This is a genomic window from Streptomyces axinellae (assembly GCF_039532135.1).
In the GTDB taxonomy this organism is placed as follows: domain Bacteria; phylum Actinomycetota; class Actinomycetes; order Streptomycetales; family Streptomycetaceae; genus Streptomyces; species Streptomyces axinellae.
Genome location: NZ_BAAARJ010000021.1, coordinates 1 through 56,390, shown reverse-complemented (window position 1 = coordinate 56,390; position 56,390 = coordinate 1). Strand labels below are relative to the sequence as shown.

The following is a 56,390-nucleotide window of genomic DNA, read 5'->3' as shown; positions in this document are numbered from 1 at the left end:
AGGCCCGCTCGAATGTCTCCCTGTCGGGCCCGTGCGCCGACATCATGTTGTGCAGCGAACCCCCGCCGGGCACGAAGCCGCCCTCGCCGCCGGCCTTGGCGTCATAGGCGCCCTGGATCAGCCCCATGTACTCGCTCATCACGTTCCGGTGGAAGTACGGCGGGCGGAAGGTGTCCTCGCCGACCAGCCAGCGGGGCGCGAAGACCACGAAGTCCACGCCCGCCAGCCCCGGGGTGTCCGAGGGCGAGGTGAGCACCGTGAAGATCGACGGATCGGGGTGGTCGTAGCTGATGCTGCCGAGCACGTTGAAGCGCCGCAGGTCGTAGACATAGGGCACGTGGTTTCCGTGCCAGGCGACCACATCCAGCGGCGAGTGGTCGTAGACGGCCTTCCAGAGGTTGCCGCAGTACTTGCTGACCACCTCGACGGGGCCTTCCTCGTCCTCGTAGGCCGCCGTCGGGGCCAGGAAGTCCCGTGCGTTGGCCAGCCCGTTGGCGCCGATGGGGCCCAGGTCGGGGAGGACGAAGGGGCTGCCGTAGTTCTCGCAGACATAGCCGCGCGCCGACGCCTCCAGCAGTTCCACGCGGAAGCGTACCCCGCGCGGGACCAGCGCCACATGGCCCGGCTCGGCCCGCAGCAGTCCGAACTCGGTGCGCAGCAGCAGCCCGCCGCGCTCGGGCACGATCAGCAACTCGCCGTCCGCGTCGCTGAAGACGCGGTCGGTCATCGCGGCGTTGGCCGCGTAGAGGTGGACGGCCATACCGGTGCGCTGGGTGACGTCGCCATTGCCGCCCAGGGTCCACAGGCCCGCGAGGAAGTCGGTGCCGGCCGGGGGCTCGGGCAGCGGGTTCCAGCGCAGCCGGTTGGGGTCGGGCTCCGTGCCGGTGAACGGAGCGGCGGCCAGCGCGCCGTTGTCCGCCCGTACGAAGCGGGGGTGGGCCGCCGAGGGGCGGATGCGGTACAGCCATGAGCGGCGGTTGCGGGCGCGCGGTTCGGTGAAGGCGCTGCCGCTCAACTGCTCGGCGTACAGGCCGAGGGGGGCGCGCTGGGGGGAGTTGCGGCCGACGGGGAGCGCCCCCGGGACGGCTTCGCTGCTGTGCTCGTTGCCGAATCCCGACAGGTGGCCGAGGCCCTCCGCCGCCTTGAGCGCCCGCTCCCGGGTCCGCCGCTCTCCGGCGTCCGTGCTGTTGGTGCTCTGATCCATCGCCAACTCCCGCCGCGTGAAGGATTCCTGTGCAGGACCATAGGAATCAGATGGTGTCCTCGTCAACGAAGCACGGGCGCACGAGACGTGTGCATGAGGGGCACGGACGTACGGGGGTGCGCGGGTGCGGGGGCATGCGCGGGTGCCAGGGCTACGAGGGGCGCGAGGGGGCGCGAAGGGGAGCCGCGCGGTGACACCGCGCTGAGCTGGGGTTTTGCTCATATTGTTTATGGCTGGACGTCTTGTGGCGGCCTTCTGGGGGCACCTACGGTCATCCGAACCGCCGCCCACGGGGTGCGGAGTTCAACGGCGAACGTAGAGGTAGATCCCCATGCTCACTGTTCTCGGCTTCGTCATGATCGCGACATTTCTGACGCTGATCATGACGAAGCGGATGTCGCCCCTGGCGGCCCTCGTGCTGATCCCGGCACTCTTCTGCGTCCTGGCGGGGCAGGCCACCAGCCTCGGGGACTACGTCCTCAAGGGCATCGGGGACCTCGCGCCGACGGCGGCCATGCTGATGTTCGCCATCATCTACTTCGGCGTGATGATCGATGTCGGCCTCTTCGACCCGATCGTCCGGGGCATCCTGCGCTTCTGCAAGGCCGATCCGATGCGCGTGGTGGTCGGCACGGCCGTCCTGGCCGCCGTGGTCTCGCTGGACGGAGACGGCTCCACCACCTTCATGATCACGGTCTCCGCGATGCTGCCGCTCTACCGCAGGCTGAAGATGAGCCTGCTGGTCATGACGGGCATCGCGGCCACCGCGAACGGCGTGATGAACACCGTGCCCTGGGGCGGCCCCACGGCCCGGGTGGCGAGCGCGCTCAAGCTCGACCCCACCGACGTCTTCGTCCCGATGATCCCCGCGCTGGCCTGCGGCCTGGTCTTCGTCTTCTTCCTGGCCTGGATCCTGGGCCTGCGCGAACGCAAACGCCTGGGCACGCTCACCCTCGACGGCCCCGGCGAAGCCGAGGCAGCCGGGGGAGTGGGGAAGACCGAGGAGACCGGGCGGATCCTCCGGAAGACGGAGGCGAGCGGAACGGCGGGGACCGCGCGAGAGGCCGCCTTGGCGGGCGCCGGGGGCCGTACGGCGGGGGCGCGCGGCGTCAGTGGCGCGCTGCCCGGCGGAACCTCCGCCTTCCGGAGCGCGGGCGGCGCCGGAGAGGGTGCCGCGCGCGGCCCGGACAGGCCGGACAGCCCGCATGGCCGAGGCGAGCACGCGGCGGACGGTACGGACAGCCGGGACCGCGCGGCGGCCGAGGGCCCGGGAGAACCGGACGGCGAAGCCCTCGGGCTCGACCCGCACCGCGCCACCTTGCGCCCCAAGCTGTTCTGGTTCAACGCCACGCTGACGGTGGCCCTGCTGGCGACGCTGATCACCCAGGTGCTGCCCATCCCGGTGCTCTTCCTGCTCGGCGCCGCCATCGCGCTCACCGTCAACTTCCCGCACATGAAGGACCAGAAGGCCCGGATCGCCGCGCACGCCGACAACGTGCTGAACGTCTCCGGGATGGTCTTCGCCGCCGCCGTCTTCACCGGCGTCCTCACCGGCACCGGCATGGTCGAGGACATGGCCCGCACCCTCGTCGGCGCCCTGCCGGACGGACTCGGCCCCTACATGACCGTCGTGACCGCGGTACTCAGCCTCCCGTTCACCTACTTCATGTCCAACGACGGCTTCTACTTCGGCATCGTGCCGATCCTCGCCGAGGCGGGGGCCGCGCACGGCGTCGGCGCCGTCGAGATCGCCCGCGCCTCACTCGCCGGGCAGGCGCTGCACATGTCCAGCCCGCTGGTCCCCGCCGTCTACGTGCTCATCGGCATGGCCAAGGTCGAGTTCGGCGACCACACCAAGTTCACCGTCAAGTGGGCCACGCTCACCTCGCTCGTCGTCCTCGGCGCGGGGCTGCTGTTCGGCATCCTGTGAGGCGCGCACGCACTCCGCGAGTGAGCTCCACCGCACTCCGACGCCTCACCGGTCCGTCCGCGCACAACACCGCGTCCACCAGATCGGACAACGCGTACCCGCGCACTGTCAGGCGGCCGGATAAGTCGTCCCGGAAGCGTGACGCTTTTGCGAACGATTCCCCCCCGGAGGATCGGCGTCAGGCAGCAGACCCACCTTCACGGCCTTCGTTCGCGCGGCAGCTGACAGCGCCGACCAGAGGCGCCTACCGTCCCGCTGTGCTGGATCGGTTCTCTGACGCTGCTGACAGCGCATCATCCGGCGATCGGCTGGGACGGGGTACCAGATCGAGCACCACCGGATCGCGTCCATGCCGGACCGGCGTCTGCGCCATTGCCGCCTGCTGGCCGTGGCTCGCTGCGGAGTCGTTCAGGATGTTCTGGATCGTGGCGGCAGCGGAGTCGGTGAGACCCCCCGTCGCTGCCGCGCGGTGCACGGTGTGGCGGGCCATGGCCAGGTAGGCGTGGTGGTCCTCGGCCGAGTGGCGAGCCACAGCGTCGAGGTGACCGGCGACCACGCGGCTGTCGCCGCGCGCGATGGGGCCGGTCAGGGCGTTCGCGCCGCGGCGCAGCGTGTTGTCCAGAGCGGCCCGCGTCAGCGGACCGAGCAGCTCGCCGGGGTCGTCCACTCCGGTACTGCGCAGCATGTCCATGCTCGCGGATACCAGGGTGACGAGGTGATTGGCAGCGTGCACGACGGCCGCGTGGTAGAGGCTGCGGTCCTCCGGCAGGGAAAAGGGCGTGCCTCCGAAGTCGGCTATGAGGGCACGGATGGTGGCGGTGAGGGCGGATGGTGCGGTGAGGCCGAATGGCGTGCCGGCGATCCGGTCAAGGTCGTCGCGTTGCCCGGTGAACGTCATCACAGGATGGATGGCGGCGGTGGCGGCGCCTGCCTCGGCCAAGGGGGCCAGATCCTGGACGCCGTACCGGCCGCTGGTGTGCACAACGAGTTTGCCGTGCCAGGGGAGGGGCTTCAGCCCCTCGACCACGGTGTGCAGAGAGTCGTCGGGCACCGCGATCAGCACCAGGTCTGCGGCACGGGCGGCCTCCAGCGGCGTGCTGACCTGCGTTCCGGGCAACCGCTCGTCGATCAGACGCCGGGAGGCCGGCGAGGATCCGGTGGCGCACACCACTCGGTGCCCGGCACCGGCCAAGGTCGCGCCGAGTGCGGTGCCGACCCGCCCCCCGCCGATCACGCTCACGGTCCATCGCGCTCTTCCGTCGCTCATTTGATCGCGAGGGGGTTGACGGGCGAACCGGTGGCTGCCGTGATCTTCAGCGGTGAGGCCGCGTACAGGAAGGTGTACTGGCTGTCGCGGGCACAGTCCATGGCGAGCTCTTCCAGCGCGGCCAGCTCGGTGAAGACCACGCCGAGGTTGCGCATGAGCGCACCGTGCAGGGCGAATTGGGAGCCGCCGGGGGTGCGGGTCGCCTCGTTGGCGATGGTGTCGGTGACCAGCACCGGAATCTCCATGCTCCGGAACCATTCGACGAGTTCGGGGCTGTAGAGCAGTCCCGGCTCGTTGAGGTCGGTCAGCACGTCGGGGCCCGCCTGGGCGCAATAGCGCGGCCAGCCGGTGCGAATCACCAGGATGTCCCGGGGGGTGAGGGAGATGCCCTGGGTGCCGGCGCATTCGACGATGTCGTGGTGGTCGAAGGTCTCGCCCGGCTCCAGCGTCTCTTTGCCGCGGTGCGCGGCGATGTCGATGAGCACGCCGTGACCGACGATGCCGCGTTCGGCCAGCGGCAGGGCCCCGGCATGCTGCATCCCGCCGACGGTGGTGTCGGCGCTGCGGCCGTTGTAGATGGTGTCGTCGAACCAGGCGTGTCCGAGGCCGTCGACGTGGGTGGTGCCCTGCAGATGCATGGAGAGTGTGTCATCGGCGAACTGCAGCCCGCCGGGGAAAGGCACGGCGGTGCCGTTCCGATAGCTCTGCCGGTCCTGGGTGATCGTGTGCTGCGCGGGCTCGCGGCTGGGGTGCATCAGCTCGTCCGCCGCGTCCCCGATGAGCTGCTGCAGCGTCACCACGCGGCCCTGCCGTATCGCCTGTGCGCCGCGCAGGACTTGTCCGGCATCGAGCAGGTTCAGGCATCCCAGCTCGTCGTTGTCGCCCCACCGGCCCCAGTTGGTGGGGGCGTCCTTCAACAGGGCGGTCAGGTCACCGGCTATTTGTGTAGTGTCCACGGGATTTGACTCCTACGAGTAGCAGTGTTGCGAATCGGGGTATCTGCCGGCGGCCACGTCGTCGATGAACTCGCCGACCGACTCGGCCAGTTGCGAGCGCATGTCGGCGTAGCGCTTGACGAATTTCGGTGCCGGTGCGGGCGTCAGTCCGGCCAGGTCCTGCCAGACGAGTACTTGGGCGTCGCAGTCGGCGCCCGCGCCGATGCCGATCGTGGGAATGTCGACTTCGGCGGTGACCCGACGCGCCAGATCGCTCGGCACCACCTCCAGGACCAGAGCAAACGCCCCGGCCGCTGCCAGCGCCTTGGCATCGGCCAGCAGCTGCTCACCGGCTTCCGCGCGGCCTTGGACCCGGTAGCCCCCCAAAGCGTGGACCGACTGCGGGGTGAGACCCAGGTGGCCCATCACCGGGATACCGGCCTCCACCAGCGCCGACACCTGGTCGACCACCCGGGCGCCGCCCTCCAGCTTCACCGCCTGCGCCCCGCCTTCCTGCAGGAACCGCGTCGCGTTGGTCAGCGCCGTAGTGACGGAATCCTGATAGGAACCGAACGGCATGTCCGCCACCACCAGTGCATGCCGCGTGCCCCGCACCACTGCCTGCACCAGTGGCATCAAATGGTCCATGCCCACACGTACCGTGGAGTCGAAGCCGTAGACCACGTTCGCCGCGCTGTCGCCCACCAGCAGCGCCGGCACCTTCTGTTCATCGAAGAGCCCTGCGGTGAGGGCGTCGTACGCCGTCAGCATCACCCAACGCTCTTGACGCCGCTTGGCTTGCGCCAGCTCGCGGACTGTCACCCGCTGTTCTGACTTGCGCCCATACAACGCGCTCGCCGATTCCGTGTCCGAACTCAACAGACCCTCCTCGCCTACCCACCGCCGTGCCAACACGGCGCCTTACCGTTGCAAGTCTGAAATCCGGAATATGCACATTCGCGCACATGACGTCGAGGGGCGATCGAATACGGGCACGCCGCGTTCATCCCCTGACAGGCGGCCTCATCCGCCGTCCGCGCGCATGGCTCACGTTCCACCACCCCTTGGGAAGGAGTCAACGCCTGGGGTGTCTGCGGTTGTTGAGGCGAGCTGGCCTCCATGGTGACCCCGGAGGTGTTGAGGGGCACCCTTGCAACGCTGTGACCAGCACTTATGCTTCCGTCCTTCCGGGGTGACGCGAATACTGGCCATGTGGAAGCAACTTGAGTGGAGGTTCTGTGAACTGCGGGGCTCGGTCCGCGCCGCAGGGATACCGTGACTGCGCGGCGGCCATGCCCCAACGGATGCCGGCTTCGAACGCGGGCACGTGCGCGCCGCGGCGCATCTGTCCGTCGGTTCGGCGAACAGCGCTCGACCGGGTCGAGCCAGCCGGAGCGAAGGGCGGGTGGAAGCTTGGCCTCGGCCTGCTCACGAGAGGCGAGCCGTCTGACGTCAGTTCGACGCGGACGTGCACAGATGTGGCGCTCGACCATCGCCTGCCGTTCCATGGCCAACCGGAGTCCGGCTGGAGTACTAGTGCCGTGACCGGCGATGTTTGCCCGTCGAGGAGCGTCGTCGTGGGGGCACCGCCCGCGCGAGCGGAGCCGAGCGTGGGGGAGCGTGCGCTCGCAAGGCGGCCGGAAGTCCTTGATTGGGGTCTCCCCTGCTCTGGGGTCCCTCCCGGCCGAAGGCCGGGGGAGAAGTTGAGAGCTTGGGGAAGGAGCTGCCAGGGCTTTCGGCCAACGCCGCTGGGGGCGCCCCCTGCTCGTAGAGCTCGGGGGAGTGCGTGCCGGGCGGCGCGACAGGGCACAGCTTGCCGGGAGGGGCACTGGAAGGACAGGACTCGCCGGGGCCACCTGGCGATCGAAGCCACAGGAGGACGCCGCGCGGCCGGGCTGCGCGGTGCTCACCGGCTACGGCGCCGTCCACCACGGCGCCCGGGTGCGGCCCGGCAGTCCGTCGCCCGCCCCCGGTGTCGGCGATGTCGGCGGTGTCGGCCTCGCGATGCTCCGGTCCGCGCGGCTGGCCGGGGCCGGGGGGATCGTCGCGGATGTCATCGAGGACAAGGAGGGGCCGCGCGGGCGGCCGGCGCGACGGACTTCGTCCTCGCCGCCGACAGGACAGCGCGTGCGCGCGGGGACGGGGGACGCACCCTGGTGGTGTTCTGACTGCGGCCCCTTCTGGGGGCCCTCGCGGCACTAAGCGGGCGCTCACCCGCAGGATAGGGTGGCGGGATGACGGTCGAGACCGATGAGTCGTTCGGCGGCGTCACCCCGGACGCCGCCCGCAGGCTGCTCCTGGGCGCCGTCCAGGCGTTCGCCGAGCGCGGCTTCCACGCGACGACCACCCGCGACATCGCGGGCCGCGCGGGGATGAGCCCGGCCGCGCTCTACATCCACTACAAGACCAAGGAAGAGCTGCTCTTCCACATCAGCAGGGTGGGGCACGAGCGGTCCGTCGCCGTGCTGGAGGAGGCGGTCGAGGGCGCGGGCGACAGCGCCGGACGCCTGGCCGCCGCCGTCCGCGCCTTCGTCCGCTGGCACGCCGAACACCACACCACGGCCCGTGTGGTGCAGTACGAGCTGGCCGCGCTGGGCGAGGAGCACTACGCGCGGATCGTGGTGCTGCGCCGCCGCAGCGAGGAGATCCTGCGCGAGGTGCTCCAAGAGGGCGTGGCCACCGGTCAGTTCGCGGTCGAGGACATCCGCGGTACGACGCTGGCCGTGGTGTCGCTGTGCATCGACGTGGCCCGCTGGTTCAGCCCGGAGGGCCGCAGGACGCCGGACGAGATCGGCGAGCTGTACGCCGGCCTCGCCCTGCGTATGGCGGGATACCGGGACGGCGGCCGGTAGCCCGCTACCGGCACGCGGTACGCGCTACCGGCGCCCGCTACCAGTAGTAACGGCTGAGGCTCTCCGCCACGCACACCGGCTTGCTCTCGCCCTCCCGCTCGACGGTCACCTTTGCGGCGACCTGGACGCCGCCGTCCGAGGCCGTGGCGACCTCGGCCAGCGTCGCGCGGGCACGCAGCCGGGAGCCGACCGGCACGGGGGAGGGGAAGCGGACCTTGTTCACACCGTAGTTGACGCCCATCCGCATGCCCTCGACGCGCATGATCTGCGGGATGAGGGAGGGCAGCAGGGACAGCGTCAGATAGCCGTGCGCGATGGTGGTGCCGAAGGGGCCCTCGGCGGCGCGCGCCGGATCGACGTGGATCCACTGGTGGTCGCCCGTGGCGTCGGCGAACAGGTCGATCCGCTTCTGGTCGATCTCCAGCCAGTCGCTTGTGCCCAGCTCCTGGCCGGTGGCCTCGCGCAGTTCGTCGGCCGAGGTGAAGACCCGGGGTTCCGCCATGCGAACAACCTCCCACGCGGTACGCGCCCTGTGCGGGCGGGGTGTCTTGCTGTCGAATGTCCTGCGAACGAACGCGTCGCCGACGGCCGCAGGCGCGCCGAATAAGCGATTGCTCAGTCCCGCTCGGATGTCAGCATGCCAGCCCCGCCCCCCGGGCGCCAGCCGTCACCACAGCGCCGGACGCCGGTCGTGCCACGGCCGGGCCGCCTCCAGCTGCGCCGATACGGACAGCAGCAGGCTGTCCTCGCCGTAGCGCCCGCCCAGCATCACACCGATGGGCAGGCCCGCGGCGCTCCAGTGCAGCGGCAGCGAGACCGCCGGCTGGCCCGTCGCGTTGTACAGCGGTGTGAACGGGGTGAAGCGGGCGTTCCCCTCGAACTCGGCGAGCGGGTCGGCGTCGTTGCGCAGACCGCCCACCGGCTGCGGCGGCCGGGCCAGGGTGGGGGAGAGGATCGCGTCATAGCCGCTTCCGGGGGCGAGCAGCGCATCGGCCATCAGCTGGCCCATGGTGCGGAAGGCGTACAGCGCTGCGGCGAACCGGGGCGCGGGGACTTCCCGGCCCCGCGCGCGCAGCTGACGGGTCAGCGGGTTGAGCAACTCCTCGCGCCCCTCGGGCACCGGCCGCGTCGCCGCCGATACGGACCACACCGTGGTGAAGGCGTCCTTGAGGAACTCCTCCACCGGCAGCTCGATCGCCTCGACCTCGTGTCCCAGCTCCCGCAGCAGCGCCGCGGCCCCCTCGGCGGCGGCCACACACTCCGGATCGGTCACCACTCCGGGCACCGGCGCCGTGGTCACCAGGGCGATCCGCAGCCTGCGCGGAGCGCGGGAGGGCGCCGCGGCGTCCGCGTAGGTCTCACCCGGCGGCAGAGAGGGCGCGCTGTAGGGGTCGCCGGGCATCGGGCCGGCCAGCACGTCCAGCAAGGTGGCCGCGTCCAGCACCGTGCGCGCCAGCGGCCCGGAGGTGGACAGGCCCGTCACATCGTGCAGCGTCGGTCCGGGGCTGACCACGCCCCGGCTGGGCTTGATGCCGAACAGCCCGCACACCGAGGCCGGGATCCGGATCGACCCGCCGCCGTCACTGGCGTGCGCGACCGGGACGAGCCCCGAGGCGACCGCCGCCGCCGCGCCGCCGCTGGAGCCGCCCGCCGAGCGGGAGAGGTCCCAGGGGGTGCGCGCGGGCGGCGCGAGCGCGTTCTCCGTATAGGGCGGCAGCCCGAACTCGGGGGTGTTGGTCTTGCCCGGCATCGGGCAGCCCCCGGCGCGCAGCCGTGCGGCGACATGGTCGTCGGTCGTGGCCACGTGGTCTTCGAGCGCGGCCGAACCCATGGTCGTGCGGACGCCCGCCACGTTGTTGAGGTCCTTCACCGGTACCGGGACGCCGTGCAGCGCGGGAAGCGGGCGCCCCTCGCGGCGTGCGGCCAGCGCCTCGTCCTCCGCCGCCCGTGCCTGCCCGCGGGCCAACTCGGGCGTGACGGTGAGGAATGCCCCCACCTCGGCGCCGAGCCGGTCCATCCGCTCCAGGCAGTGTTCCGTCAGCTCCACAGGGGAGACGGTGCCTGCCCGGATCGCTGCCGCCTGCTCCGCCGCCGTCAGATCGTGCAGTTGGGACTTCCCCATCGCGCCGTCCACTCCCTCGCGTCGCGCCGTCCACGTCCTCGGGCCCCGGCGAGGCCCGACTGGTTGTACGGCGCATCCTCGCACCGGCACCCCTGGCGGGTCACCGGCGCTGGGGTCTCTCGTGTGGATCTTCGTGGATCGGGCCGCGGCGTCGGATGCGGTGCCTCGCAAGGCGGAGGAGCTTCCTCGTACTGGGCGTACTCGGATGCTCCGACAACGCGGCGAGGTGCCGTAGTTGTCGTCGCGGACCCGCGGAGATCCGCACGAGAGAACCCTGGCCCGGTCGTGGGTCTGGTCGCGGGCCTGGTCGGGGCCCGGTGGCGGATCCGGCCGGGGATCCGGCGCGAGGTCAAGTCGGCGGGTGTGGTCGGCGGGCAGGCGGTCAGGTTCGCGGGCACTGGTCGAAAGTCCAAGTCGGCGGTCCGGGCCGGGAGTCCGGGTCAGTGGTCCCGGCGGACGGCCGAGGTCAGCGGGCCGGTTCGGGAGTCCAGCTCAGCCCTGGGAGGGGAGTGCGGCTCCCCAGCCCAGCCGGGAACTCCCTTTCTGGCGGTGCGCGTTGCGCGCCTCGCGCCTTCCGGTGTCGGTCCGCACTTCCGTGCGGACCTCACGGCGAGGCGCGCGGGCGTCGTCCTCCTCGTCCATCGCCTTGATCATGCGGCGCAGCACTTCGGCCAGCCGGGGAGTGGGCGGCTGGGAGGGATCGCAGCGCATCAGCGACCTGCCGCCCCATGTCATGCGGTGCCACTCGTCGAGGGCCGTGGGCTGTCTGATTCCCTTGCGCTTCTCCCGTCTGCGGCGGGCCGCCACTTCGGACTCGTAGGCGAGCCACACCGCGCGGGCCTCCTCCAACTCCTCCAGCGCGGTGAGGAGCAGTGCGGGGTCGGGCTCGCGCTCGTCGGGAGGGAACCCGGCGTTGCGGCACAGGTGGTGCCAGGTGGCGCGGTGGCCATACGGCGCGAACCGCTCCAGGCATTTACGGAGAGCCTGCCGACGCTGCGACGGCTCTCTCTCGGGGTCACGGACTTGTTGGGCGAGCGCTCTGAAACCGGCCAATCATCCCACCTCCGGCGGAGAGGACCCGAGTCGTCGGGGATGTGACGTACTGCCCCTCGCTTTGGATCCCTCTCCGGCGATGCTTTTTCGCGCGGGGTGCGCGCAGCTTGCTATGGCGTGGCGGAATACCCCGCATGTGGCCCTCTATTCCTCCGGAGGACGTATCCGTGTCCCACCGGCCGCAGCCGCTTGTGGGATACCCGCCTGTCACGCGTACACGACGCCGCGCGCCGCACACACCAGGAGAACGAGCCCTTGCCCGCTGCCGTTCCCGAAGGCCGGCGGAAGGTGCGCGCCGAGGCGGGCGGAAGGTGCGGGCGGCCTCTTCCGTCACAACATACCGACCGGTTAGTCTGCCCGGCGGAACGAACGTGACCAGCGGATCAGGCAGAGGGGCAGCCGATGGAGTCGCAGCCGCACAAGTCACAGCCGGGGGAGTCACCGCGCGAGAGCGTCGTCGTCACAGGCGCGGGCGGCGGCATCGGGGCGGCCCTGGCCCGCCGGTTCGCGGCCGAAGGGGCCAGGGTCGCCGTCAACGACATCGACCCGGTCGCCGCCCGCGCCGTCGCCGAGGAGATCGGCGGCATCGCCGTTCCCGGTGACGCCGCCACCATCGTGACCGCCGCCCGCGAGGCGCTCGGCGGCACCGTGGACACCTTCTGCGCCAACGCGGGCATCGGCACCGAGGGCGGCCCCGAGACCCCGGACGCGGACTGGGGCGCGGCCTGGGACCTCAACGTCATGGCACATGTGCGCGCCGCGCGGGAGCTGGTTCCGCACTGGCTGGAGCGCGGTCGGGGCCGCTTCGTCTCCACGGTCTCGGCGGCCGGGCTGCTCACCATGGTCGGCTCCGCGCCCTACAGCGTGACCAAACACGCGGCGCTCGCCTTCGCCGAGTGGATGTCGGTCACCTACCGGCACCGCGGCATCGACGTCCACGCCATCTGTCCCGCGGGTGTGCGCACCGACATGCTCGCGGGCACCGGAGTGGCCGGGGACGTGGTGCTCAAGCCCGGCGCCATCCCGCCGGAGGCCGTCGCCGACGCGCTGTTCGCCGCGTTCGCCGAAGGGCGCTTCCTCGTCCTGCCGCACCCCGACACCGCGCGCCACTACACCGCACGCGCGGGCGACCCCGACTCCTGGCTGAGCGCCATGAACCACCTCCAGCAGAAGGTCGAGCGCCGCGCACGCGCCGGGGACGGGACCGGGGCGGCCGGGGAAACCGGCGGCGCCCGCGCGGCCGGAGGGACCGGCGGCGCCGGCGCGCCCAGCGTCGTCGGCGGAGGAGAGGGGCGCGCATGACGGCCCGCGCGCGTCCGGCGTACGAGGACAAGCCCTGGCTCGCCCAGCTCAACGAGGCCCAGCGGGCCCCCGTCACCCCACCGGAGACCGTCCTGCACGCCTTCCGCGCGGCGGTCCGCGAGGTGCCCGAACGCACCGCGCTCACCTACTTCGACGGGCGGCTCACCTACGCGGAGACCGACGCGCTCAGCGACGGCATCGCCGCCCACCTCGCGGCGACCGGGCTGCGGTGCGGCGACCGGCTGGCCCTCATGCTCCAGAACACCCCGCACTTCGTGCTGGCCGACGTGGCTCCCCGGGAACTGGCCGCCTACTGCGCCGAGCGGCTGGCCGCCTGCAAGTACCCGCGCGAGGTCGAGATTCTCCCCGACCTGCCCAAGACCACCAGTGGGAAGATCTTGCGGCGGGAACTGCGATCCCGCCGGGGGAGCGCGTGAACGAAAGGCAGGTGACGGCCATGGCGGCCACAGACGGTGCGAGACGCCCCGCACGGAGGGACGCGGCCGGGCCGGCGGAACGGGCTGAACCGGCGGCCCCGCCGAATACGGCCCCCGTGCCCCAGCGCCTCCTGGCCGCCGCCACCCGCCTGTTCGCCGAGCGCGGCTACGACCGCACCTCCGTCCAGGAGATCGTCGAGGCGGCAGGCGTCACCAAAGGCGCGCTCTACCACTACTTCGGCTCCAAGGACGACCTGCTGCACGAGATCTACGGCAGGCTGCTGCGGCTCCAGACGGAGCGGCTCGACGCGCTCGCGGACAGCGAAACCCCAGTCGAACAGCGCCTCCGCGAGGCAGCCGTGGACGTCGTCGTCACCACCATCGACAACCTCGATGACGCCATGATCTTCTTCCGTTCCATGCACCAGCTCTCCCCCGAGAAGCAGAAGCAGGTGCGCGCGGAGCGCCGCCACTACCACGAGCGGTTCCGGGCGCTCGTGGAAGAGGGCCAGGAGGCGGGCGTCTTCAGCACCGCCACCCCCGCGGACCTGGTGGTCGACTACCACTTCGGCTCCGTGCACCACCTCAGCAGCTGGTACCGCCCAGGGGGGCGCCTCACGCCACAGCAGGTCGCCGGACACCTGGCCGACCTGCTGCTGCGTGCGCTGCGCCCATAGCTCTACGAAGGGACTTTCCGTTGAAGGCATGGCGCGTCCACACCAACGGCGAACCGCGCGAGGTGATGCGGCTGGAGGAGATACCCGAGCCCGAACCGGCCCCGGACCAGCTCCTGGTACGGGTACTCGCCGCCAACGTCAACTACCCCGACGCGATGCTCTGCCGGGGCGAATACCAGATCCGCCCCTCCCTCCCCTTCACCCCCGGCGTCGAACTGTGCGGCGAGATCCTCGCCGGTCCTCGCACGGGCGAACGCGTCCTCGGCCAGCCGGTACTGCCCGCCGGCGCCTTCGCGGAACGCACCGTCATCACCGCGCGGACGGCCCTCCCTGCCCCCGGCGCCCTGGACGACGCGGAGGCAGCCGCCCTCCACATCGGCTACCAGACCGGCTGGTTCGGCCTGCACCGCCGCGCGGCCCTGCGCGAAGGCGAAACCCTGCTGGTGCACGCGGCGGCGGGCGGCGTGGGCAGCGCCGCCGTCCAACTGGGGAAGGCCGCGGGCGCCACGGTGATCGGTGTCGTGGGCGGCCCCGCGAAAGCCCAGGCCGCGAGCGACCTGGGCTGTGATGTGGTCATTGACCGGCGTGCCGATGACCTCGTCGCCGCCGTCAAGGAGGCCACCGGGGGCCGGGGCGCGGATGTGATCTACGACCCGGTGGGCGGGGACGCCTATGCGAAGTCTGTGAAGTGCGTGGCGTTCGAGGGCCGGATCGTCGTTGTCGGCTTTGCCAGTGGGGCGGTGCCCACGCCTGGGCTCAACCACGCTCTGGTGAAGAATTACTCCATCCTCGGCCTCCACTGGGGGCTTTACGCGCAGCGCGAGCCGGAGGCGATCGTGGCGTGTCACGAGGAGCTTTCGCGGCTTGCCGCCGATGGTGCCATTCGCCCGCTGGTGAGCGAGCGGGCGGCACTGGGGGAGGCGGCGGATGCGGTTCAGCGGGTGTTCGACGGGGTGACCACGGGGCGGGTGGTCGTGACACCCGCGATCGATCCGGACTGAGGCAGGGGGCGGCCCCCCGAACCGATTTCGGCTGCGGTGCTCCGCCCCCTTTTGGGCTGTCGGACAGTTTGCGCCTCCCTGGGGGCTGTCGGACGATTCCCGTCGGATTCCTGGACCGTGGTCGAGGAGAGGCGCGCGAGGCGTCTTTGAACCGCATCATCGAGCCGTGTGAGGTCGGCGTGGTGTCGTCCGCGGTCGTGTTGTAGCGGCGCGTTCCACCGGGCCGCTACAACACGACGGGCGGCCGATCTCACCACGGCATCACGCTCACCGCGGTAGACCGTTCAACTCTCCTGCCGCTGGGGGCCGATTCGTGTCCGCCCCTCGCGGGGTCGGGCGGCGCGGAGGTCCACTGCCTCCGGGGAGAACTCCTCCACGATGCGCGACCGGTCGATCTTCCCGTTGAGCCGCCGGGGCAGGTACTCGGTGGAGAGCTGTAGGTAGCGTGGGAGCTTCCGGGGGGCGAGGTGTTCACTCGCCGTGGCGAGCAAGTCCTCCGGGCCGACCTCCGACCGGACCACTACGACAGCGGCGACTTCTTCGCTGCGGACCTCGTCCGCGACTCCGAACGCGATCGCCTCCACCACCGCTGGATGGGCCAGCAGAGCGTCCTCGATCTCGCCGGGACCGATGTTTTCCCCGGAGCGCTTGATCATGTTCTTCTTGCGTCCCAGGAAGTACACGGCTCCGTCCGGCCGCACCTCGCCCAGATCCCCGGAAACCACCCACCCGTCGATGAGGGCTTCCGCGGTCGCGTCCGGATCTCGCAGGTAGCCGAGCATGACGTGGGGGTGACGCAGCCGGATTTCCCCGAGTTGCCCGGCGGGCAGCCGTTCGCCGTCCGCGTTGAACACCGCCACCTCCACGTCGGGCATCGGAGTGCCGACGTAGCCCGGTTCGCGGTCCCGGGCCGCCCCCGGGGCGCTGCCCGTCGCCATGGCACCGGTCTCCGTCATGCCCCACACGGTCGCGAGTTCCACGCCGAACCGGGCAGCGAACCGCTCGTTCCAGGCATGCGTGATCACCAGCCGCAGGGAGGGCTCGCCGGGGCCGGGCGCATCCTTCTCCGTCTCCAGCAGAAGGTTCAGGTGCGCGGGGAACAGGATCGAGCAAGTGGCCATGGACCGGGCCGTCTGCTGCCAGAACGCCGAAGGGCTGAACCGGTCCGCCAGCGCGAGCGTTCCCCCCGCGGCGATGACCATCGCGGGCGCGGTCAGCGCCCCCACCGCGTGCGCGAGGGGGAGCGGCAGGAAGTAGACGTCCTCGGCGGTGAAGCCGAAGTGGGTGGCGAACCCGGCGCCGGAGCAGACGAAAGCAGCCGCGTCCAGCACGACCCCCTTGGGCTTCCCGCTGCTTCCCGAGGTGTACAGCACCATCGCCGGGGAGTGGGCGTCGTGGTGCTCCAGCGGCCCGAACGGCAGCGGTTCGTGGGACTCCCAGTCCGCGAACTCCGGCCCGCCCGCGCGGCCCCCGTCGGTGACGATGCGCCGCACATGGCGGAACTCGCCGGCCCGCGACAGCAGAACGGCGCTCACGGGGCCATCGGCCAGCAGGATCTCGGCCTCACTGTGGTTGATCTGGTGGCGCAGCTCGTCGAATGCCAGGTCGTTCTGCAACGGCACCACGACCGCGCCGAGTTGTATCAGCGCGAGATGCACCAGCAGCGCCCGTGTCGTGTTCCCCATGGCGACAAGGACGTACACTCCCGGCCCCACGTCGAGCCCCGCGAGCGCGGCGGCATACCGGGCCTTCGCCTCGTCGAACTCGGCGTAGGTCCACTCTTCGTGCTCGAAACGCAGGAACGGGTGGTTGGGGGACTGCTGGACGCGCCAGTTCCACAGCTCCCGTCCCGTCGAGATGTGCGCCGGAATCATGGCGGGCCGCCTTCTGGTCCGATTCAATTTCCCGCTCCGAGGAATTTCGTGATCAGTTCGGTGACCGGCCCGGCGTTCTCCATGTGCACGTGGTGGCTGCCGGGCACGGTCACATGCCGCAGGTCCGGGACGCTCGCGATCCGGCGCGGGTAGTAGTCCTCGACCAGCGAGGTCCGGGTCGCGCTGATCAGCAGGGTCGGGGCCGTGATGGCCCGGATGAACGCCAGCACCTGCTCCTCGCCGAAGGTGCGCACCGGCGGGTACTTGATCCGCGGATCCGTGCGCCAGGAGTACCCGTCGCCTACCGCGACGAGGTCCCGTTCGACCAGCCGCTCCGCCGTGTCCAGCAGGATGTCGGCGAGCTGCATCCGCGCGTGCACGGCCTGCTCGATGCTGCGGTACCGCGGTGCCTCCCTGCCGTCCAGGAAGGCGCGCAGATAGCGGGCGACGGTTGTGCGAGTCTCGTCGGCGGGAACCGCGGCCGGCCCCAGCGCGTCGATGAGCACCAGCTTGCTCACCTTCTCCGGGTGCGCCCCGGCGACCACTGTGGACAGCGCGCCGCCCATGGAATGGCCGATCAGCCGGAACGTGTCCCAGCCCTGGAGCTGCGCGAATTCCAGGATCGCCGCGACGTAGTCGTAGTAGTTGCAGGTGACCGAGCCGATCGGGTCCGAGCGGCCGTGGCCGGGCAGGTCGATGGCCGTGAGGTCGAGGTCTCCGGCGCGCTCGAGGAACGGCACGAAACTGGCGCAGTTGTCCAGCACCCCGTGCAGGCACAGCGTGGGCGGGCCGCCGGTGCCCCGGTTGTGCCAGCCGCGCACCGTCAACCCGGACTTGGGCAACCGGACTGCGAGCTCGGCGAGATCGAGTGCGGTGTCGGTCATCGGGCCACCTCGGCCGACGCGGAGGTGAGCCGTTCGCGCAGCTGTCCGACGAGCTGGCGGATACTCGGGCCCTTCATCAGTTCCATGATCGTTACCTTCACGCCCAGCTCCCGCTCGATCCAGCCGCTGATCTCGACCGCGAGAAGTGAGTCCAGGTAGTCCATCAGCGGCATGTCGTCGTCCAGTGAGTCGAGCGGGATGCCCAACACCGTCGCCACCCGCCCGCGCAGCCGCTCCGAGAGCAGTCCTTCCAGCTCTTCCGCGGACAACACGTCCAGCAGCTGCTTGAGCGAGCCGCCGGTGGCGGCCGGGTCCACGCCTCCGCCGCCGGAGTCGCGGACATCCTCGTACCGGGGCTGATCCTGCACGCCCTGGCCGTGGTGTCGGAAGAACTTCGCCCAGTCCATCGGCAGGATCGCCAGCTGGGCCGCCGAGGCCCCGAGCGTGGACCGCAGCGCCTGGAAACCGTCCGCGATCCCGAACGAGCGCATGCCACTGGCTTCGACGTTCCTGCGGATGTCCTCCCGGCCGGCGACGTACCCGGCGTCCGCGACCGCGCCCCAGTTGATCGCCAGTGCGGGGCGGCCGCGGCGACGCAGCGCTTCCGCGAGGTGGTCCAAGTAGGCGTTGGCCGCACTGTAGTTGGCCTGTCCGACGTTGCCGACGAACGATGTGGCCGAGGAGAACAGCACGAACGCGTCGAGGGAGAGGTCCTCGGTGAGCTCGTGCAGGTGCCATGCGCCGAGTGCCTTCGGCTCCACGACCGACGACCAGCTCTGCGGGGTCATCCCGGTCAGCATGACGTCGTCGAGCACCATCACGGAGTGCAGCACACCGCGCAGCGGCGGCAATTGCGCGGCGACGCGGTCCAGCAGTCCACGTACCTGCTCGCGACTGGTCACGTCCACGGCCTCGGTCAGGACCTGCACGCCGCGCGCCCGCAACGCCTCGACCCGGTCGGCCGCGGCGTCGTCCGGCACGCCGGACCGGCCGACCAGTGCCAGATGCCCGACTCCGGCGTCGGCCAGCGATTCGGCCATGGCCAAGCCGACGCCGCCGAACCCGCCGGTGATCAGCCAGGTCCCGCCGGCGACCTCGACCGGCTCGTCCGGTACGTGCACCAGCTGGTCGCGTTGGTCGATCAGTACGACGCTCTTGCCGAGGGTGCGCCCGGCCGCCAGCTGACGGAACGCGGCGGTCGTCTGTCCGGAACCGTACAGCCGGTACGGCAGCGGGTGCAGCTCACCCGAGGCGAGCAGCCCGAGCAGCTCCGTGAGCTCGGCACGCACCTTGGCCGGCCGGTCCAGCAGCATCTGCCGCAGGTCCAGGCTGAAGTAGGCGAGGTTGCGAGCGAACGGCCGCAGGCCGACCCTGTGGTCCTCCGCCTGGTCCCGCTTGCCGATTTCCACGAACCGTCCGTAGGCGGCCAGGCAGGACAGGTTGCGCTCGGCCATCCCGGCACCGGAGGCGCTGAGTACCACATCGACCCCTTCTCCGCCGGTCGCCTCCCGGACCTTCTCGGCGAACCGCCCGGAGCGGGAGTCGAAGACGTGCCGTATGCCCAGCGAGCGCAACAGCTCCCGCTTCTCCTCCGAGCCCGCCGTGGCGAGGACCTCCGCCCCCACCATGCGGGCGATCTGCACAGCGGCCAGGCCGGTGCCGCCGGCCGCGGAGTGGATCAGGACCCGCTCCCCGGGCTCCAGCCGGGCCAGCCGCCGCAATGCGATCGAGGCGGTCAGGAACACGATCGGCGAACCGGCCGCTTCCACGAGTCCGAGCCCGTCCGGCAGCGGAACCACCGTGTCCGCGTCCAGCGTCAGATGCGAGGCGAGCGCGCCCTGGGCGCTGTTCATCGCCACCACTCGGTCGCCCACGGAGAGTCCGGTGACGCCGGCTCCGACGGCACGGACGGTGCCTGCGCATTCGATGCCGAACCGGAAGTCGGTGGCGGTGTCCAGCTGCGGCACCTGGCCGAGTGCGAGCATCACGTCCAGGAAGTTGACGCCCGCCGCGGCCACCTCCACCTCGACCTGGGCGGGACCCGGTTCGTCCCGCCGGACCGCGGTGTACGCGAGCGCGTCGAGCGCTCCTGAACCGGGACTGGTCAGGCGGAAACCGTCGGAGGCGGGCAGTTCGCTCGCCCGCACCGGCGTGCGAAGCGACTCGGCGGGCACGGGACGGACGCGGCGCACGAACCGCTCACCGCCGCGCAGCGCGACTTCGCGTTCACCGTCCTCCCGGCACAGCTCAGCCCACAGCGCGTCGGCCTGCTCCGGGCCACCGCGCTCGTCAAGATCGATCGCGGTGCACCCGGTCTCCGGCAGTTCCAGCCCCGCCACCAGCGACAGACCCCAGGCACCGGCTCCGGCCGGGCGGGGTCGGCCGTTGCGGAACGCATGCGCGCCCCGCGTCACCAGGTGCAGCCGCGGCCAGCTTCCGTCCACCGACCGCTGTAGCGCCCCCACCAGGTCGACGGCGATCGTTCCACTGCGCCGCAGCGCCTCCCGTAGTGCCTCGCCTGTCGTCTCGTCGAGCACCGGGCCGGAATCCCACAGCACGACGACGCGCTCGATCGAACCGCCGGCCAGCAGCGGCTCCCAGTCCTCGGGACGGCCGATGCGCACTTCCTCGGTGTGCGGCCTCACGACCAGCGGGTCCCCGCCGGCGGTCGAGATCCGCTCGGCCAGCTCTTCGGCGAGCCCGGAGCCGTCGTCGACCAGCAACCACCGCCCGGAAACCTCCGGCGCCGCCGGCCGCGCCACCTCCGGCGCGCCTGGCGAGCTGCCCAGCACGACCGTCTGCCCACCGGCGGTTTCCCCGCCGGGGTCGGCGATCGCGAGCACGTCCTCGAACCCTGTGCTGCGCAGCGCCTCCTCCCATTCGGCGGCGCCGATGAGCGGCCCCGCCGGCCGGAGGTTGAGGTCGCGGAAGGCCCACCACCCGGACAGGAGGCCGAAGGTCAGGTCGAGCCACCGGTTGCCCGGCACGGCTTCGACGAGCGCCAGCACGCCGTTCGGGGCGAGCAGCCCGCGCAGCCTCGTCAACGAAGCACGCAGGTCACCGGTGGCGTGCACGACGTTGGCCGCCAGCACCAGGTCGTACGAGCCCGGGGCGAAGCCCTGCGCTCCCAGGTCGTGCTCCAGGTCCAGAGTCGCGAAGTCCACGAAACCGGTACCGGCGAATCGGTCCTCGGCCTTCTCCAGGAAGGTCGGCGACACGTCGGTGAAGGTGTACTCACTCCGGTCGGCGGGCAGCACCCGCAAGGCCGTGCTGGTGAGCCCCCCGGTGCCGGCCCCCACCTCCAGCACCCGTAGCGTGCGCGCCGGGTCGGTCTCGTCCACCAGGGACCGCAGTGCCTCGCCCAGCACCGCGTTGGAGCGGTGGCTCATGGGCGCGGTCTCGTAGATCGGCGCAATCCGCTCGTCGCCGTCGCCGAACATCAACTCCAGCGGGTCAACGGATCCGGTCAGCACGCCGTGCAGGTTGCTGCCCGTCTGCCGCAGCAGCAGCAGTTCCCAGATACGGCCCGGATGCTCGGCGAGCAGTTCGCCCCACTTCGGCCCCGGATCGCAGTCCGGGATCTTGGTGAACTGATAGCGCCCGAAGTCCTCGCGCAGTACCCCGTCCTCGACCAGGAACCCGAGGTAGCGCTCCCACGCTTGACGATGTTCCCGGAGCAGCCCGGTGCAGTCGGCGACGCCGAAGGTCTCCCCCTCACGGCACTGGATCCCGAACCGGGACAGGGCGAGCCACGTGTAGTCCGCACACAGCTGGTGCACACCGAGCTGGTACCGCTCGTCGATGGCTCCCGCGGGCAGCGCCGCCCGCACCTCAGGGTTCGCCAGCCGCGCCGACAGGCCGTCCGGGCGCAGCCTGAGCGCTCCGGGCAATACGGCCTCGGTTCGCGCGGACTTCCACCGCAGTTCGTGGAGATCGTCCAGGACTCCGCGGCGAGCGGAGCCCGGCTGCCATACGACTTTGCCGCGCAGCGCGACGTACTCGGCCACGACGTTGCCGTCGTCGTCCGTCAGCCGGATGTCGACGCAGAGCCCGCCGGCGTCGTGCTTGCGGGACGTGCTGTGGCACCACAGCGGCAGGTCGATCTCGTCCGTGACCCGGACCTGGTCGATGCCGGTGGGCAGGAACGCGAACGGCAGCAGCTCGCCGGGACGTTCCGGGGAGGAGTGCAGGATCGCGCTTTGGAAACAGGCGTCCAGCACCGCCGGGTGGAACAGGTAGTCACCAAAGGTGCGGCGCAGCACGCGCGGGATCTCGATGCGGGCCAGCGCTTCACCGTCGGCCGTGTGCAGAGCCGAGATCCCGCAGAACGCCGGACCGTACACGTAGCCCTTGTCCCGGAAGTTGCCGTAGACGTCCAGCGCGGAGTGCCGTTCGGTGCACCGCTCGCGCACCTCGTCCAGGTCCACGACGCCGTGCGGTTCCGAGGCTGCCGGTACGTAGCGCCCCTTGGCGGCCTTCGTCCAGGCCGTCCCCCGCACCGGGCGGTGGTGGAACTCGAAGGTCCGGGAGTCCTCGTCGAGTTCCAGCCTGGTGATCTCCCGTTCGTCGGGGCCCAGCACGCAGGCCCGTTGGAACTCGATGTACTCCAGCGCGCAACGCTTACCGGTGAGCTCTTGGGCTGCGCTCAACGCGGCTTCGACGTAGGCGGCGCCGGGAACGATCACTGAGCCGAGCACGTCGTGTTCCTTGACCCACGTGAGCCGGTGGTCGTCCCACTTGATCTCCCATGTGGGGTGGGCGGCGTCGATGCGCTTGAGCATCGGGTGCCGCTGCCGGGCGGAGCGGTAGGCGAGGGAGGTCTCGCTCTCGTTCCAGTAGCGCTGCTCGATCCAGGGGTTCACCGGGAGGTCCAGTGCTGGGGTCCGCGGACCGTAACGTCGCTGCCAGTCCACCGGCGTGCCCGAGGTGACCAACTCGGCGAAGGCGCCGAAGAAGACCTCCCAGTCGTTCTTCTCGCGCGCCAGCGACGAGACCGCGACGATGTCCGCGCCGGCCGACGCGGTGATCTCCTTCAGCGAGTTGATCAGTACGGGGTGCGGGCTCAGTTCGACGAAGCAGTCGAAACCGTCGTCGAGCATCGAGCGGACCGCGGGGTCGAACAGCACCGGCTGACGGAAGTTGCTCCACCAGTAGTCGGTGGACAGCTCGGCGCCCGTGACGGCCTTGCCCGTGGCGGTCGAGTACATCGGGATGTCACCGTCCCGGCCGCGGACCCCTGCCAGCTCGGTCAGCAGCTGATCGCGAAGCGGGTCCATGTCCTCGCTGTGGCACGCGCAGTTGACCCGCAGGACCCGCGCGAAGACTCCGCGTTCCTTCAGCTCCGCTTCCAGGCGCCGCAGCAGCGGCAGCCTGCCCGACAAGGTGGAGGCGGCGGGGCTGTTCTCGGCGGCCAGCCACAGCTCGTCGTGCTCCGCGCAGAGCGCGAGCGCTTCGGACTTCGGCATCGCCACGAACATCATGCCGCCGGTCTCATCGGCGTCCTCCTGGATCCGCGCCCTGTGGCAGATGATCCGCAGCGCGGTCGGCAGGTCGATCGCGCCGCTGACGTGCGCGGCGGCGATCTCGCCCATGCTGTGCCCGCAGACGCCGTCCGGGACGACCCCCCAGGACTTCCACAGCTCGGCAAGGGCCACCTGCACCGCGAACATGGTCGGCTGCAGGCAGTAGGTGCGCTGCACCGGGGAGGACTCAGCGTCCGGGGCGAGCAGCGCCTCCTTGATCGACCAGTCGACGAAGTCCCTGGCAACCCGGTCGCATTCGTCGATCTTGGCGGCGAACAGCGGGCTCGTCCCGATCATGGTGCGGGCCATCGCGAACCACTGCGGTCCCTGGCCGTTGAACAGGAACCCGATCTTGCCGCTCCGGCTGCCGCGGGCGTGCCCGGGGAACACGCCCGGACCGCTCTGCCCGGCGGCGAAGTCGCGCAGTTTCCGCCCGGCCTCCCCGGCATCGTGTGCGAGGACCACGACCCGGTGGGGGTGCTCGCTGCGCCGCAGTGCCAGGTTCGCGCACAGCTGCTCCAGGTCGGGGGCGCTGTGTTCCAGCAGCGTCGCATGCCGCAGCGCAAGCTCCCGCAATGCCTGCTCGCTGCGTGCGTTGAGTACGAGCACGGAGGGCACGGGCGACGGCGGCCCCACCGGTTCGGTGGGCTCCGGCTCCGCCTCGGCCAGCACGACGTTCGCGTTCGTACCGCCGAAGCCGAACGAGTTCACGCTCGCGGCGGCACGCTCGTGATCCGGCCACGGACGTATTCGGGTGGGCACGTCGATCTTCAGGCCGCGGAAGTCGATGGCCGGATTCGGCGCGTCGAAGTGCAAGCTGGCCGGGATCTTGCGGTGCTTGACCGCCAGCACTGCTTTCAACAGGCCCGCGATACCCGCGGCAGCCTCCAGGTGGCCGATGTTGGTCTTGATGGACCCGATGAAGGCGACGTCATCCTCGGCGCGTCCGTCGCCCAGTACCCGGCCGAGCGCTTGGGCTTCCAGCGGGTCACCGACCGGTGTCCCGGTGCCGTGCGCCTCGACGTAGCCGATCTCGTCGCCGGACAGTCCCGCGACCGACAGAGCGGCCCGGAAGTTCGCCTCCTGCGACTGGTCGTTGGGCACGGTGATGCCCTGGGTCCGGCCGTCCTGGTTGACCGCGGAACCGAGGATGACCGCGTGTACACGGTCCCCGTCGCGCTGCGCGGCGCTCAACTTCTTCAGCACCACCACGCCGGCGCCCTCGCCGCGCACGTAGCCGTCGGCGGACGCGGCGAACGCCCGGGAACGCGCTTGAGGCGAAAGCATCGACGCCTGGCTGAGTGCGATGGCGAACTGCGGTGTCAACATGAGGTTCACCCCGCCGGCCAGCGCGAGCTCGCTCTCGCCCGCCAGCAGGCTCTTGACCGCCAGGTGCACCGCGACCAGCGAGGACGAGCACGCGGTGTCCACCGTCATACTCGGCCCGCGGAGGTCCAGCGCGTAGGACAACCGGTTCGAGACGATACTCATGAACGTGCCGGTCGCGGAGTGCGCACCCGCGCCGTCGGCCTCCGCGGCGGACAGCGTGAGACCGCCGTAGTCCTGGCTGCACGCGCCCATGAACACTCCCGCGTGGGACCCGGCCAGGCTGTCCGGTGGGATGCCGGCGTCCTCCAGCGCTTCCCAGCCGACCTGGAGCAGCAGCCGCTGTTGTGGGTCCATCTGTTCGGCGACACGGCCGGAGATGCCGAAGAACGCGGCGTCGAATCCGTCCGCGCGCTCCAGGAACCCGCCTTCCCGGGCGTTCATCCGTCCAGGCTGCTGCGGCCTCGGCGCGTAATAGGTGTCGGCGTCCCAGCGGTCTGCGGGCACCGGGACGATCGCGTCCCGCTCGTCGGCCAGCAACTCCCACAGCGAAGCCGCATCGACGACGCCACCTGGCAGCCGGCAGCCGATCCCGACGATTGCGATGGGCTCCGTCGTGCCGTGGTCCGTGAATGCGTCGGTCATTGTTCCGCCTTTCTACGCATGAGGCGGCCGAGCAGGATGAGTACCTGGGAAGTGGCGAACACGTCCTGCAGAGCGCGGAATTCCTGATAGCTCTCGGTGTCCGGGTACGGGTAGGGGCCGCCGCTCCAGGAGCCGTCGGCACGCTGCTGCGGCAGCAGCCAGTTCAGGCCCTTGCGTACTGCCGGGTCATCGAGCCCGGCGCCCGTGGCAACCAGTGTCCGGAGAGCCAGGACGGTCTGGAGTTCGCCGGAGATCGTGGAGCTGAAGCCGTCCACCTCCGCATACCAGTAGCCGTCCCGATGCTGGTCGGACAACGTGAAGTCCCGGATGGCGGCCACCGCCGAATGACAGCCGTAGGCGGCCAGCGCCGCCGTCGCGGGTCCGGCCAGGTAGTAGTGGGTGTTGTAGTAGAACCAATTGATGCCGAAGTGGCCGGACTTGGTCTGCTCCTTCGCCAGGAAGTCCAGGGCCTCGTCCAGGTAGGCCGGCTCCTCGTCCAGCTCGTACAGCGCCATCAACGCGAAGCCGGTGACCGAAGAGGTCGTCTGGAACGCCTTGGGGACGTGTGGGTGGACCTCCGACCACGATCCCGCGGGCGATTGCCGGGCGCGCAGGTATCGGGCCTTCGCGCCGGCCTCCTCGCGCAGCCCCAGATGCGTCAGAGCGGAGATGTACTCGCTGCTGGTCTCGGTGCAGAACTCCGCGGACGAGACCTCCAACTCGCCCCAGCTGATCATGCCGTTGGGCTTCTCCTGGGCCTTGAGATAGGCCAGCACCCGGCCGACCCGTCCCTCGTCCCAGTCTGCGGATACCTCTCGCCATATCGCGATCGCCTTGAGAGCGTTGACGGTGTCCCAGTACTTGAGCAGCTTCGCCGTCGGGTAACGGATGATGGAACCGTCCGGAATGGCTCCGTCGGACTGCTGACAGGACCCGAAATAGCGCAAGGCGGCGGCAACCCGACCCGTTACTTCTGATTCACCGCGGGGGAAGGTGAACCGGGTATTTCCAGCGGTCATCGAATGAATCGCTGCGCGTCGACCAGCGCCTGCTCGGCTTCCGCGGCCACTTGCCGCACGATTTCGGCAGCAGGAAGAACCTCGGCCACCCGGCCGATACCCTGCCCACCCACCATCATGCCGTTTTCCATATCGCCTTCGAGTGCTCCTCGCCGCATGGCAGCGCCCTCGATGCGCATCCGCTCGAAATGCGGAGTATGGTTCTCCTCAAGCTTTCGGACCTCTTCGGTGAAGCCGTTCTTGATGAAACGTGCCGGACCGAAGAAAGCAGGCACGATCTCGGTGTCGGTCTCCCGAGCGGAAACGATGTACTTCTTGTTGCCCTCGTTGTACTCGGACTCCTCCGAGGCGAGGAAGCGCGTCCCCATGTACCCCATCTGCGCTCCCAGTGCCAGCGCCCCGGCGAGCGCGGTGCCGTCGACGACGCCGCCCGCAGCCAGTACCGGCAGGTCCACCGCGGCGGCGATGGACGGGACCAGTACGAACGTGTTCACCGGCTCATGTCCGACGTGCCCGGCCGCCTCGAAACCGGTGGCGATCACTGCGTCCATGCCCTCGCGCTGAGCGGTCCGCGCGTGCCGCACGTTGGACACCGCGTGGAAATGCAGCATCCCGGACTCGCGGAAACGCTCGTTCATGCCGTACATCGCCGGGTGGCCGCCCGATGTGGTCAGCACTCTCAGCTGATCGCGAACCCGTGGGTCGCGCTCCCGCTCCCGCAGGATCGCTTCGAGGATCGCTGGGGCGTCCGGCTGCTCCTGCGCGATCCGGACGTTGATCGCGAGTGGTCTGGCAGTCCGCGAAACGGCGAGGCGGATGCCTTCCAGGACCTGCTCGACGACCTCCTCCACCAAGGCCGACAGTTCGTCCTCACTGATGCCCGGGCGTTCCAGCACGATGGCCGGGTGCGCGATAGTGCCAAGCGCTCCGGCCTCGGAGATCGCCGCCGCCAGCCGGGCCAGGGTTATCGGACCGATACCCCCCATGCCCGACTGCATGAACGGGTACTCGATACCAATCCGATCGGCCAGCGGGGACGATATGGGCACTATTACTCCTGGGCTCTTGCTGCGGAATCGATAGCCGCCCCGTCGAAAATCTGGCAATTCCGCTCCGCCGGTCGGCATTGGAATTTTCCGAACAATAGCCGGCAGATAAGAGGTCGCCATGGAACGACAGGCGATGTGGTGAGGCTGAAAACAGGAATCAGTGACGAAAGAATCAATGCGGGAAATCGCGAAAGACGCGGCATTCGATTGCCGGGATCGGCGGTAACACGACAACAGGCACGGGCTCGGTCATGTTCGCTCCTATCCAAACCAGCCCCGCTGCGCCCAATGTGAAGAATCGCCCTGGAAGCTGGGTCCCGCTTTGTCGAGTGCCGATCCAGCTTAAGCGTAGGTAGGTCATCTGGGCAAGTGTCTTGCTGTCCGAAAAGGAACTGCGGGAGCCATCGGAATGTCCCATTTAAGGGCGTGTCCTAGGAGGTGAGGCGAACGAGACATTTGTAGCAGCGCGGGGCGGATTTCAGGCCGGGGGATCGGACGCTTGCCGGGGAGGCGTTCGAAAGGGTGATCGGGACGGTCGCAGCCGGACAATCAGGCCGTGACCGGCAATGCCTTCCCGTCAAGGAGCGTGCGTGCCGGGCGGCGCGAGGGGGGCAAAGCTTGCCGGGAGGGGCACCAGGAATGAAGCGCTCCCGGCTCCTGCCGGTCACCGCATCTGAAGGACCCCGTCAGCCATCGCTTCCGAAAAGGAGGGGCGCCCAGGGTTGCCAGGGCGGGCTCATCATGAGCTGGCGGCATCACCTTCAGGCGGTCAACGAGAGCGTGAACCCCCGCTCGGTGGCGGGGGTTCGCGGGCGTCGGCCCGAAGGACGCGGACAGCACCTCCACCCTCGTCGAGCGCGGCCGGGAGCAGTCCGGTATCACCAGCCTCTCCGGACAACCCTGCCAAGAACCCCCTCGGGCCGACATGCTGAAGCCCGCATCTCGGCCCGAGGGCAAGGGTGTCAGGCGTGCCGCCTCAACTCGCGGCGGGCCAGCGAGCGTTGGTGTACCTCGTCGGGGCCGTCCGCGAGTCGCAACGTCCTCGCGCCGGCCCACAGTTCCGCCAAGGGGAAGTCCTGGGAGACTCCCCCTGCCCCGAAAAGCTGTACCGCGTCGTCGAGGATTTTCACCACCGCGCGCGGCGTTGCGATCTTGATGGCCTGGATTTCGGTGTGCGCGCCCCGGTTGCCCACGGTGTCCATCAGCCAGGCCGTCTTGAGGACGAGCAGTCGCAGCTGCTCGACCTGGACGCGGGCATCCGCGATCCACTCCCGCACCACGCCCTGCTGGGCGAGCGGCTTGCCGAACGCCGTACGGTCCAGCGCCCGCCGGCACATCAGCTCGATCGCCCGCTCGGCCATGCCGATGAGCCGCATGCAGTGGTGGATGCGGCCAGGGCCCAGCCGGGCCTGGGCGATGGCGAAGCCACCGCCCTCCTCGCCGACGAGGTGCGAGACGGGCACCCGCACCTCGTCGAAGACGACCTCCGCGTGTCCGCCGTGGGCGTGGTCCTCGTAGCCGTACACGGACATCGCACGGCGGATCTCGACTCCCGGTGTGTCCCTCGGGACGAGGATCATCGACTGCTGGCGGCGCACATCCGCACCGTCGGGGTCGGTCTTGCCCATGACGATGAAGATCCGGCAGTCGGGGTTCATCGCGCCGGAGATGTACCACTTGCGGCCGGTGATGACGTAGGCATCGCCTTCTCGCCGGATGCGCGTGCCGATGTTCGTCGCGTCCGAGGAGGCCACCTCCGGTTCGGTCATCGCGAAGGCCGAGCGGATCTCCCCGGCGAGCAGCGGTTCCAGCCAGCGCTCGCGCTGCTCGGGTGAGCCGAATTCGGCCAGCAGTTCCATGTTGCCGGTGTCGGGGGCGGCGCAGTTGAGGGCCGTGGGGGCGAGCTGCGGGCTGTGCCCGGTGATCTCGGCGAGGGGCGCGTACTGGAGGTTGGTGAGGCCCGCGCCATAGGCCGGGTCCGGCAGGAAGAGGTTCCACAGGCCCCGCGCGCGCGCCTCGCCCTTGAGGTCGTGTACCACCTGCGGGGTGTCCCAGGGTGACGCCAGCGCGGCCCGCTGCTCGTGCGCCACCGGCTCGGCGGGCCGCACCCGCTCCGCCATGAAGGCCAGCAACTGCTCGCGCAGTTCTTCGGTGCGCGCGTCGTATGCGAAGTCCATGTGCTGCCTCAGCCTTTCCGCAAGGTGGTGAGTCCGTTGTCGATGAACACCGGGACGAGGGAGCCGATCCGGTCGAAGCCGGTGCCGACGGTCTGGCCGAGCGTGAAGCGGTAGTGGATGCCCTCCAGGATCACGGCGAGCTTGAAGTAGGCGAACGCCGTATACCAGTTGATCCGTGACACATCCCGGCCGGAGGCCCGCGCGTAGCGCTCGATCAGTTCGGCCGCCGAGGGGTGGCCGGGTGCGCCGCTGGTGGTGCTGACGGGGGAGTCCGGCATCTCCTGCTGTTCGCTGTACATCGCCAGCAGGCCGAGGTCGGTCAACGGGTCGCCGAGGGTGGACATTTCCCAGTCGAGGACCGCCGCGATCCGGTCGTCCGCGTCCACCAGTACGTTGTCGAGCCGGTAGTCGCCGTGCACCACGGCCGGGGCCGGTGAGAGCGGCAGCGTCTCGCCCAGCGCGGTGCGCAACTCCTCGACCCCGGCCAGCTCCCTGCTGCGGGATGCCTCCAATTGTTTGCCCCAGCGCCGCAGTTGCCGCTCCAGGAACCCTTCGGGGCGCCCGAAGTCGCCCAGCCCGACCGCTGCGGGATCCACCGCGTGCAGCGCGACCAGCGTCTCGGGCAGCGCGAGGACGATGCGCCGGGTGCGCTCGGCGCCCAGCGGTGCGAGCTGCCCGGCGGTGCGGTACGGGGTGCCCTCGACCTGCTCCATCACGTAGAACGGCGCCCCGATCACCTCGGGGTCCTCGCACAGCAGCACCGTCCCCGGCACGGGCACCTGCGTGTCGCGCAGGGCGCTGATGACCCGGTGCTCGCGGGCCATGTCATGCGCGGTCGCCAGGACGTGGCCCAGCGGCGGCCTGCGCACCACCCAGCGGCCGGCGCCGTCGGTGACGCGGTACGTCAGATTCGAGCGGCCCCCCTGCACGACCTCGGCCCGCAACGGGCCCCGCACCAGCCCGGGACGCTCACGCTCCAGATGCTCGGCCAGCCGTGCCAGGTCGAGGCCGGGCGGGTTCTCTTCGCTCATCGCGCGCGCTCCTCTGCGTCGGTCGCACCCGATCATGCCGACTAGTCGGTATGGAGTCCAGAGGCAGTCCGGGGGAGGTCGTCCCTTGACGCCTTGACGCCTTGACGCCTTGACGCCTTGACGCCTTGACAAGCTTTGACGCTGGACGCGTGTGCCGTCTGCCGCTGTCGCTTTCCGCCACGGTGGACAGGGCGGCGGCATCAGCGCGGGGCGGTGCCCGTCAGGGCGAGTGCTCGGGCCGTCGTCCGCTCCACGGTGCCGTCGATCGGCACCACCGCACCCGGTTCGTCGGCCGCCAGCGGCTCCAGCGCCTCGAACTGGGAGCGCAGCAGTCCGGCGGGCATGAAGTGCCCCTCGCGCCCGGCCAGCCGCCCGGCGATCAGCTCGTAGGAGCCGTCCAGGTGGAGGAAGAACAGGCGCGAGGACGCCTGCCGCAGGCGGTCGCGGTAGCGGCGCTTGAGCGCCGAGCACACCAGGACGGCGCCGCTTCCGGTGTGCTGGGAGAGCCAGTCGGCCATGGACGCCAGCCAGGGGGCGCGGTCCTCGTCGGTCAGCGGGATGCCGGCCGACATCTTCTCGATGTTCGCGCGCGGATGGTAGGAGTCCGCGTCCGCGAACGGCACCCCCAGCCGGGGTGCCAGCCGCGCGCCCACGGTGCTCTTCCCCGAGCCGGAGACGCCCATGACGACCACCAGCGGCTTCCGCCCGGCGACGGCCCCCGGTTCCGCCCCGGTCGCGGCTTCGGTCCCGGTTCCCGTTCCGGACTCGGCCTGGTCCCCGGTCCCGGGCTCCGCCCCGGACCCCTCCGCGCGCGGATCTCTCACAGCGTCATCACTCCCACGATGATCAGCACCAGGACCGGCACCAGCACGCCCCCCACCTCGCGCGCCCCCATGGCCGCGGGGCGCGTGCCGGAGAGGGCGCCTATGCGGCGGTGCGCGGTCACGAGCAGGGCCAGCCAGGCCAGTGCTCCGAGGCAGGCGGCCAGGACGGGGACGGCCGTGGCGTCGCGCAGCGCCGAGCGGGCCGCCAGCGCGGCGGCGACCGCGAAGGCGAGCGTCGTACGCCGCCAGGCGAACCACGTGCGCTCCGGCTGGGCGCCCGGATCGCGCACCGGGGTGCCCGGGGGGCCGGGGGGATCGCCGGGCCCGACCGGAGTCTCCGGTCCGCCAGAGGTCTCCGGCCGCCGACCGGATCCGGCCTCCCGCCGCCCCTGGGGGCTCACAGTCCCGCCCACCCCATCGACACGACGACGACCACCAGCAGCGCGGCCCCCGCCGTACCCAGCGCCAGCAGCACGGGGAAGCGGGAGGCGGGCAGGTCCTCGCCGCGCCGCATGGCGCGCTCGCAGCGCACCCAGTGGTTGACGGCGCGCAGCGCGCACAGCACGGCCCCGGCCAGCAGCACGATGGCGATGGTGGTGCGCACGCCCCAGCGCAGGCCGGTGAGGAACTGGTCCACCGCGATGCCGCCCGCCACCAGCGCGAGCGAGGTCCTGATCCAGGCGAGGAAGGTCCGCTCGTTCGCCAGCGAGAAGCGGTAGTCGGGCGTGCTGCCCTCCTCCCTGATCCGCTGGGGGGCGAGCCACAGCCCCAGGGTCTCGGTGAGCCGCGTGAACATGGCTCAACCGTACGTGGTGACCTGCGGCGGGGCCCCGGCGGGCGGCGGGTGGACGATCACCGGGCGGTCGGCGGCAGCCTGTTGACCGGCCGAAGGGGGCGGCGGCAGGCGCCGGCCGGAGGAGCTGCCGGAGGGCCTGCCGGGAGAGGGGCCGAGGGCGGTCAGCGGGCGTTGAGCCGGCGGTGACATTCCAGGCCGTCGGGAACCACGTCCCAGCCGGGCAGCCTGCGCTCCAGCTCGTCCTCGGACAGGAAGTCCCACCACTCGACCTCCTCGGCCTGCGGCTGGACGGGCAGCGTGCACACCACCTCGTACACCTGGAGGAACCAGGAGTAATCCGGCGTCTCGAAGAGGAATTTCAGCTGCCGCTCCGGCATGGGCAGCCCGCTGACCCCCAGCTCCTCCTCGGCCTCCCGCAGCGCGGCCGTGTCGTAGTCCTCCCCGGCGCCGACCACGCCGCCCACCACCACGTCGTACATCGAGGGGAAGATCAGCTTTGTGGGGGTGCGGCGGTGGACGAAGATCCGTCCCGCGCCGTCCCGTACCCGGATGGAGGTGCTGCGGTGCCGCAGCCGCTTCTCGTACACCTCGCCGCGCAGCCGCTGCCCGACGACCCGGTCCCGCTCGTCCACGATGTCCAGCAGTTCATCGGCCGAACGGGCCGGTTGCCGCTCCCGGCCCCGCCGCCGCTCCTGATCCGTCATGGGCCCATCCAAACACCACGGGGCACAGGGGGTGCCAGCGGCCGGAGCGGGAGGTTACTCTCCGGTCACCAGTCATCAGCGCTGCCCCGTGCCGGACGGTGGGCTGTTCAGCGTTGTCCAGCGTTGAGGGGCGCTCTCCAGTGCTGTCCGTCGCGAGAGGGTGGAGTGCATGGCGTACGACGCCGATGTGATCGTGGTCGGAGCCGGGCTCGCCGGCCTGGCCGCCACGGCCGAACTGGCCGAGGCGGGGCGCCGGGTGATCCTGCTGGACCAGGAGCCCGAGCAGTCCCTCGGCGGCCAGGCGCACTGGTCCTTCGGCGGGCTCTTCTTCGTCGATTCCCCCGAACAGCGGCGCATGCGGATCAAGGACAGCCACGAGCTGGCCTGGCAGGACTGGCAGGGCACCGCCGCCTTCGACCGCCCCGAGGACCACTGGCCGCGCCGCTGGGCCGAGGCGTACGTCGATTTCGCCTCCGGTGAGAAGCGGGCCTGGCTGCGTGCGCAGGGCGTACGGATCTTCCCCGTCGTCGCCTGGGCCGAGCGCGGCGGCTACGGGGCGGCCGGGCACGGCAACTCGGTGCCGCGCTTCCACATCACCTGGGGCACGGGACCCGGGCTGGTCGAGCCCTTCGAGCGGCGGGTGCGCGCGGGCGTCGCGCGCGGCACGGTCGAGCTGCGCTTCCGGCACCGCGTCACGGGGCTCTCCCGTACCGGCGGTGCCGTCGATACCGTGAGCGGCGAAGCGCTGGCCGCCAGCGACGCTGCGCGCGGCACCGCCAGCAGCCGGGAGGCCACCGGCTCCTTCGAACTGCGCGCCCAGGCCGTGATCGTCACCTCCGGCGGCATCGGCGGCAACCACGAGCTGGTGCGCGCCAACTGGCCCGAACGGCTGGGCACTCCGCCCGCGCACATGCTCAGCGGGGTGCCCGCGCACGTGGACGGGCTGATGCTCGGCATCACCGAGAGCGCGGGCGGACGCCTCATCAACCGCGACCGCATGTGGCACTACACCGAGGGCATCGAGAACTGGAACCCGATCTGGGCGCGGCACGGCATCCGCATCCTGCCCGGCCCCTCCTCGCTCTGGCTCGACGCCACCGGCAAGCGGCTGCCCGTGCCGCTCTTCCCCGGGTTCGACACCCTCGGCACCCTCGACCACATCATGCGCACCGGCCACGGCTACACCTGGTTCCTGCTCAATCAGAAGATCATCGAGAAGGAGTTCGCGCTCTCCGGCTCCGAGCAGAATCCGGACCTGACCGGCCGCTCCGTGCGGGACGTGCTCGGCCGGGGGCGCGGTGGGCCGCCCGGCCCGGTGCGGGCCTTCATGGAGCACGGCGCGGACTTCCTGGTCGAGCGCGATCTGGCCACCCTGGCACGGCGGATGAACGAGCTGACGGGGGACAAGCTGATCGACGCGGAGGCGCTGCGCCGCGAAGTGGCCGCGCGGGACCGGGAGATCCGCAACCCCTTCAGCAAGGACTCCCAGGTGACGGCGATCCACGGAGCCCGGCGCTATCTGGGCGACCGGCTGATCCGTGTCGCCGCGCCGCACCGCCTCCTCGACCCGGCCGCGGGCCCGCTGGTCGCGGTGCGGCTCAACATCCTGACCCGCAAGACGCTGGGCGGGCTGGAGACCGACCTCTCCTCGCGTGTGCTCACCGAGGACGGGGCACCGCTGCCCGGCGTCTACGCCGCTGGTGAGGCGGCCGGGTTCGGCGGCGGCGGCGTCCACGGATACCGCTCCTTGGAGGGGACCTTCCTCGGCGGCTGCCTGTTCTCGGGCCGTACAGCGGGCCGCGCGGCGGCACGCGCCGTGGCCTGAGCGGGCACCCCGCAAGGCGCCCCGCGCTTTCCGGGCCGTCGCCGGCAGGCGCGGGCGGGCGCTGGCAGGCGCTGGCAGGCGCCCGTCCGGTGAGCGGACACGGGATCGGGGTCAACGGACGACTTCTGGCCAAGTTGGTGACAGGCACCTGACACATCGCGCCGCTGGTGCCATCGTTCAGCACGCCAAGGCGCCGCACCCCCACGGCCAACTCGCGCGGCCCTTCGGTGATTTCCTCCCACACGTGCACAGCTCCACCAGTTCTGCCATCTCTCGCAGAAGGAGTTCAGCGTGCGTAAGCGAATCACCCCCCGAAGACGTGCCACTGTCGGTGGTGCGCTGCTCGCCGTGACCGCGATGATCACGATGGGCATGCAGAGCGGCACCGCCACGGCGGGGCCGGATACGAGCAAGCTCGGCAAGCCGGACGCCGGAGAGCTGCCCGTCAAGCTCTCCGCACCCCAGCGGGCCGATCTGCTCAAGGCGGCGAGCGACACCCGGGCCGAGACCGCCAAGGCGCTGAAGCTCGGCGCGAAGGAGCAGTTGAAGCCGCGCGATGTCGTGAAGAACGCGGACGGCTCCGTGCACACCCGCTACGAGCGGACCTACGACGGACTGCCCGTACTCGGCGGCGACATGGTGGTCCACGAGACCAAGAGCGGCACCATCGAAGGCGTCGACAAGGCGACAAAGGCCAGGATCGAGGTCGCCACGACCAAGGCGACCGAGAAGGCCCCCTCCCTGAAGAAGGAGGCGGCCGAGCCCCGCAAGGTCATCTGGGCGGCGCAGGGCAAGCCCACGCTGGCCTGGGAGACCGTCGCCGGCGGCACACAGAAGGACGGCACGCCCAACGAGCTGCACACGATCACCGACGCGCGCAGCGGCGAGAAGCTGTTCTCCTACCAGGGCGTGCACAACGGCACCGGCAACAGCCAGTACAGCGGCAAGGTCACCCTCGGTACCTCGGGTTCGGCCGGGTCGTACAGCATGAACGACACCGGGCGCGGCGGGCACAAGACCTACAACCTCAACCGCGGCACCTCCGGCACCGGCACCCTGTTCACCGACGCCGACGACGTCTGGGGCGACGGGACGGCCACCAACACCCAGACCGCGGCCGTTGACGCGCACTACGGGGCGGCGGAGACCTGGGACTACTACAAGAACGTGCACGGCCGCTCAGGTATCCGCGGCGACGGCGTCGGCGCGTACTCGCGGGTCCACTACAGCAGCAACTACGTCAACGCCTTCTGGCAGGACTCCTGCTTCTGCATGACCTACGGCGACGGCAGCGGCAACCAGGCGCCGCTGACCTCCCTGGACGTGGCCGCGCACGAGATGTCGCACGGCGTCACGGCCGCCACCGCCGGGCTGATCTACAGCGGCGAGTCCGGCGGCCTGAACGAGGGCACCTCGGACATCTTCGCCGCCGCCGTCGAGTTCTACGCCAACAACCCCGACGACGTGGGGGACTACCTCGTCGGCGAGAAGATCGACATCAACGGCGACGGCACCCCGCTGCGCTACATGGACAAGCCCAGCAAGGACGGCGCGTCCAAGGACAGCTGGTACTCGGGCATCGGCGGGGTGGACGTGCACTACTCCTCCGGCGTCGCGAACCACTTCTTCTACCTGCTCAGCGAGGGCAGCGGGGCCAAGGAGATCAACGGCGTCAAGTACGACTCGCCGACCTACGACAACCTCCCGGTCACCGGCATCGGCATCAAGGACGCCGAGAAGATCTGGTTCAAGGCGCTCAGCGAGAAGATGACCTCGAACACCAACTACGCGGCGGCCCGCACCACCACGCTCTCCGCCGCCGCCGACCTGTTCGGGCAGAGCAGCGCGCAGTACACCGCCGTGGCCAACGCCTGGGCGGCCGTCAACGTCGGCTCCCGGCCCGGCGGAGGCGACCCCGGCGGCGGTGACCAGTACGAGAACACCGACGCCTACCGCATCCCCGACCCGGGCACCGTCGAGTCCCCGATCAGCGTCACCCGGGACGGCAACGCGCCCAGCACCCTCAAGGTGGGCGTGGACATCACCCACACCTACCGGGGTGACCTGCGCATCGACCTGGTCGCGCCCGACGGCACGGCCTACCGGCTGAAGAACACCAGCACCACCGACTCGGCTGACAACGTCAAGGCCACCTACACCGTCAACGCCTCCTCGGAGAAGGCGTCCGGAACCTGGAAGCTCCGCGTCACCGACATCTACCGCACCGACGCGGGCACGATCAACTCCTGGAAGCTCACCTTCTGATCCCAGTCGGCCCCCTGCCGCCCGGAGCGCGGAACACGGGCCAACGCGCCCCGGAGACACCGCAGCCGGCGTCTCCGGGGCGCACCCGTACCTCCGTACCGGCACGCCCGCCTGCCCGTCTGGGCCGGACCATCAGGCCACTTTCCCCGGATTGGCTCTACCGGACAGGACCAATACAGGTGCACGCTCATGACGGGTCGGCACACCGGCCCGTACCGGAGAGCGAAGAGGGGACGCCGTGAGCGCATCGGGAGGCATGGACAAGACCGGACCGGAGGAGCACGGCTGCTGTGCCGAACCCCGCCCGGAACGCCCTCGCCTGGTCGTCGGCGTGAGCGGCTCGCTGGCGAGCCTGGCCGCGCTGCGCGAGGCCGCCGGGGAAGCCCGCCGCACCGGCGGCACTCTGCTGGCCGTCATCGCCTGGGCGCCGCCCGAGGGCGAGCGCGCCTACCTGCGCCGGCCCGACAGGGACTGGGCGCGGCACTGGCAGCGCGTGGCGCACGCCCGGCTTGAGCGCGCGTTCGAGGAGGCGTTCGGCGGCACGCCGCCCGGAATCCGCGTGCACAAGCGCGTCGTACGGGACCTCCCCTGGCGGGCGCTGCGCGCGGCGGCCGACCGGTCGGGCGATCGGCTGGTCCTGGGCTCCCGCGGCACCGGGCGTGGCCGCCGGCCGGCGGGCCCGACGGTGCGCCGCGTACTGGCCCACCCTCCCTGCCCCGTCCTCACCGTCCCCGCACCCGACACGCCCCGGGGCGTACGGAGCGCCCTGCGCCGGGTGACGGTGGAGGACTTCTCCCTGGCCGGTTCCACCGCCTGAAGGCAGCAGCCTTCAGGCCAGGGACCTGCGCGGAAGCGGCCACCGGGCGCGGCCCGACGCAGCGGAGCCCCGGCAGCACACCCCCGGCGTCACATCTGCTGCCCCGCGGCGTCCTGGCGCAGCGCTGCCGTGCCCGGGGCGCAGCTCTCGCGCAGCGCGGCCAGTTCCGCGGGCGGGAGCCTCAGCGCCGTGCCGCACCGGGAGCCGTCCAGCATCGCCGCACCCGTGTCCAGCCAGTCCGGCAGCGGTTCCACGTCCAGGAAGCGGGCGAGCCGGGCGAGTTCGGCGTGCGGCGCCGCCAGCAGCCGCTCGTAGGACAGCGTCGTACGCGCCTCCTCCGGCACCACGCTCAGGTTCTCGACGCCCTCGGCCACCAGCCGCGACCACAGCGCGCCGAAACGCGTCACCGGCAAAGACCGCTCCAGGACCAGCGCCGGGTCGAAGCGCCCGGCCAGCAGCGCCGACAGATGCGGCGGCAGCGCCGCCACCTGCTCCGGGGTCAGCTCGGACGGTGAGGCCACGCCGGCGAGTTCGGTCATCTCCAGGAGCTGGGTGATGAAGCGGAATCCGGTATGGCGGCTCATGGACAGCGCGCAGTCGGGCCCGTCACGGAAGAGGTGCACGAAGCGAGCGTGCGGGAAGGCCCGGTGCAGCGAGGGGATGCTGCCCGTCGAATACCCCGAGCGCTCGACGGCCGCCGAGGCGCCGCCCCCGTACTCGGCCAGCACCTCGAACAGCGCCTCCCAGTGCCGGGGCCCGGGGCGCACCGGCCAGCCGGTGACGCGCGGCGCCAGCGCGTCGAGGAGCCCGTCGGGGTCGTCGGTGAGGTGGGGCAGCACCATGAGGCTGAGCGCGGGAATGCCGGTCGTCTCGGCCGCGTAGCGGCCGGGGGAGCGGTTGTAGAGGAACTCGGGCAGGGGCACGCCGCTGCGGATCATGTTGTCGAACATCTCGTGGGGCTCGGTCACCAGCGCCCAGAACTCCCGCCCCGACAGCGGCTCCTCCCCCAGCGTCGCATCCCGCATGGCGGTGGCGCCCAGCTCATTGAGGCTCAGGACGGCGGGGTGCTCGCGCAGTACGCGGGAGAGCGCCGTGGAACCGCTGCGGCCCGTGCCGACGACGAAGGTCACCGTCCGTACACCCGTCCCGCATCCCTCGCCCATCCCGTACCCCTCTTCGCGTCCGCGCGTCATGGCCTGCCGGCGGTCTCCCGAAGGCGTGATCTCCCGCAGGCGCAGTCTCCCCGCGGGAAACGGGCCGGACACCCCGCCGCAACAACGCGCGGCACTCTCCGGCGACAGGCGCGCCCGTGTCCGGCACCGGCGCCGGCGGCCCGGCCCGTCGGCCGCCTCCGCGTGCTCCGTGTGCCTTCGCGCTACTTCTCGTCACATGCCCCGCGCTACTCCTCGTCGCGGTCGAGTGGAAGGGGAACGCGCCACACGATGCGGGTTCCCCGGGAGCCAAGGGGAGGCGCGTCGGCCCGCCTCTGTGGGGCATCCTCGTGCGGGGGGCTCTCGCCGTCGCTCACCGTGAGGCCGCCGCCGAGGAGTTCGGCCCGGGAGCGCATGTTGTCCAGACCGCCGGAGTGCGTGCTGCCGCCGATACCCACGCCGTCGTCGGTGATCGTCAAGGTGATCTCGTCGTCCACTTGCAGCGTCACCTCGACGCGGTGCGCGTGCGCGTGCCGCACGATGTTGCTCAGCGCCTCACCGAGCACCGCGCGCACATGCCCGGCCGCCTCGGGCGGCACGTTCGTGTCCACCGGGCCCTCCAGGCGCAGCGCGGGCGTGAAGCCGAGCTGTTCGGCCGTGTCGCCGACGGCCTTGGCCATGGTCCGGCGCAGGCTCGCGCCCACGGGGTCGTGGCCGTTGTCGGAAGAGCGCAGCGCGAAGATGGTCGAGCGGATGATCTTGATCGTTTCGTCGAGATCGTCAACCGCGCGCCCCACCCGGTCGGCCGCCTCGGGCCGGTCGATGAGCCGCGCCGCGCTCTGGAGTGTCATGCCCGTCGCGAACAGCCGCTGGATCGCCAGGTCGTGCAGGTCGCGGGCGATGCGGTCGCGGTCGTGCAGCAGGGCGAGCTGTTCCGACTCGGCCCTGTGCTGGGCCAGTTCGAGCGCCAGCGCCGCCTGGGCCGCGAAGTCGGACAGCAGCGCCACCTCCGTCTCGTCGAAGGGCGTCCTGCCCTTCAGCCTGCTCAGCCGCAGCGCACCCGGCGAGTGCTTCTGCGCCAGCAGCGGCACGGCGACAGCCGGCCCGTGCGCGTTCTCGACGCCGGGGAAGGCGTGCGTGCGCGGGTCGTTCATGATGTCCGCCGTCACCGCGGACTCCCCGGTGCGCGCCGCCAGCCCCGGAAGCGTGTTGTCGTAGGCGACGACCAGCCCCGTCATCTCCTTCGCCAGCTCCCCGACCGCCACATCCACCCGCAGCGCCCCGGTGAGCGGCTCGGGCAGCAGCACACACGCCGAGTCGGACTGGGAGACCTCCAGCGCCCCCCAGGCGATCAGCCGCAGCACCTCGCCGGAGGAGGCGCCGCTCAGCAGCGACCTGGTGATCTCACCGAGGGCCTCCAGCCACTGGGCGCGGCGGCGGCTTTCCGCGTACAGACGGGCATTGTCCACCGCGACGCCCGCCGCGACGGCCAGCGTCGTGACGACCGCCTCGTCGTCCGCGTCGAAGTCGGCACCGCCGCGCTTCTCGGTGAGGTAGAGGTTGCCGAAGACCTCGTCGCGCACCCGCACCGGCACGCCCAGGAACGTGCGCATCGGCGGATGGTTGGCCGGAAAACCGTGGCTGGCCGGATGCGCGGTCAGGTCCGTCAGCCGCAGCGGCTCGGGGAGGCGGATCAGCTCGCCCAGGATGCCGTGGCCCGAGGGCAGCGGGCCGATCTGCTCCGCCAGCTCGTCCGAGATGCCGACCGGCAGGAAGTTCGCCAGCCGCTGCCGGTCGCCGATCACACCCAGCGCCCCGTACTCCGCGTTGGTCAGGGCGAGGGCCGCCTCCACGATCCGGCGCAGCACATACGCCAGATCCAGCTCCCGGCCGACGCTGAGCACGGCCTCCAGGAGACTGTGCATCCTGTCCTGCGTCCTGCGGGCGGCATCCAGCCGCGTCTGTAGCTCATCGAGCAGCTCGTCCAGCCGGAAGTGGGGTAACTCCCCCCGACAGGGGCCCTGTTGCCCGTGGCCGGCAGAGTCTGGCATGCGACCTCCGTACGGCAGCCGGGCGACACTCGCGCCCAGGTGCGCATTCTACGACCGAAACCGTCCCATACAGGGGGTGTTGACGGCGGCACATGCGACAACGCAGGGTCGGCCTCGCCCCCGGCGAGATCGAGCGGGGCCCGGACAGGTGCCGAACGGCCCTTTCTCGGCGGAGCGCGCGTCCTCCAGTCTGGAGGGTGTTTTGAGGAGGCACAGTGCCGGACCCTGACAGCAGCGGTGACGCATCCCCCCGCCACCCCATCCGTGTCTTCCTTCTCGACGACCACGAGGTGGTGCGCAGAGGGCTGCGCGATCTGCTGGAGGCCGAGTCCGACATGGAGATCGTGGGCGAGGCCGCCGACGCGCGCCAGGCCCTCGCGCGCGCACCCGCGCTCCGCCCCGAGGTGGCCGTACTCGACGTCCGCCTCGGCGGCTCCGGCGCAGGCGGCGATCAGGCGGGCATCGAGGTGTGCCGCGAGCTGCGGGCCCGGATGCCGGAGCTGGTCTGCCTGATGCTGACCTCCTTCGACGACGACGAGGCGCTCTTCGACGCGATCATGGCGGGCGCGGCCGGCTATGTACTCAAGCAGATCAAGGGCGCCGACCTGGTCACCGCGATCCGCACGGTCGCCGCGGGCACCTCGCTCCTCGACCCGCGCGCCACGACCCGGGTCATGTCGCGCATCCGGGCACGCGAACACCAGTCGGCGCCACCGGAGTTGGCCCGTCTCTCACCGCGCGAGCGGGAGGTGCTGGAACTCATCGGCGAGGGGCTGACCAACCGGCAGATCGGCGAGCGGCTCTTCCTCGCGGAGAAGACCGTCAAGAACCGGATCTCCTCCATTCTCGCCAAGCTGGGTGTCGGCCGCCGGGTGCAGGCCGCTGTGATCGCCGAGCGCATCAAAGAAGCCGAGGGCTGAACGCCTCCCCGCGCCCGGCGGCGGGTGGGCCGGTCGGGTGACTCAGCGGCCCTCGCGCAGCCGGTCCAGCTCCCGCCGCTCGCGCTTGGTGGGGCGTCCGGCGCCGCGCTCGCGCTGGGCGATCACCGGGATCTCGACGCGGGGCGGGGGCGGCGGGCTGTTGTCGATGTAGCACTCGGCTGCCACGGGGGCGCCCACCCGCTTCTTGATCAGCTTGCGGACGACCAGGATCCGCTCGCGGCCCGCGTGCCGTACGCGTACCTCGTCGCCCACCCGCACGGGGTGCGCCGCCTTGGCGCTCTCGCCGTTGACCTTGACGTGGCCGCCGCGCGCCGCCGTCGCCGCCTGGGAGCGGGTCTTCGTCAGCCGCACGGACCAGATCCAGCTGTCGACCCGCACCGATCCCTCGTCTGCCGTCATGCCTCGACTGTAGGCGAGGGCGCCCGCCTGCGGGGCCTCGGAGCCCGACCGTCAGAAGGCGGGCGCCGCCAGGGGCTGCCGGGCGCTCTGGCAGCCCCTGGCGGCGGCTCTCACCCGGCGGGCAGCCCTCATCCGATCCAGAATGCCCCTATATGAACTCTCCGGCCCCCACCTCCGGGCGACCCCAGGACTCCGCGCAGACGCGCGCGGCGGCGCTCGACGATGCTCTGCGCGCGCTGGACAGCCTGGCGCTGCGCACCGCGGCGCTTGCCCGGTTCCGGGCGCGCGAGCGCGTCGCGGAGGGTTCGGAGCACCACCCGGCAGCGGCCCCGGCGACCGGCGCCGGGCGGGAGTCCGTGCGCTCCGGCACCGGCCCCTTCGCCTACGACGACACCATCGCCGACCCGCCCCGCGAGGTTGTCGCGCTGCCGGGCCTGCCGCCGTGGATCCGCGACGTGCTGGGCGTGCTGCGCGGCAGCTCGACCGTGCTGCGGCCCGACTACGCACCCGACGGCACGGTGCACGACTTCATCGTCGTCGCCGCCAACCACTTCGAGCTGAGCGGCCAGGAGCGCGCGGGCGCGGACCTGCTGGGCCGCCCGCTGTCCGAGACCCGGCCCGGGGCCCGCACGAGCGGGATGTACGACGCCTACCGCGCGGCCCTCGCCAAGGGCCGCCCCGTCAGCACCGACACCATCGACTACGTGGACGTCATCGACGGCACGCTCCAGCGCGCCCGGCTGCGCGGCACCGTCTCCCCGCTGACGACCGAGGGGCTGCTGCTCACCAACTGGGAGCCGGTCGGCGAGGCCCGGATCAGCCGCCGCATCCAGGAGAGCAGCCGCATGGGCTGGGTCGAGTGGGACCTGGTGACCGGCCGGGTGCAGTGGTCCCAGGGGCTGCGCGAGCTGCTGGGCCTCACGGCGCCGCCGCCCGAGGGGGTGGAGCCGGGCGATACGCGAAGCGTGGACCGGGCGGCCCGGACGGTCGCCCCGGCCCGCAGCGTCGCCGCCGACTTTATGACCGTCGGCAGGCTGCTGGAGCCCGACGACGTGCCCGGCTTCACCGAGGACATGCGCGCTCTCCTGGCGGGCGGCGAGATCTCGGGCCGGGAGGTCACCGTCCGTGCCCGGGACGGGGGCCGTGCGCAGGGCCGGGAGCGGGGCCGTGCGGAGGGCCGGGACGGGGGCCGGGGCCGTGCCGGGGACGGCGACCGCCGGGTGCGCTGGCTCGGCTCGGCCCAGCCGCCCGGCGCGAACCCGCCCGAATCCCTGCTGGTGGCCGCGCGGGACATCACCGAGCAGGACGAACGCCTGCGCACCGCGCTCAGCGCCGCCGAGCGCCTGCGCCAGGAGGCAGTGGCCGAACGCCGCGTGTCCGAGACCTTCCGGCGCGCACTCACCCCGCCCCTCGCCGCCCTCACATCGCGCCGCCTCTCGGTCAGCGCCGCCTATGTGGCCTCCGAGTCCGGGATCGGCGGCGACTGGTACAAGTGCCGGGAACTGCCGGACGGGCGCGTGCTGCTGGCCGTCGGCGACGCCTCCGGACACGGCGTGGAGGCCGCCAGCAGAGCCGTGCAGCAGCGCTCGGCCCTGGCCGGTCTCGCCTACACGGACGGCGACGCGGGCGAACTGGCCGCGGCACTGGGCGAGGTCGTCTACTACGCCGGGATCGACACCACGGCCACCGCCGTCCTCGGCCACCTCGACCCGGAGACCCGCGTCCTGCGCTGGGCCAGCGCGGGGCACCCCGCGCCGGTCCTGGTGCGCGACGGCGAGCCGACGCTGCTCAACGCCGCACAGGGGGTGATGTTCGGGGTCACCCCAGAGGCGGCCTACCCGGTCAACAGCACCCGACTGCGCCCCGGTGACCTGCTGCTCATCTACACCGACGGCGTCATCGAGCGCAGAGGCATGGACATCGACGCGGGCGTGGCGGCGCTGCTGAGCGCCGTGCGGCACTGCGCCTGCCGGGGGGAGGGCGCGCAGACGGCGACCGACTGCCTGGTGGAGACGCTGCTGGGTCCCGAGGCCGAGGACGACGCGACGATCCTGGCGCTGCACGTGGCCCGGTGAGGGCCGGCACGGCAGCCCGCCCGGTGACGGGGCGACGGGGGACTTGCCGTCATGACGGACTTTCCCGGCCCGTGCCCGGCCCCGGCCCTTCCCCGGCCTGTGCGGGGCCACCGCGCCTGTGGGGGGTCAACTGAAGCCCTGGACCGCTCACTCGGGCCTCCGGACCGCTCACTTCGGGTCGGCCTTACCGCGCTCATAGCGGCGCAGTCGCCGGTAGCCGGTCAGCTCGCCGTCCTCGTCCAGCGTCACCTCGTACGAGCCGAGCATGCTGGTGCTGTCCGGCAGCCGACGCAGTTCCACGACCTCCACATGCAGGGTCCAGCCGCCGTCGTCGCCCCTGATGACGGAGGAGACCGACTCGCTCTCCAGGCCGGTGAGCGCCTCCAGCGTGTCCTGCGCCGACCTCAGCACCTGCGCCGCGCCCGGCTTTTTGGGAGCGGGCCGCTCGGCCGGTTGCTCGGCAGGCTGTTCAGCCGATTGGTCAGCCGACTGCTCGGCAGGCTTTCCGGCGGACCGCTCCGCCGGCTTTTCGGCAGGCTGCTGACGGGACTTGGCGCCGCTCCCCGTGCTGGTTCCGGTTCCGTCGCCGGTTCTGGTGCCACTGCCCGACGAGGTGTCGTTCCGCGCGCCCGTGCCCGTGCTCTTCGACGCCGACGCCGACGCCGATTTCGATTCTCGCTGCGACGTCGGCTTCCGCTTCTGCGTCGCACTCGTGCCGTGCGACTCGCGCTCGCTCATCTCGGCGCTCCTCCTTCTCCCCCGGTGCGGGGGACTTCGGCGAACCGCCCGGGTGCCCTGATCCGCCCGGCCCGAACCCGTGAGGACAGCGGACTGAACCGCCGGGCCACGGGTACCGGGGAGGGGCTGGAAGGAGAGAACCAATGGAGTTATCAGACATCCTGAGCGCCCTGGTCGTGGGAACCCTCATCGGGGCGCTGGGACATGTGGTGCTGCCCGGACGGCAGCGCATAGGGCTGCCGATGACGTTCCTCGTCGGTATCGGCGCGGCGCTCGGCGGCCTGGGTATCGCCCGGGGCCTGGGCCTCACCGGAACAGACGGCGCTGCCTGGGGTCAGCTGTGCGTACAGGTGGCGTTGGCGGCACTCGGCGTCGCCGCGCTGGACCGGGCCCGGCACCATGTCACGCTGCCGCACCGGTTCCGGCCGGTACGGCGCTGAGCGGGTGCCCGGCGTCTCGTCCGGGACCCGGTTGCGCACGGGAGACTCGTCCGGAACCCGATGTGCACGAGGATGCGCACGGGACCGGTCCTCGGACCGGTCCCCGTTCGGCGGGAGGGCTCCTCGGCTCAGTCCTCGCCGCGGAAGATGTGCGACTCGGGGCCGCTCTCGTCGGCGGAACGGCGCGGACCGTGGTCCATCGGGCCGTCCGCACGCCCCCTGCCGCGGCTCGCGCTGCCACGGCTCACGGCGTCCGCCGTTTCGTTCTGACGTCCCCGGCGACCGTGGCTCCCGGTTCCCGAGACGAGCACGGAGCCGCCGTCGCGCAGAGGGCTGTTCTGGTCGTGCGCGGTGCTTGTGGTCTTCGGCACCAGCGATCACCTCCACATACGACTCAAACACGGGTCCCCACGCCCCGCAGCGCGAAACGGCGGCCGGGCCGGGCCCGGGACGGCGGACCGGGGAGATGCGATGGCGCACAGGCAGGACGTACTGGAACTGCTCAGGGACGATCACCGGGAGTGCGAGCGCCTGTTCGCCGCGTATGAGGCCACCCGTGATCCCGAGCGCCGCAGGCTGCTGACCGATCAGCTCGTCGCCGGGCTGGTACGGCACGCGGCGGCCGAGGAGCGCAGGCTGCACCCGGTGATCCTGCGCAGCCTGCCCGACGGCGAGCGCCTCGTCTCCGAAGCGCTCGCGCGCCGCGCCGAGGTGGCGCGGACGCTGGAGTCGCTGGTGGGCGCCGACCCCCGCTCGCCCGCTTTCGAACGGGACATGAGCGCGCTGATGAGCTGGATCCAGAACCACATGGAGTCCGAGGAGAACGAGGTCTTCCCCCAACTCCGCGCGGTCCTCAGCCGCGGCGAGCGCCTGGAGCTGGGAGCCGGCGCGCAAGAGGCGAAGCGCCAGGCCCTCGACCCGGGCCCCGGCGTCGTGGACCGCCTCCGCGACTGGCTGACCAGCGAGGCGTAACGGGCCGACCGGCACGAGTCCGGACCGCGACGAGACGGACGCCCCGCAGCCCGCCCCGACAGCGCGCCCGCCGAAGCGGCTGGTTTGCCCGGACAGCGGGCGGCTACCCGAAGCCGCGTTCGACGAGCCGCGACAAAGCGAGCTGCGACAACAAGAGCTGCAACAACGAGAAGCGAAGGAGGCACTGCCTCATGACTGTCGCTCCGACACAGCAGCAAGGCGGCGGCACCGGCAATCTCTACGACGTACTGGAACTGGTCCTCGACAGGGGGCTCGTCATCGACGCGTTCGTACGGGTCTCCCTCGTCGGTATCGAGATCCTGAAGATCGACATCCGGGTCGTCGTGGCGAGTGTCGATACCTATCTGCGCTTTGCCGAGGCGTGCAACCGCCTCGACCTGGAATCCGGTCGCAACAAGGACCCGGGCGTGCCCGACCTCGTCGGTCAGGTCACCGAGTCCGGCGCCAAGGGCAAGACCAAAGGCGCACTGACCGGCGCGGCCGAGACCGTGTCCGACGCCTACAAGCAGGCCCGTCAGGAGTCCGAGGAATCAGGCACCCGGCGGCGGGCCAGCACACGGAAGAAGGAGGAGCGGGAGTGAGCACCTACGTCTACGGCATCGCCAGGACCCCCGGCCCCGTCCTCCCGGACGGGCTGACCGGCGTGGGCGACCCGCCCATGCAGGTACGCGCCCTGTCGGCGGACGGCCTGGTGGCCCTCGTCAGCGACGCGCCCGAGGGCCTCAAGCCCAAGCGCAGGGAACTGCTCGCGCATCAGCAGGTGCTCGCCCAGGCGGGCACCGAGGCGACCGTGCTGCCCATGCGCTTCGGCAGCGTCTCCGAGGACGACGCGACGGTGACCTCGGTGCTCACCGAGCGCGCGGAACACTTCCGCGAGCGCTTGGAGGCGCTGGAGGGCAAGGTCGAGTACAACATCAAGGCCGCCCACGACGAAGAAGCCGTACTGCACCGTGTGATGGCCGACCAGCCGGACCTGCGGGCGGCCAGCGAGGCCAACCGGGCTGCTGGCGGCGGCAGTTACGAAGACCGGCTGCGGCTTGGCGAAATGGTCGCCAACGCCGTCCAGGCCAGGGAAGCCGTTGACGGCGCCACCTTGCGCAGGGCGCTGGAGCCGTTCGCCGCCGACATCAGCGAGGGCCCCGACAGCAGCGGCTGGCTGGCCAACCTGTCCTTCCTCATCGACCGGGAATCCGCCGGCGAACTGCTGGCCGCCGTCGAGGAGCTGGGCACCTCCGAACCCCAACTCGATCTGCGGGTCAGCGGCCCGCTGCCGCCGTACAGCTTCGTGGAGAAGACCGGCGCGACGGCGGGCGCCGACGGCTTCGCAGCAGGCTGACGGGTACATCTCATGGGGCTTATCAGCGAATTGCTGCTGCTGCCCGCCGCACCCTTCCGAGGCACCGCCTGGGTGCTGCGCCAGGTCCAGGCGGAGGCGGAACGGCAGTACCGCGACCCCTCCACGGTCCAGCGTGAACTCGCCGCACTGGAGCAGAAACTGCTCGACGGCGAGATCGACGAGGACGAATTCGACCGGCGCGAGGACGAGCTTCTCGCCCGGCTGGAGAACAGGAACCCATGGACATGAACAACAGACTGACCATGGCGCTGGCGGTCGGCGGAGGCTATGTCCTCGGCCGCACGAAAAAGGCCAAATTCGCCTTCGCCATCGCCACAATGGTGGCCGGCAAGCGGCTGCAGTTGAGCCCGCGCGCCCTCGCGTCCTTCGCTTCCGAACAGCTCACCAAGAACCCGCAGTTCAAGGAGCTGGGCGACCAGCTGCGCGAGGACCTTCGCGGCACGGGCCGGGCGGCGACAGGCGCCCTGGTCAACCGCCAGGTCAACGCGCTGGCCGACCGTCTGCACGAGCGCACCCTCGATGTGCGCGACCAGCTCTCGGGCGCCGGTGAGAAGGCGGCGGAGGCCAAGGACTCGGTGCGGGACACCGCCGAGGCCGCCGCCGACGGCAATGCTGAGGCCGCTGGGACCGCTGGGACCGCTGGGAAGGCCACCGGGACGGCGCGCGGTGCGGCCGGGTCCGCCAAGCGCGGGGCCGCCTCCGCGGCGAAGCCCGCGAAGACGGTGAAGTCCACCAAGTCCACCGAGGGCACCAAATCCACCAAGTCCACCGAGGGCACCAAGTCCACCAAGGCGCCGAAGGCGGCCGCCCGTACCTCCTCCGCGCGTACGTCCTCCGACGGCAAGCGGGCCGGGGGCGGGCAGGCCAAGCGCCCCGCCAAGAAGGCCGCCGCCAAGTCGGCCTCCTCGTCGAAGTCGTCGTCCGCCACGAGCACGCGATCGACGGCGAGGACGGCCGGTGCGAAGGGAGGCCGGGACAATGGCTGACGCCAACAGCAACGGCAGCGGCGGCGGTAACGCCAGTGACAGCGGCCACGGCAAGATACTGGGCGGGCTCGACTCCGAAGCGGCGGACCGACTCAAGTCGGTGGCACGGGACTTCGCCATGGCCGAGGCCGAGAAGCTGCTCGTCGGAGTGGGCCGCAAGCTCGGCAGGACCACCGGCAAGCTCACCGACGTCGCCGAGGGCCGCAGCCCGGGCTTCGCCAAGCTCGCGCTGGAAAGCGGACGCAAGGTCGTCGAGGGCAAGGGCCCCGTGCGCGGGGCCCTGGAAGCCGGCGCCTCGCAGCTGAAGGACAAGGCGGTGGAGGGTGTCAAGGGTGCCTTCCAGAGCGGCGGCGGGGGCGGCGGAAAGCGGAAGGGCGGCGGCAAGAAGCCGGTCGTCATCCTGGAGCACGTGGACGTGGGCGTGCCCCTGCGGGACGCGTACGACCAGTGGACGCAGTTCCAGGACTTCAGCTCCTTCGCCAAGGGCGTCCAGGACGTCACCGTTTCCGACGACACCAGCTCGGACTGGAAGCTGAAGATCTTCTGGTCCAGTCGCAGTTGGACGGCCAGCACCACGGAACAGATCCCCGACCAGCGCATTTCATGGACGTCCGAGGGTGCCAAGGGCAGCACCAAGGGCGTGGTGACCTTTCACGAGCTGGCCCCCGCCCTCACCCGCGTGGTGCTCGTCATCGAGTACTACCCGAAGGGCCTGTTCGAGAAGACCGGCAACATATGGCGCGCGCAGGGTCGCCGGGCACGCCTGGACCTCAAGCACTTCGCGCGGCACATCTCGATGAAGGGCGAGGCCGACGACGGCTGGCGCGGCGAGATCCGCGACGGCGAGGTCGTGACCACCCACGAGGACGCGCTCGCCGAGGAAGCGGAAGAGGGCGACGACGAGTCGGCGGAGGCCGGCGAGGCCCGCGACGAAGAGGACGCCGACGAGGGGTTCGACGGCGAGTCCGACGGCGAGTCCGGCGACGAGTCCGAGGACGGCCCCGACGAGGAGCCCGAGGCCGAGGCCGACGACACGGCCGATGACGACGACGATGACGAGTACATCGAGGACGCGGAGCTCATCGAGGAGCCGGACGGGTCCGAGGAGCCGGACGGGTCCGACGAGGAAGAGGAAGAGGAAGAGGAAGAGGACGGGCCCGAAGACGAGCCAGAGGACGAGCCCGAGGACGAATTGGAGCCGGAGGAGCCGGAGGAGGAGTACGCCGAGGCGGGTGGGCGCCGATGACCATGCCCAGCAGGCTCCCCGACCAGTACGGGGGCGGGGGCGGGTCCAACCTCGCCGACATCCTCGAACGCGTCCTGGACAAGGGCGTCGTCATCGCCGGTGACATCAAGATCAACCTGCTCGATATCGAGCTGCTCACCATCAAACTCCGCCTGATCGTCGCCTCCGTCGACAAGGCCAAGGAGATGGGCATCGACTGGTGGGAGTCCGATCCCGCCCTCAGCTCCAACGCCCGGCACCGCGAACTGAACGCGGAGAACGAGCACCTGCGCAACCGCATCGCCGAACTGGAGGGCAGCTCTCATGAACAGCGCCACGAGCGGTGACACCAGAAGCGGCGACACCGAGGCATCGCTGTGCTACGTCTACGCCGTGACCGCGCCCCTGGACGCGCCGTTGCCCGCCGATCTGCGCGGCGTGGTCGGCAGCGGGCCCTTCACCGTCGAGCACGCGGGGCTGACGGCCGTGGTGAGTCTGGTCCCGGAAGCCGACTTCTCCGAGGAGCCGCTGCGCGCCCACCTGGAAGACCTCGACTGGCTCGCGGACACCGCACGCGCCCACCAGGCGGTCGTCGACGCGCTCACCGGCCTCACCTGCCCGCTCCCGCTGCGCCTGGCCACCGTCTACCGCGACGAGGACGGCGTACGGCGAGCCCTGGCGGAGGGGCGGGAGGGGTTCGAGGCGACTCTCAGGCGGCTGGAGGGCCGCGTCGAGTGGGGAGTGAAGGTCTACGCGAGCGCCCCCGAGTCACCCGTCGCCACCGCTGCGACCGCGCCCGCCTCCGCCTCCGCCGCGTCTGCCGCCGTCCCTGCCCCGAAGGGCGCGCGGGGGAGTGGCGGGCGGATGGGGCCGACAAGCGGACGCGACTACCTGCGCCGCCGCCGGCACCAGGTCACCGAGCGTGAGAACGCCCTGAACGAGGCCGAACAGCTCGGCCGCAGCCTCCACTCCGCGCTCACCGCACAGGCGGAGGAGGTGCGGGTCCACCCCCCGCAGAACCCGAAGCTCTCCCAGGCGCCGGGCCAGAACCTCCTCAACGCCGCGTACCTCGTGCCCCGGGAGGACTCGGCGGATTTCGTCTCCCGCGTCGAACAACTCGGCGCGCACGACCCCACCGTCCGCGTCGAGCTGACCGGCCCGTGGGCGCCGTACTCCTTCGCGGCGGCGGACCGCGACAGCGCGGACCGCAATGGCCACGGCCGGGGCCGGGAACGGGCGCGGGAGCAGGACCCGGGCCGCGAGGATCGGGACCCAGGCCGTGAGGCTCAGAGCCCAGGCCGTGAGGCCAAGGACCGGGCCTCCGGCCTCGAACGCCTCGCCGAACCCACGCCGGAAGGGGCCGGAGAACCGGCGGAGGGAGCGGCACGGTGAGTGCCGTTCAGCCGGAGTTCCGCGCGCCGCGCCACGTCACCTCCTACGACACGCAGGAGCCGCTGGCGCGGCGCGAGGTCTCCCTCGTCGATCTGCTGGACCGGCTGCTGGGCACGGGAGTTGTGGTCACCGGCAGCCTCACCCTCGGCATCGCCGACGTCGATCTCGTACGGATCGACCTGCGCGCCCTCATCGCCTCGGTCAACGAGCACATGCCCTCACCCTGGGAAGGAGGGGAGCCCCTGTGACACGCCGTCTGGACTTCGACCCGGATACGGTGGAGCGCGATCTCGCGGCGCTGGTGCTGACCATCGTCGAACTGCTGCGGCAGCTCGTGGAGCGGCAGGCCCTGCGCCGAGTCGAGGTCGGGGACCTCACCGAGGACCAGGAGGAGCGGATCGGCATGACCCTCATGCTGCTGGAGGACCGGATGGAACTCCTCCGCGAGCGCTTCGGGCTGACACCCGAGGACCTGAACCTGGACCTCGGACCGCTGGGATCCCTTCTGCCCACCGACCGGAGTGCATAGAGCTTTCCGATGCCCGACGCGTTCTACTCCTCGCTGGGCCAGGGCTGGCCGCAACTCGCGGACCTCGCCCTGGCCTTCGTCCTGACCTCGCTCATCGGCCTGGAGAGACGGGCCAGGCGCAAGAGCGCGGGCCTGCGCACCCACGCGCTCGTGGGGCTCGGGGCCGCGCTCTTCATGCTCGTCAGCAAGTACGGCTTCGCCGACCTGATGGGCATGGAGGACGTCTCCTTCGACCCGTCCCGTATCGCGGCGCAGGTCGTCTCCGGCGTCGGCTTCCTCGGCGGCGGCGTCATCTTCCTGCGCCGCGACGTGGTGCGCGGGCTCACCACGGCCGCCATCGTGTGGGTCTCCGCCGCCGTCGGCATGGCCTGCGGCGCGGGCCTGCCCCTGCTGGCCGTCGCGGTGGTGGCCATGCACTTCCTCACCGTCTGGGGCTTCACCAAGCTCGGGGAACACCTCCCCGAGGGCGACCCCGGCCGGCTGCTGCTCACCTACGAGGAGGGGCGCGGCGTGCTGCGGCAAGCGCTGGCCCGGTGTACGGAGCACGGCTTCGCCATCACCGAGACCGATGCCGCACACCAGGCCGGGGAGTCGTCGGCGCACCTGGAGGAGGGCATGCCGCACGAGGCACGTCCGGAGGCTGCCGACTGGAGCGAGGCGGCGGGCCCGGGCGAGGCCGACGGCCGGTCCGAGGACGCCCCGGGAACGGGGCAGCGGCGGCCTGAACAGCAGCGCACCGAGCGGCGGAGCCCTGAGCGGCGGCGGATACAGCTCACGCTCGCGCTCGCGGGGCGCGGCTCGGTGCCCGAACTGGTGGCGGAGCTGATGAGCATCCCCGGGATGCTCGCCGTCAACGGCCGCGAGGCCGCCTCCACCAGGGACTGAGCACCTACGGCACGCCGACACGCTCCGGATCGGCCACCCGACACCGTGTGACCGATGCCCTGGCAGCCCGGGACGCGGGGGCTGTGCGGGATAGACGGGATATGCGGGATGTGCGCACGGGGTTTTCCCCGCGCAAGGACGGAAACCCCGTGGAGTGACACCGCGCGCCGAAGGGGCTGAGCACATGAACATGGACGTCATCCTGGCCGCCGACCTCGCGGCCCGCGACTTCCTGGTGGGCATCGCACCGTTCGTCATCGGCATCATCATCGTCGCGGCGCTGATCACGGCGGTCTGGCTGGGCATCCGGATACGCAACCGGGAGCCGGAGCCCCCGGAGCCCGACTCTCAGCCGCACCTGCCGGACGAGGGGGCGACGGACGAGATCATGGAGAACCGCGAGCCCGACGAGATGCCGCATGACGGCGAGCGTCGCCTCCCCCACGTGGGAGTCCACGACCAGGGCGACCGCGAAAGCCACCCGGGCGAGCCCCCGCGCCGCAAGAAGTGGGAGCCCGGCAAGAGCGGCTCCTTCGGCAGCGGCGGCCTCGGCTGACCCGTTCGGCCCGGCCTCCGAGCAGGCCCCGGTGCGGGCCCCTCGCGCCGGGGCCGAACGCTGCCCGCTCAGCGCTGAGCGATGTGCGCGTGCGCGTGAGCGTGAGCGATGAAGGTGGTCCAGGCTGTGGGCGGTAGGACCAGGGCGGGGACGCTGGTGTCTTTGGAGTCGCGTACGTGGATGCGGGCGGGGGTGGTGGCGACCTCGACGCAGTTGTCGCCTTGGGCGCTGCTGTAGCTGCTTTTGAACCAGTTCAGGTGGGCCTGGTTGCTCATAACGCTCCGCGCATTCGCTTCAGCAGGGCTCAGGGAATCTGCCGGAGTCAGAGCCTGGGAACGAAGTTTTGCATACCGCATGTGGAAACGACTGAGGGCTGCTTCATCTGATACCAGTTGGCCGGTCTCCTGCCCTTCGACGTAGCCGAACCACTGGTGTTCATTGGTCTCCAACAGGCTGAACGGCCCCGCTGAGCCAGCGTGTTCAGGCTGGCGCAAGGGCATGACCTGGAGTCCCAGGTTGTGCAACTCGGCGCAAGCGATCAGGTGATCCAACAGCTCTCGCGTGACCACGTCGCCTCCCGTGCGCCGCTCTAGGACTGCTTGCTCGATGATGAAACTGAGTGTGACCGGCTGCGTTCGGTGGAGCAGTTCCTGTCGGTCCAGGCGATCGGTCACCAGATTCTCGATCTCGTCCTGGGGCGGCAGCGGAGGCATTTCGTGGATCAGGGCCCCGCGCGTACGCCTCCGTCTGCAACAGCCCCGGGACGACCCGGCACTCGTACGTGTACAGGCTCAGTGCCCGCTGCTCCAAGTCCGCCCACTCGCGGAACCAGGAGGCCAGCCCCGGCCGCCGGGACAGGTGCCGCAGCCGCCTTCAGCGCCCCGAAGGCGTCCAGCACCTCCTCCGCGCGCTCGATGAAGCGCCGGGGCGGAAAGCGGCGCCCCTGCTCGATCGCGGCGCAGGTGCTGAGCGAGTATCCGGACTTGTCCGCCCACTGCTCTTGCGTCAGCCCGGCCCGTTTGCGGAACGCCTGGACGAGGGCGCCGAAGATTTTGAGGCTGTCGGAGCGCTCCGGTTCGGTCCGGGCTCCTGGCCCTCGTTGCGGTCGGTCAATGCAGCCACCTCCGTGCAGAGGGGAACTCCCCAACTCACGCAGGGATACGGCTCATTGACCACACTGTCTACCTTCCGAGCCCCTACGCCCGCTGGCGTAGGGGCTGATGATCTGGTGCGGTCCTACGCGTGCGCGAAAGCGTGCGCCCATGTATCAGCCTCGATCATGTCCGCGTACGCGACCCACCGTCACCGAGCGTATGTTCGTACAGCGCTTCTCGGCCACCCCGCGTGGAGCCCGTCTGGCGCGCCTGCTCGCCTGCACCAGCTGGACGACCGGGGCATCCGGTACGGCAGCGGGCCTTCCGAGAACGTCGCGGCCGTCGTCGCGGAACTCGCCGCGAACGCCGTGGTGCACGGCCATGTGCCGGGACGCGACTTCGAACTGGCGCTGTCGTGCCCGGAACCGCTGTCGTAGCCGGATCCGGAGTACACACTCGAACCGGAGTACGCACTCGAACCGGAGTACGTGCTCGTCGAGGTGACCGACACCCGGGGCGAGGCCACTCCGCCCTTGGTCGCGCCCGGCGCGCCCGGCCCGGACGAGGAGTCGGGGCGGGGCTGGTGCTGGTCGCCGCGTTGGCGACATCCTGGGGCGTCCGGCCCCGTACCCCGCCGACCCCGGGCAAGACCGTCTGGGCCCGTTGCCTCATCAACGGGCATTCTTCTTGACGTTGCGTGATCAGGCGCAAACGTGTTTACGGTTGTTCCTGGTCAGAGTCTCGCCGAACGGGGCGGAAGTTTCGGGTCAAATGGCCTGACGGGGATGAATGGGGTGGGCTGGGGATGGACCTTCCGGGGGAGATCGCGGCGATGCGAGCGGGAGTGGGAGACCCGGGGGCGCTGGTGGGTGAGTTGCGTCGTACGGCGGTGCTGGTGCCGACGGTCGGTGAGGACCAGCTGATGTCGGGCGTTTTCGGCGGAGTCCGGTGGATTTTCGCGTTCACGGACGAGGGGGCGCTGGGGCGGTTCGCGGTGTTGCGGGGTGGGGATCCTGGTCGGCCGTGGGAGTACGCCGCGGTGTTGGGGGCGCGGCTGCTGGACGCGGTGGTGCCGGCGCAGGAGGAGCCGACGGGTGTGGCGGTGGATGTGGCCGATGAGGACAGTTCGATGCTGTTCCCGCCGGTGGTGGGGATCGTGCCGGACAGGGTGGCTGTGGACGCGGGCGAGTGGGGGGCTGCCTGATGGGCGGGGGCGGGGGAAAGAACGTTGATGGGGTGCATTGGGACAAGGAGTCCCTGGAGTTGGTGGAGAAAGGGCTCAAGGGTGCGATTGGTGAGTTGAAGGAGTCGGGGAGTTCGGCGACATCTTCATTGCAGGGCGCGGGGTTCGAGGGGCTGGCTCTGTCGGGGATGGAGGCGGGGCATGCGGGGCTGGCCGGCGATTTCGAGGACTTCTGCGAGAAGTGGGAGTGGGGGGTGCGGGCGTTGGTGCAGAACGCGAATGCGCTGGCGCAGAAACTGGGGCTCTCGGCGGGGATGGCGTACGAGGAGGATCAGTACGCGGCGGGGACGATGAAGATCGCGGCGAATTCACTGTTGCTGACGGGCAATCCACATGCTTCGGAGGAGGAGATCGTCCGGCAGGGGTGGGGCGACATCGTGAAGCCCGATGCGCCGGACTGGAGCGGGGAATCATGGGAGAAGGCCGGTCATGACATCAAGCAGGACTGGCAGGATACGGGGCGGGAGCTGACGTCCAAGGGCCGCGGGGGCATGTACATGGACTTGGCGCAGGGGGCGACGGGTGTGAGCGATGAGGAGATCGCCGCCCAGCAGGAAAAGCTTTTCGGACCGTCACCGGAAGAGCGTGCGCAGCGTGAGGGGGGCCAGGGCTGATGGGGTGGCGGGATTTTGTTCCGGATGTGGTGGAGGACAAGGCGGAGGACCTCACCGAGGCGGTGGGGGATGGTGTTGAGGGGTTCGGTAATTGGTCGGCGGACCGGCTGGATGATGTGGGGTGGGAGAGCGGGGCGGACTGGACGCGGGACAAGTCGCGTTCGGCGGCGAATTATCTGGGTG

General features: G+C 71.0%; 51 protein-coding genes and 3 pseudogenes (1 of these 54 running past the window's edge). 29 read left to right on the top strand and 25 right to left on the bottom strand.

Annotated features, from left to right (window positions below; translation table 11 throughout):
- Positions 1–1,204: the 5' portion of a homogentisate 1,2-dioxygenase gene (hmgA, locus tag ABD339_RS27350; RefSeq protein WP_344569669.1), read on the bottom strand. 173 nt of this gene lie to the left of the window's left edge; only the first 1,204 of its 1,377 coding nucleotides appear in the window; its start codon is at positions 1,202–1,204; the stop codon falls past the left edge of the window.
- A gap of 331 nt (positions 1,205–1,535) precedes the next feature.
- Between hmgA and ABD339_RS27345 the strand changes: the two genes are divergently transcribed.
- The gene (locus ABD339_RS27345) at positions 1,536–3,134 is read left to right on the top strand and encodes a CitMHS family transporter (protein ID WP_344569667.1); all 1,599 of its coding nucleotides are present in this window, start codon (positions 1,536–1,538) and stop codon (positions 3,132–3,134) included.
- Between the two features lie 244 nt (positions 3,135–3,378).
- On the opposite strand, the gene ABD339_RS27340 is transcribed toward ABD339_RS27345, so the two are convergent.
- From ABD339_RS27340 to panB, 3 genes are read right to left on the bottom strand one after another with little or no spacing between them, the layout of a single operon-like run.
- Positions 3,379–4,401: a Rossmann-like and DUF2520 domain-containing protein gene (locus ABD339_RS27340; RefSeq protein ID WP_344569665.1), complete on the bottom strand. Its 1,023-nt coding sequence runs from the start codon at positions 4,399–4,401 to the stop codon at positions 3,379–3,381.
- Positions 4,398–5,357 (bottom strand): cyclase family protein, encoded by a 960-nt coding sequence (locus ABD339_RS27335; protein ID WP_344569663.1) that lies wholly within the window; start codon positions 5,355–5,357, stop codon positions 4,398–4,400. The genes ABD339_RS27340 and ABD339_RS27335 overlap by 4 nt, the downstream gene beginning before the upstream one ends.
- A 12-nt stretch (positions 5,358–5,369) precedes the next feature.
- Positions 5,370–6,218, bottom strand: a complete 849-nt coding sequence (gene panB, locus ABD339_RS27330) for a 3-methyl-2-oxobutanoate hydroxymethyltransferase (RefSeq protein ID WP_425576117.1) — start codon at positions 6,216–6,218, stop codon at positions 5,370–5,372.
- A 987-nt stretch (positions 6,219–7,205) separates the two neighbouring features.
- Here panB and ABD339_RS27325 point away from each other — a divergent pair.
- Both ABD339_RS27325 and ABD339_RS27320 read left to right on the top strand, forming a co-directional pair.
- Positions 7,206–7,465 (top strand): annotated as a pseudogene (locus ABD339_RS27325) (alcohol dehydrogenase); the annotation flags it as partial.
- Positions 7,466–7,570: 105 nt separating this feature from the next.
- Positions 7,571–8,188, top strand: coding sequence for a TetR/AcrR family transcriptional regulator (locus tag ABD339_RS27320; protein ID WP_344569660.1), 618 nt, complete (start codon positions 7,571–7,573; stop codon positions 8,186–8,188).
- Between the two features lie 37 nt (positions 8,189–8,225).
- Here ABD339_RS27320 and ABD339_RS27315 read toward each other — a convergent pair whose 3' ends face one another.
- The 3 genes from ABD339_RS27315 to ABD339_RS27305 form a co-directional block, all read right to left on the bottom strand.
- Positions 8,226–8,690: a MaoC family dehydratase gene (locus ABD339_RS27315; RefSeq protein ID WP_344569658.1), complete on the bottom strand. Its 465-nt coding sequence runs from the start codon at positions 8,688–8,690 to the stop codon at positions 8,226–8,228.
- Positions 8,691–8,855: 165 nt separating this feature from the next.
- Entirely contained in the window at positions 8,856–10,310 is a 1,455-nt protein-coding gene (locus tag ABD339_RS27310) for an amidase (RefSeq protein WP_344569656.1), read from the bottom strand.
- A 492-nt stretch (positions 10,311–10,802) separates the two neighbouring features.
- Positions 10,803–11,363 (bottom strand): hypothetical protein, encoded by a 561-nt coding sequence (locus ABD339_RS27305; RefSeq protein WP_344569654.1) that lies wholly within the window; start codon positions 11,361–11,363, stop codon positions 10,803–10,805.
- A 402-nt stretch (positions 11,364–11,765) separates the two neighbouring features.
- Between ABD339_RS27305 and ABD339_RS27300 the strand changes: the two genes are divergently transcribed.
- Genes ABD339_RS27300 through ABD339_RS27280 form a run of 4 tightly spaced genes read left to right on the top strand, consistent with a single transcriptional unit; the run spans position 11,766 to position 14,780 of the window.
- Complete coding sequence (locus ABD339_RS27300; protein ID WP_344569652.1) at positions 11,766–12,665, top strand: SDR family oxidoreductase; 900 nt, start codon at positions 11,766–11,768, stop codon at positions 12,663–12,665.
- Positions 12,662–13,102: an AMP-binding protein gene (locus ABD339_RS27295; RefSeq protein ID WP_425576113.1), complete on the top strand. Its 441-nt coding sequence runs from the start codon at positions 12,662–12,664 to the stop codon at positions 13,100–13,102. The genes ABD339_RS27300 and ABD339_RS27295 overlap by 4 nt, the downstream gene beginning before the upstream one ends.
- Before the next feature lie 20 nt (positions 13,103–13,122).
- On the top strand, positions 13,123–13,779 hold the full coding sequence (locus ABD339_RS27285) for a TetR/AcrR family transcriptional regulator (protein ID WP_425576112.1): 657 nt from the start codon (positions 13,123–13,125) through the stop codon (positions 13,777–13,779).
- A 20-nt stretch (positions 13,780–13,799) separates the two neighbouring features.
- Positions 13,800–14,780, top strand: coding sequence for an NADPH:quinone oxidoreductase family protein (locus tag ABD339_RS27280; RefSeq protein ID WP_344569648.1), 981 nt, complete (start codon positions 13,800–13,802; stop codon positions 14,778–14,780).
- 284 nt (positions 14,781–15,064) lie between these two features.
- Here ABD339_RS27280 and ABD339_RS27275 read toward each other — a convergent pair whose 3' ends face one another.
- The 11 genes from ABD339_RS27275 to ABD339_RS27225 form a co-directional block, all read right to left on the bottom strand.
- Complete coding sequence (locus ABD339_RS27275) at positions 15,065–16,654, bottom strand: class I adenylate-forming enzyme family protein (RefSeq protein ID WP_344569646.1); 1,590 nt, start codon at positions 16,652–16,654, stop codon at positions 15,065–15,067.
- Positions 16,655–16,677: 23 nt separating this feature from the next.
- A complete protein-coding gene (locus ABD339_RS27270; protein WP_344569644.1) occupies positions 16,678–17,538 on the bottom strand; it encodes an alpha/beta fold hydrolase in 861 nt (286 codons plus the stop codon).
- Positions 17,535–25,031 (bottom strand): SDR family NAD(P)-dependent oxidoreductase, encoded by a 7,497-nt coding sequence (locus ABD339_RS27265; protein ID WP_344569642.1) that lies wholly within the window; start codon positions 25,029–25,031, stop codon positions 17,535–17,537. Before ABD339_RS27265 ends, ABD339_RS27270 begins: the two co-directional genes overlap by 4 nt.
- Positions 25,028–26,050: a prenyltransferase/squalene oxidase repeat-containing protein gene (locus tag ABD339_RS27260; RefSeq protein ID WP_344569641.1), complete on the bottom strand. Its 1,023-nt coding sequence runs from the start codon at positions 26,048–26,050 to the stop codon at positions 25,028–25,030. The genes ABD339_RS27265 and ABD339_RS27260 overlap by 4 nt, the downstream gene beginning before the upstream one ends.
- A complete protein-coding gene (locus ABD339_RS27255; protein ID WP_344569640.1) occupies positions 26,047–27,099 on the bottom strand; it encodes an NAD(P)H-dependent flavin oxidoreductase in 1,053 nt (350 codons plus the stop codon). The genes ABD339_RS27260 and ABD339_RS27255 overlap by 4 nt, the downstream gene beginning before the upstream one ends.
- A 962-nt stretch (positions 27,100–28,061) precedes the next feature.
- Entirely contained in the window at positions 28,062–29,276 is a 1,215-nt protein-coding gene (locus ABD339_RS27250) for an acyl-CoA dehydrogenase family protein (RefSeq protein WP_344569636.1), read from the bottom strand.
- A gap of 8 nt (positions 29,277–29,284) precedes the next feature.
- Positions 29,285–30,307: a phosphotransferase family protein gene (locus ABD339_RS27245; protein ID WP_344569634.1), complete on the bottom strand. Its 1,023-nt coding sequence runs from the start codon at positions 30,305–30,307 to the stop codon at positions 29,285–29,287.
- Positions 30,308–30,507: 200 nt separating this feature from the next.
- Positions 30,508–30,990 (bottom strand): gluconokinase, encoded by a 483-nt coding sequence (locus tag ABD339_RS27240; protein ID WP_344569793.1) that lies wholly within the window; start codon positions 30,988–30,990, stop codon positions 30,508–30,510.
- Positions 30,991–31,127: 137 nt separating this feature from the next.
- Positions 31,128–31,532, bottom strand: a complete 405-nt coding sequence (locus ABD339_RS27235; protein WP_344569632.1) for a DUF202 domain-containing protein — start codon at positions 31,530–31,532, stop codon at positions 31,128–31,130.
- Positions 31,529–31,927, bottom strand: a complete 399-nt coding sequence (locus tag ABD339_RS27230) for a YidH family protein (protein WP_344569630.1) — start codon at positions 31,925–31,927, stop codon at positions 31,529–31,531. Before ABD339_RS27230 ends, ABD339_RS27235 begins: the two co-directional genes overlap by 4 nt.
- Before the next feature lie 161 nt (positions 31,928–32,088).
- Complete coding sequence (locus ABD339_RS27225; RefSeq protein ID WP_344569628.1) at positions 32,089–32,631, bottom strand: NUDIX domain-containing protein; 543 nt, start codon at positions 32,629–32,631, stop codon at positions 32,089–32,091.
- A 169-nt stretch (positions 32,632–32,800) separates the two neighbouring features.
- Between ABD339_RS27225 and ABD339_RS27220 the strand changes: the two genes are divergently transcribed.
- The 3 genes from ABD339_RS27220 to ABD339_RS27210 all read left to right on the top strand — a co-directional run bounded on the left by ABD339_RS27220 (position 32,801) and on the right by ABD339_RS27210 (position 37,538).
- The gene (locus ABD339_RS27220) at positions 32,801–34,456 is read left to right on the top strand and encodes an FAD-binding dehydrogenase (protein ID WP_344569626.1); all 1,656 of its coding nucleotides are present in this window, start codon (positions 32,801–32,803) and stop codon (positions 34,454–34,456) included.
- A gap of 357 nt (positions 34,457–34,813) precedes the next feature.
- Positions 34,814–36,721, top strand: coding sequence for a M4 family metallopeptidase (locus tag ABD339_RS27215; protein ID WP_344569791.1), 1,908 nt, complete (start codon positions 34,814–34,816; stop codon positions 36,719–36,721).
- 238 nt (positions 36,722–36,959) lie between these two features.
- Positions 36,960–37,538, top strand: a complete 579-nt coding sequence (locus ABD339_RS27210; RefSeq protein ID WP_344569624.1) for a universal stress protein — start codon at positions 36,960–36,962, stop codon at positions 37,536–37,538.
- Positions 37,539–37,627: 89 nt separating this feature from the next.
- Here ABD339_RS27210 and ABD339_RS27205 read toward each other — a convergent pair whose 3' ends face one another.
- A complete protein-coding gene (locus tag ABD339_RS27205; protein ID WP_344569622.1) occupies positions 37,628–38,731 on the bottom strand; it encodes a sulfotransferase family protein in 1,104 nt (367 codons plus the stop codon).
- 206 nt (positions 38,732–38,937) lie between these two features.
- Entirely contained in the window at positions 38,938–40,740 is a 1,803-nt protein-coding gene (locus ABD339_RS27200) for a GAF domain-containing sensor histidine kinase (RefSeq protein WP_344569620.1), read from the bottom strand.
- 215 nt (positions 40,741–40,955) lie between these two features.
- Between ABD339_RS27200 and ABD339_RS27195 the strand changes: the two genes are divergently transcribed.
- Positions 40,956–41,660 (top strand): response regulator, encoded by a 705-nt coding sequence (locus ABD339_RS27195; RefSeq protein ID WP_344569618.1) that lies wholly within the window; start codon positions 40,956–40,958, stop codon positions 41,658–41,660.
- Positions 41,661–41,702: 42 nt separating this feature from the next.
- Here ABD339_RS27195 and ABD339_RS27190 read toward each other — a convergent pair whose 3' ends face one another.
- Positions 41,703–42,080: an RNA-binding S4 domain-containing protein gene (locus tag ABD339_RS27190; protein WP_344569616.1), complete on the bottom strand. Its 378-nt coding sequence runs from the start codon at positions 42,078–42,080 to the stop codon at positions 41,703–41,705.
- A gap of 152 nt (positions 42,081–42,232) precedes the next feature.
- Here ABD339_RS27190 and ABD339_RS27185 point away from each other — a divergent pair, with 152 nt between their 5' ends.
- A complete protein-coding gene (locus tag ABD339_RS27185) occupies positions 42,233–44,155 on the top strand; it encodes a PP2C family protein-serine/threonine phosphatase (protein WP_344569614.1) in 1,923 nt (640 codons plus the stop codon).
- Between the two features lie 168 nt (positions 44,156–44,323).
- On the opposite strand, the gene ABD339_RS27180 is transcribed toward ABD339_RS27185, so the two are convergent.
- A complete protein-coding gene (locus ABD339_RS27180; protein WP_344569612.1) occupies positions 44,324–44,893 on the bottom strand; it encodes a gas vesicle protein GvpO in 570 nt (189 codons plus the stop codon).
- Between the two features lie 143 nt (positions 44,894–45,036).
- Between ABD339_RS27180 and ABD339_RS27175 the strand changes: the two genes are divergently transcribed.
- Entirely contained in the window at positions 45,037–45,333 is a 297-nt protein-coding gene (locus ABD339_RS27175) for a GlsB/YeaQ/YmgE family stress response membrane protein (protein WP_344569610.1), read from the top strand.
- Between the two features lie 128 nt (positions 45,334–45,461).
- On the opposite strand, the gene ABD339_RS27170 is transcribed toward ABD339_RS27175, so the two are convergent.
- Positions 45,462–45,704, bottom strand: a complete 243-nt coding sequence (locus ABD339_RS27170; protein ID WP_344569608.1) for a hypothetical protein — start codon at positions 45,702–45,704, stop codon at positions 45,462–45,464.
- 100 nt (positions 45,705–45,804) lie between these two features.
- On the opposite strand from ABD339_RS27170, the gene ABD339_RS27165 reads away from it, so the two are divergent.
- The 12 genes from ABD339_RS27165 to ABD339_RS27110 all read left to right on the top strand — a co-directional run bounded on the left by ABD339_RS27165 (position 45,805) and on the right by ABD339_RS27110 (position 53,256).
- Positions 45,805–46,305, top strand: coding sequence for a hemerythrin domain-containing protein (locus ABD339_RS27165; protein WP_344569607.1), 501 nt, complete (start codon positions 45,805–45,807; stop codon positions 46,303–46,305).
- Between the two features lie 191 nt (positions 46,306–46,496).
- Positions 46,497–46,907 (top strand): gas vesicle structural protein GvpA, encoded by a 411-nt coding sequence (locus ABD339_RS27160; RefSeq protein WP_344569605.1) that lies wholly within the window; start codon positions 46,497–46,499, stop codon positions 46,905–46,907.
- A complete protein-coding gene (locus tag ABD339_RS27155) occupies positions 46,904–47,662 on the top strand; it encodes a GvpL/GvpF family gas vesicle protein (protein ID WP_344569603.1) in 759 nt (252 codons plus the stop codon). The genes ABD339_RS27160 and ABD339_RS27155 overlap by 4 nt, the downstream gene beginning before the upstream one ends.
- Positions 47,663–47,674: 12 nt before the next feature.
- On the top strand, positions 47,675–47,911 hold the full coding sequence (locus ABD339_RS27150) for a gas vesicle protein GvpG (RefSeq protein WP_344569601.1): 237 nt from the start codon (positions 47,675–47,677) through the stop codon (positions 47,909–47,911).
- Positions 47,908–48,669, top strand: coding sequence for a DNA primase (locus ABD339_RS27145; RefSeq protein WP_344569599.1), 762 nt, complete (start codon positions 47,908–47,910; stop codon positions 48,667–48,669). The genes ABD339_RS27150 and ABD339_RS27145 overlap by 4 nt, the downstream gene beginning before the upstream one ends.
- On the top strand, positions 48,662–49,915 hold the full coding sequence (locus ABD339_RS27140) for an SRPBCC family protein (RefSeq protein ID WP_425576111.1): 1,254 nt from the start codon (positions 48,662–48,664) through the stop codon (positions 49,913–49,915). Before ABD339_RS27145 ends, ABD339_RS27140 begins: the two co-directional genes overlap by 8 nt.
- Positions 49,912–50,241, top strand: coding sequence for a gas vesicle protein (locus ABD339_RS27135; protein WP_344569597.1), 330 nt, complete (start codon positions 49,912–49,914; stop codon positions 50,239–50,241). Before ABD339_RS27140 ends, ABD339_RS27135 begins: the two co-directional genes overlap by 4 nt.
- Entirely contained in the window at positions 50,219–51,286 is a 1,068-nt protein-coding gene (locus tag ABD339_RS27130; protein WP_344569595.1) for a GvpL/GvpF family gas vesicle protein, read from the top strand. Before ABD339_RS27135 ends, ABD339_RS27130 begins: the two co-directional genes overlap by 23 nt.
- Before the next feature lie 62 nt (positions 51,287–51,348).
- Positions 51,349–51,534, top strand: a complete 186-nt coding sequence (locus tag ABD339_RS27125) for a gas vesicle protein (RefSeq protein WP_344569787.1) — start codon at positions 51,349–51,351, stop codon at positions 51,532–51,534.
- A complete protein-coding gene (locus tag ABD339_RS27120) occupies positions 51,531–51,815 on the top strand; it encodes a gas vesicle protein K (RefSeq protein WP_344569593.1) in 285 nt (94 codons plus the stop codon). Before ABD339_RS27125 ends, ABD339_RS27120 begins: the two co-directional genes overlap by 4 nt.
- A 9-nt stretch (positions 51,816–51,824) precedes the next feature.
- Entirely contained in the window at positions 51,825–52,700 is an 876-nt protein-coding gene (locus ABD339_RS27115) for an MgtC/SapB family protein (RefSeq protein ID WP_344569592.1), read from the top strand.
- A gap of 184 nt (positions 52,701–52,884) precedes the next feature.
- Positions 52,885–53,256, top strand: a complete 372-nt coding sequence (locus ABD339_RS27110) for a DUF6479 family protein (protein ID WP_344569591.1) — start codon at positions 52,885–52,887, stop codon at positions 53,254–53,256.
- A 68-nt stretch (positions 53,257–53,324) separates the two neighbouring features.
- Here ABD339_RS27110 and ABD339_RS27105 read toward each other — a convergent pair whose 3' ends face one another.
- Both ABD339_RS27105 and ABD339_RS27100 read right to left on the bottom strand, forming a co-directional pair.
- Complete coding sequence (locus ABD339_RS27105; RefSeq protein WP_344569589.1) at positions 53,325–53,531, bottom strand: DUF397 domain-containing protein; 207 nt, start codon at positions 53,529–53,531, stop codon at positions 53,325–53,327.
- Positions 53,528–54,370: pseudogene (locus ABD339_RS27100) on the bottom strand (helix-turn-helix domain-containing protein). The gene ABD339_RS27105 and the pseudogene ABD339_RS27100 overlap by 4 nt, the downstream one beginning before the upstream one ends.
- A gap of 148 nt (positions 54,371–54,518) precedes the next feature.
- Between ABD339_RS27100 and ABD339_RS27095 the strand changes: the two are divergent.
- The 4 genes and pseudogenes from ABD339_RS27095 to ABD339_RS33890 form a co-directional block, all read left to right on the top strand.
- Positions 54,519–55,041, top strand: a pseudogene (locus tag ABD339_RS27095) (ATP-binding protein).
- A gap of 114 nt (positions 55,042–55,155) precedes the next feature.
- On the top strand, positions 55,156–55,554 hold the full coding sequence (locus tag ABD339_RS27090) for a hypothetical protein (RefSeq protein WP_344569587.1): 399 nt from the start codon (positions 55,156–55,158) through the stop codon (positions 55,552–55,554).
- Positions 55,555–55,586: 32 nt separating this feature from the next.
- Positions 55,587–56,207 (top strand): hypothetical protein, encoded by a 621-nt coding sequence (locus tag ABD339_RS27085; protein WP_344569583.1) that lies wholly within the window; start codon positions 55,587–55,589, stop codon positions 56,205–56,207.
- Positions 56,207–56,390: putative T7SS-secreted protein (locus ABD339_RS33890; RefSeq protein WP_425576110.1), on the top strand; the 184-nt coding region annotated here is incomplete at its 3' end. The genes ABD339_RS27085 and ABD339_RS33890, both read left to right, overlap by 1 nt.

Excerpts from the sequence above, each read along its gene's own strand:
- ABD339_RS27345 (WP_344569667.1), top strand. The coding sequence starts at position 1,536 with ATGCTCACTGTTCTCGGCTTCGTCATGATCGCGACATTTCTGACGCTG.
- ABD339_RS27340 (WP_344569665.1), bottom strand. The coding sequence starts at position 4,401 with ATGAGCGACGGAAGAGCGCGATGGACCGTGAGCGTGATCGGCGGGGGG.
- ABD339_RS27320 (WP_344569660.1), top strand. The coding sequence starts at position 7,571 with ATGACGGTCGAGACCGATGAGTCGTTCGGCGGCGTCACCCCGGACGCC.
- ABD339_RS27315 (WP_344569658.1), bottom strand. The coding sequence starts at position 8,690 with ATGGCGGAACCCCGGGTCTTCACCTCGGCCGACGAACTGCGCGAGGCC.
- ABD339_RS27310 (WP_344569656.1), bottom strand. The coding sequence starts at position 10,310 with ATGGGGAAGTCCCAACTGCACGATCTGACGGCGGCGGAGCAGGCGGCA.
- ABD339_RS27300 (WP_344569652.1), top strand. The coding sequence starts at position 11,766 with ATGGAGTCGCAGCCGCACAAGTCACAGCCGGGGGAGTCACCGCGCGAG.
- ABD339_RS27295 (WP_425576113.1), top strand. The coding sequence starts at position 12,662 with ATGACGGCCCGCGCGCGTCCGGCGTACGAGGACAAGCCCTGGCTCGCC.
- ABD339_RS27285 (WP_425576112.1), top strand. The coding sequence starts at position 13,123 with ATGGCGGCCACAGACGGTGCGAGACGCCCCGCACGGAGGGACGCGGCC.
- ABD339_RS27275 (WP_344569646.1), bottom strand. The coding sequence starts at position 16,654 with ATGATTCCGGCGCACATCTCGACGGGACGGGAGCTGTGGAACTGGCGC.
- ABD339_RS27270 (WP_344569644.1), bottom strand. The coding sequence starts at position 17,538 with ATGACCGACACCGCACTCGATCTCGCCGAGCTCGCAGTCCGGTTGCCC.
- ABD339_RS27265 (WP_344569642.1), bottom strand. The coding sequence starts at position 25,031 with ATGACCGACGCATTCACGGACCACGGCACGACGGAGCCCATCGCAATC.
- ABD339_RS27260 (WP_344569641.1), bottom strand. The coding sequence starts at position 26,050 with ATGACCGCTGGAAATACCCGGTTCACCTTCCCCCGCGGTGAATCAGAA.
- ABD339_RS27250 (WP_344569636.1), bottom strand. The coding sequence starts at position 29,276 with ATGGACTTCGCATACGACGCGCGCACCGAAGAACTGCGCGAGCAGTTG.
- ABD339_RS27245 (WP_344569634.1), bottom strand. The coding sequence starts at position 30,307 with ATGAGCGAAGAGAACCCGCCCGGCCTCGACCTGGCACGGCTGGCCGAG.
- ABD339_RS27240 (WP_344569793.1), bottom strand. The coding sequence starts at position 30,990 with ATGGGCGTCTCCGGCTCGGGGAAGAGCACCGTGGGCGCGCGGCTGGCA.
- ABD339_RS27230 (WP_344569630.1), bottom strand. The coding sequence starts at position 31,927 with ATGTTCACGCGGCTCACCGAGACCCTGGGGCTGTGGCTCGCCCCCCAG.
- ABD339_RS27225 (WP_344569628.1), bottom strand. The coding sequence starts at position 32,631 with ATGACGGATCAGGAGCGGCGGCGGGGCCGGGAGCGGCAACCGGCCCGT.
- ABD339_RS27220 (WP_344569626.1), top strand. The coding sequence starts at position 32,801 with ATGGCGTACGACGCCGATGTGATCGTGGTCGGAGCCGGGCTCGCCGGC.
- ABD339_RS27215 (WP_344569791.1), top strand. The coding sequence starts at position 34,814 with ATGATCACGATGGGCATGCAGAGCGGCACCGCCACGGCGGGGCCGGAT.
- ABD339_RS27205 (WP_344569622.1), bottom strand. The coding sequence starts at position 38,731 with ATGACGCGCGGACGCGAAGAGGGGTACGGGATGGGCGAGGGATGCGGG.
- ABD339_RS27200 (WP_344569620.1), bottom strand. The coding sequence starts at position 40,740 with ATGCCAGACTCTGCCGGCCACGGGCAACAGGGCCCCTGTCGGGGGGAG.
- ABD339_RS27190 (WP_344569616.1), bottom strand. The coding sequence starts at position 42,080 with ATGACGGCAGACGAGGGATCGGTGCGGGTCGACAGCTGGATCTGGTCC.
- ABD339_RS27185 (WP_344569614.1), top strand. The coding sequence starts at position 42,233 with ATGAACTCTCCGGCCCCCACCTCCGGGCGACCCCAGGACTCCGCGCAG.
- ABD339_RS27180 (WP_344569612.1), bottom strand. The coding sequence starts at position 44,893 with ATGAGCGAGCGCGAGTCGCACGGCACGAGTGCGACGCAGAAGCGGAAG.
- ABD339_RS27175 (WP_344569610.1), top strand. The coding sequence starts at position 45,037 with ATGGAGTTATCAGACATCCTGAGCGCCCTGGTCGTGGGAACCCTCATC.
- ABD339_RS27165 (WP_344569607.1), top strand. The coding sequence starts at position 45,805 with ATGGCGCACAGGCAGGACGTACTGGAACTGCTCAGGGACGATCACCGG.
- ABD339_RS27160 (WP_344569605.1), top strand. The coding sequence starts at position 46,497 with ATGACTGTCGCTCCGACACAGCAGCAAGGCGGCGGCACCGGCAATCTC.
- ABD339_RS27150 (WP_344569601.1), top strand. The coding sequence starts at position 47,675 with ATGGGGCTTATCAGCGAATTGCTGCTGCTGCCCGCCGCACCCTTCCGA.
- ABD339_RS27145 (WP_344569599.1), top strand. The coding sequence starts at position 47,908 with ATGAACAACAGACTGACCATGGCGCTGGCGGTCGGCGGAGGCTATGTC.
- ABD339_RS27140 (WP_425576111.1), top strand. The coding sequence starts at position 48,662 with ATGGCTGACGCCAACAGCAACGGCAGCGGCGGCGGTAACGCCAGTGAC.
- ABD339_RS27135 (WP_344569597.1), top strand. The coding sequence starts at position 49,912 with ATGACCATGCCCAGCAGGCTCCCCGACCAGTACGGGGGCGGGGGCGGG.
- ABD339_RS27130 (WP_344569595.1), top strand. The coding sequence starts at position 50,219 with ATGAACAGCGCCACGAGCGGTGACACCAGAAGCGGCGACACCGAGGCA.
- ABD339_RS27115 (WP_344569592.1), top strand. The coding sequence starts at position 51,825 with ATGCCCGACGCGTTCTACTCCTCGCTGGGCCAGGGCTGGCCGCAACTC.
- ABD339_RS27110 (WP_344569591.1), top strand. The coding sequence starts at position 52,885 with ATGAACATGGACGTCATCCTGGCCGCCGACCTCGCGGCCCGCGACTTC.
- ABD339_RS27105 (WP_344569589.1), bottom strand. The coding sequence starts at position 53,531 with ATGAGCAACCAGGCCCACCTGAACTGGTTCAAAAGCAGCTACAGCAGC.
- ABD339_RS27090 (WP_344569587.1), top strand. The coding sequence starts at position 55,156 with ATGGACCTTCCGGGGGAGATCGCGGCGATGCGAGCGGGAGTGGGAGAC.